Here is a 53622-nt window from a genome sequence, read left to right as displayed (position 1 = left end):
TCGCTAGAATAACTGTCAGAAGAATAGCGAGCAGAAGAATCACCATATGAGTAGCTTCTAGAAGAATTATTATAAGATTTATTGTAAGAAGAGGTATCAGAACTGTATGCATGAGGGAATTCATCAGAGAAGTCATCGTTAGAGTAGCTATAAGAGTCAGAGTTTTGAGGACAACTACTATAGTCGCTAAAATCGAAATAGAAATCGTCGAGAGCATCTTTTACACAGTCTACGAATTCAAATGCAGCTTTATAAATATTTTTATTATCAGGACTACAGTTGCCATGGTTATTATCAATTTTATCATAAAAGTTATCAAGCGTTTCATCAATTACATCAATGAAATCTAATGCTGCTTTACAACTTGGTTTATGTGAGTTATTAGATTTAGTACCCATTAATAAGCCCCTTCCATAGTTTGATTTGAGTAATCTCACTCACTTCTATAATATGCAAACTACCAAAAAATGCTAATAATTTAATAGTTTTTTAACATATATTAAAATTGGAAGAATATACATAATCTTAGGATAAACTCTAAATAAAGGAGATATAAGTGAGGGGATACTATGAAACGGATTATTTTAATCATCCAAATTGCTATGATTTTTATAGGAAGTATAGTGGGTGCTGGGGTATGTTCTGGAAGAGAACTGAATCAATTCTTTGCAACTTATGGTATTGCAGGTTTTATAGGAATCATATTATGTGGCTTATTATATATCGTGTTTAGTAAGATAATAGTAGATATTAGCATGAAGGAAAATGTATCATCATATAATGAATTTGTAGATTTGGTATGTCCTAAATGGGTAGCTAAATTCATTAATGTTGTACTCACATTATTTTTATTAAGTAGTACATCAATCATATTGGCAGGGAGTGGAGCTTTATTAAATCAATATTTTCAAATTCCTAAATGGGTGGGGATATTGATTATGGTAGGCTGTAGCAGTATTTTTTTAATGCGTAATACAGAAGGATTATTTGAGGTAAACTCTGTCGTGGTTCCAACATTGGTGACGATTATGACGGCAATTTTTATAGACTATGTATATCATAATCCATTTACTTTAGATTTTGAATATATGCGTTTTATTCCACCACAGAAAGAACATTTATTAATTTCGACATTAGTATATGTAAGTTTTAATATATTAACTATTATAGGTGTTATCGTACCTTTAACAACAGATATAAAGAAACCCAAGGAGATTGAAATAGGAATTATTGTGGGAAGTAGTGTATTAACGATTATTAGCATGTATATTATATTTTTAATGTTAGTTAATCCGTTCTACCCTAAAATGTATGAAATGCCACTACTAGCTATAGCTATGAAAATGAGCCGATGGCTTAAGATAGCAATGCTAGGTGTAATGTGGCTTGAAATGTTTTCTTCTCAGGTTTCTAATGTTTATAGTTTATCTTATTTTTTAAGAAACAAATTTAATATAGCTTATAATAGGGGCATTTTTATTGTTGTATTAATTGCATTACCTTTTTCTGGTATAGGATTTGCTAAGCTCGTAGAAATTTTATATCCAATGTATGGTATCTTAAGTCTTGTTTTTCTACTATATTGCATTATCTATTTTTATAAGTTAAAAAAAGAAACTAATAATTGATTTTACTCTAAAGTTTGTAATCATCAATCCCACAGAGTAATCAACAAAAATAGAAGCGAGCATAAGTAATAGGTACTTAGGCTCACCTCAAGAATAAAATAATAGACTTAAAAGAAGTAGTGTAATATTTTTTAGCTTATGAGGCACAAGAAAGTAAATAATTAATGTAAAAGGTAGAAATATAAATATAAAAAAAGGCTACTAAATACCATTATAATAAGAACTCCTTATTTTATTGGAAGTAACTATTTATAATATCTTCAGCTTTTTGCATATCTTCATTAATTGTATCTTCTGCTTCACCTAAAATAATAAGAAAGGCATAATCACCGCGAACAATAACGCTACCAGCTTGAGCTTTTTGATATTGCTCAGGTAAATATTGTGCAAATGAATCAATTAAATCTTGCTGACGTTGTTTAAGAGCAGAGACAACTGTATCAATTTTACCTGGTACAGCTTTAACAGCAACAACGGTATCACAAGAGGTAATAGTCATAGCAGCTACACCAGCATAAGTTTCTACATTATTCATATCCATATAATAAAGATCAACAAGAGTGGCATCATTAACAGGTTCAGGCATTTGAAGTGAAATTTGTACTTGAATTTCATCTACAATATCTGATAAAGTGACACCTTTTTTTAGTGTGGTACTATCACCATTTGTACAAGCACAAAAGCAAAATAGACAGGCGCCAATAATAAGACAAAATGCAAAGAGTTTATATAATCTTTTCATAGAATCACCTTTCCAAAATAAATAAAATTTAATTTTGAAATTAGTATGTGTTTCAAATAGCTAGAATATGTATTAAGTTATGTAAAAGGGTGGTTGGAAGAAAGACGAGGGATTTAAATGAGGGGACAAAAAAGGAGCTGCTGCGAAATGAAGTTCGTAGCAGCTCCTTTAGAGTTTGTACTATAATAATGTATATTAATTTGTGTTAGGTTTACCATACTCAGGTACTGAGATTAAAATGTCTTCATCAAAGATACATTCATATTGCATACCTGAAGCTTCTTGATAAGTTCCGTTACCATGTTTAAAGCCATTTTTAAAGTCACCGATATATTTGTCACCATTAGCGTATGTAATCATACCTTTACCAGTCATTTGACCTTCTAAAAAGTCACCACGATATACAGTGCCATTATTCCAAGTAAAGCAGCCTTTGCCATGAGGTAAAGATTCGAGTAAATCACCTTCATAAACCCCATCAGATACAGAAAGTTTCCCCACACCTGTTTCCATACCATCTTTGAAATCACCCTCGTAACGATCCCCATTAGCATAAATTGCTGTACCATACCCTTGAAGTTGGCCTTTTGTAAAATTACCTTCAAACAGTGTGCCGTCTGCTTCATGTAATTTACCGCGTCCTTCATAAATACCGTTTACAAAACGACCTTCATAATAACTACCATCTGTGAAGCGTTGAACCCCCATACCAGTACGTTCACCTTTATGAAAAGCACCTTCATATGTGCTATCATCCTCTAAATAGGCCTTACCTTCACCTTCAGGAAATCCGTTTGAAAAGTGTCCTTCGTAGCAAAGCTTACCATCTTCATTGTAGTATTTACCTAATCCGTGGAAATTTGAGCCTTTAATACTACCTTCATACATTACTTTTCCATTTTTGTGGTACCATGTCTCATTTTCATAAACATCTGAGGAACCAAATATTAAAGATTTTATTTTATCTAACATAATAAATTCTCCTTACAAGCTTCATTAGTAAAAGGCACATAATATATCATTATTATAACATTTTTAGAGGAAAAACAATATATGCTATGATAAAAATTATATTCCAAAAGTAAATAATGTGAGATAGTATGCAAATATAAAACCAACAAGTGTCGCTAAAAGTGCACCAAGTAAAGTATACCGGCTTTTAGTGACTTTAATTGTCATATAGTAGAGTGACATAGTATAGAATACCGTTTCAGTACAGCTAAACATGATGGCAACTAAACGTCCCATAAAAGAATCTGGACCGTAAGTTTTGAATACATCCAGTATAAGTCCAGTAGTTGCAGAAGAAGAAAAGGTACGCATTAAAGCAATGGGAACAGCTTCGACAGGAAACTTAGACCACTTGAAAAGCGGGCTAATGAGCAGACATAAACCATCTAAAGCACCAGAAGCACGAAGCATACCAACTGCAACTAAAAGGCCTACTAGAGTAGGCAGAATATCTAATACGACTTTAATACCAGCAGCAGCTCCCTCTATAAAAGTTTCATAAACATTAATCCCTTTTAGAAGGCCATAGATAATAATAAAAGCAATAATAATAGGAATAATCCAATCTGAAATTGTAACTAAGATACTCATTTTCTATGCCTCCTTTCCATAAATTTTGTAAATACAATAGCTATAAAGGTAGAGGCATAAGTAGCTAAAATACATGGTCCAATAATATCTGTAGGATTGATGCTGCCATAGCTTGCCCTATAAGAAATAATGGTAATAGGAATCAGCTGGATCGAGGACATATTGACGATTAAAAACATACACATAGCATTAGTTGCTGTATGTGAATCTTTATTAAGCTTTTGTAATTCTATCATAGCTTTAAGGCCAGGTGGGGTAGCAGCCCAGCCAAGACCTAGAAAATTGGCAACGAAATTAGTGGCTATGTATTTACGTGCTGGATGATTACGTGGAACGTTAGGAAATAAAAAGTCTAAGATAGGGGTCATTTTTTTGCAAGTGCATCAATGAGTCCAGCTTTTTCAGCAATACGCATAATGCCCATCCACATACAGAGAATGCCACAAGTTTTAATGCAAATTGTTACAGCATCTTCAGAAGCATTAAGTGCTGCAGTTGTAATGGTACTCATACCACCTCTAAAACCAGCAATAATGACTGCAAATATAATCATGAAACTCCAAAGATAATTTAGCATAGTCATGTTCCTTTCTTAAGAATGAATAACGCTTGTCTTTACTAAATATATGCGCTATATAAAAGAACATGTACATATTTAAAAAGAAAATTAAATATGTAAATAAAAGAGAAAAGAAAAGATGTATGAGGATGTGGAACGTTTTTGCAGTGTAAAAAGTTGTTTTTATAAAAATAGGCAAAAAAAGCCTAGATTAGACATTTTGAGTGGAGTACATTCTACAATAAAATATTAAAATATATGCACCATATAATTATTCGACAAATATTATATATTAAGGTAGGAAAAAAATTTACAAAAGTATAAAAAAATACAAAAAAATATTTGACTTTAATTGCTAATTATGGTACTTTATAATTAACACATGGAAAATATTGTGAATATTATGAGAGAAAAAATTACATTTTTTTAAAGGGAGAGGATGTTAGTGAAATCAACAGGTATTGTAAGAAAGGTAGACGAATTAGGGAGAGTAGTATTACCAATCGAATTAAGAAGAAATTTAGATATCAATGAAAAAGATGCATTAGAAATCTTCGTAGATGATGACAAAATTGTACTTAAAAAATACGAACCAGCTGACATTTTCAATGGAAGTATGGAAGACCTTATTGATTACAAAGGTAAAAAAGTTGCTAAAGCTACTATTATTGAATTAGCTAGATTAGCAGGGTTAGAGTTAAAATAATTAAAAAGTAACTAATTATACAAAGAAAAGACCTTTTTTAAGGTCTTTTCTTGTTATTTATGACTCTTACTACTATTAATATTATAGTTTAGTATAATATTAATAGTAGATTAGTACTTATGGGAATAATTAGAGAGTAGAAAAAGGAGAAGGGTTTAAAGGAGCTAAGGACATGGAATTAAAGCTATTTGATTTTATAGAGGATGTACTTACGCATCTGGAGAAAATGAAGCCACATTTAGAAAATGCTAGTGAAGAAATTGAAGAATTTTTTGAGGAGTTTCTAGAGGAAACAAAGAGGGGTTACATTAGCATTGAATCACGTGTAAAATCTGCTAAGAGTTTAAAGGAAAAAATTATTCGTAACCATTACTATCAGAAGTATGAAAATAAGGAAGCATTATTTGAAAATGTACCTGATATTATAGGGATTCGTTTAGGATGTAAGTTTATAGAAGATGAAGCGGATATTTATAAAGGGCTTAAGAAGTATTTTACTGAGAAGTGTGAAGAAGAAGGATTTTATTATAGTTTGAAAAATCCTTGTGTTGTTTTAGATTTTAGAGGGAAACAACCTCAGGAACAGAAAAATGGTATGAAAATTTATCGTATTGATGGAAAATATATTACAGGAGAGGGTACGATTAATTTTGAGATGCAAATTAAGGCATTAGTTAATATATTTTGGAGTGAAATCGAACATAAGATTATTTATAAAAATTACAACTATATTATAGAAGATAAGTTCTATAAGGATATTATGAAATCTATAAAAAATAGTTTAACAACTATTGATCAACAGCTTCTGTTAATATCAAATCAATTTAATCAAGAAGGAAATAGGAAATATGCAACAAGAGAAGAACAGTTAGAAAAGCTTATTTCTAAGATTATTTATGATATTTTTGCAGAGCGTATGAGAGAAAGTTTAGGTGTACTTGTAGATTTTAGATCATCTTGTGAAGCCATTGTACGTTATGTTTTTAGAGATGCATTAGATAGTGATCTTGAGCGCTATAATAATAATTTACTTATTGGGCTTGAGAAGATTAGGCAGATAGATAGAAGTAATATTGATTTTAGAAATCGTCTTGAGTTTGAGCGTGAACCTGTATTTAGAAATGAACATACGGCTATTTTGGGACAGCATATTATACATTATATGAATGAAGAATTTCAATGGAACCTCTTCTTTAGAATACTGTTTCAGATAGAGATGGATGATAATATTGGGGACTTTGAAACATTTATTCATTACTATACAGATACAATCTATAAAAAGATTGCAGCAAGTAAACTCAGCAATAATTTTTCTGCTAAAGAAACAGAAAGTATTATTAATATGATTATGTTACAGTTTACGAAGACCTTTATTAAAATTAATTCGGTAGATTTATTGTATGATACTGTAGTTGAACAGATTATGAAAAATATCAATAACATAGTTGATGCGATTTATAAAAATATATTGACTTATGAGCAATGGGTAGAGGAATACGATATTTATATGGAGTTACTAGAAATTCGTTTACTTATGCTCTTTAATATAGATATTGAATCTGATAAGGCTTTAGCATTACTAGAACGTATCAGAATAACAAAATCAAACGTGGAAGTACCAAGGGGGATGCTCAAGTATATTTATAAATTATAACAAATTATGGGGGGATAATATGTTAAATGTACAAATTGTAGATGATGAACCAATTATTAGATTAGGTTTACAAAGGTTGATTGATTGGGAAGAAATGGGATTTGAGATTACATGTATAGCTCAAAATGGTAAACAAGCTTTAGAACAGTTAGAAACAGAAAGAGTAGATCTTATTATTACTGATATCGAGATGCCTATTATGAATGGACTTGATTTTATTAAAGAAGTAAGAGAAAAGGATAAAAATATAGAAATTGTTATATTAACTGCTTATGAAGATTTTGAATATGCTAAGACAGCTATTAGATGTGGCATTACACAATATATTCTTAAGCCTATAGAGGAAAAAGCAGTTATGCAGCTCTTGATGCAAATTAGACAAGATATAGAGGAGAAATCAGTACGTAAACATAGACTTATATAAATAGGTTTGAGGGGCGAAGTAAAGATGGGAGAAAAGAGTATTAGGTGGATACTTATAAGAAACTACCTTATTATAATGGCGATTTCATTAGCAATAGGTTCTATAATAATTGGTACAATTAATAAACAACGTGTACAGTGCAGGGAATATTTGGAGGATACACAGACACTTAAACGTACAACGGTTATTTTGGATTTATTAATTGAGGAAGTTAAAGGACAATCCATAGAAATAGTTGTAGATGAAGAGATTCAATCTGTATTAAATGACACATTAAAGGCAAGACAAAATATCGTAAAATCTATTTTGCATAAGTATATGATAAAAGATAATGATTTATCAGCTATATATATAATAGACTCTTATAACAATGTAATGTGTACGAGCAATGTAAGTGTGGAAAATAATGAAAGGGATTTTCTTAAGAAGTTTGATTTTATGTCTATTCGTCAAAAGGAAGGTGACTGTTATATTGCTCTTGCCACATATCCTAATGATATCCCAACTATTTATATTGCAAGAAGTATAAGATCAAGAGAAACAGGAGACATATTAGGCTACCTGTTTCTTTTTATAGATACAGACTATTTAAGGGAAAAGCTATCAGGAATTTTAGAGAAAATTGATTTTGAAATGTTGATAGCAGATAAGAGTGGCACTGTAATTAGTTTACCGAAAGGAAATAGGCTTGATAGAGTATATAAGCAGATTATAGGAAATACTGCGAAAGCTAAGGTTAAGAAGGAGTGGGAAAGTAAATATCATCATATAGAACTAGAAGATAGTGAGTCAAATATTAGGATTATAGGAAAATATATAGGACAAAGAAAAGATAATACATTGGAAATAATTTTATTAGGTGTTCATTTTATAAATATGGTATTTTTTATTTTAGCTATTTTCTTTATTGGTAAACAAGTTATTTATCCTTTAGAAAAAATTGCAATGTGTGCAGATGAAATTGCTACAGATAGTAAGAATATAGGTGGATTCGAAGATGATGGAAATTATAAAGAAATAAGTAGTATATGTCATGCATTAAATGAAATGCTACATAGAATTCAGCTTTTGGTAAGGCAAGCTAAGGAAAAAGAACGTATGTTAAAAGCCTTAGAGCTTTCAATGATTAATTATCAGGTTAATCCACACTTCTTATATAATACATTAAATAGTGTAAGTGTATTAGTTGCCATAGAAGATAAGGAACATGCAGTAGAGTTAATTAAAAGTTTAGCCAGATATTATAGAGCATGCCTTAATAAAGAAAAAGAATTAAATACTGTGGCACAAGAAATAGAAATCGCAAAAGAGTATTTAAATATAGCGTTATTAAAGAATCCTAATCTATTTGAAGTGATGTATGAAGTTGAGGAAGGAGTTAATGAATATATGATGCCACGTATGACGATTCAAATTCTTGTAGAAAATGCAGTGAAATATGCAATACGTACAATTAATGAACCACTTCAAATCTATGTAGGGGTAAAGAATGATATAGCACAAGAAAGATTTATTGTAGAAGTAAGAGATAATGGTAAGGGAATAGATGAAGAAACAGTAGAACATATCATAAAGGATGAAAAGATTCACAGTGAATCTGGCTTTGGTCTACGTTCTATCATTAAGAGAATACAGATAATATATAATATGCAAAATATAGAGGAAATCATTCGGATTGAAACAATTATAGGACATTATACCAAAATAAAATTGTATATACCGTGGAAAGTTTACAAAAGTGAGTTTGAAAATATGTCCTCAATTGACTGGTAGAACATGACAATAATATACAACAATAAAGGCTATTTTACCTCGAAAATGGCTATGATATAATCGTACAGTAAATTTTTGAGTATATAAAATATAGCATATAAGGGGTGGAGAGAGTGCATCATAATAAGATGCTAAATCATGTTGTTGCTGCAATAATTGTAGTCTTTGCATTGATTTCAGGGGAATTGTTTATCAGTATATTACATAACATGCAGGATGAAAAGAATATGGCTAATGAGTCATTAGTATCATCTCAAAATGAGTACAATATATGGATACCAAGTAATTTAGACGAAAAGATGATTAAAAGTATTTATACAAGTTACGATGAAGAAAAGATGGGTGTAAATTTTAAAATTACAATGTTTAGTGAAGAGATTTATGAAGATACATTAATCAATGCAGGTATTACTAATAAATTACCGGATATGTTTTATATAAAAAATAAGCAATGTTTAGAACAATTAGTAGAAATAGGCGGCATAATGGATTTAAGTGAATATGTTGCTACTAAGAGGCTTGATAGAAACTTTATGAAAGGTACATTAGAAGATTTTATGATTAATAGAAGAATCTATGGATTGCCAATTATGGGTGAGGAAAATGTACTATATTATAATGAAGATATATTTGAAGCTTGTAACATGACATATCCCAAGACTTATAAGGAGTTTATAGAAGTAATCAACCAATTTAAACAGATTCGTGTAATACCTTTATCAGTGGGAGGTGCATCCTATGAAAGTGTAAAATGTTATTTTCAAATGCTAGTAGAGAATTATGGGAATATAGAAGAGGCGGCAAGTGCATTAGAAGAACTGATTAAGTTAGAACCTTTTGAAAGAAAATATGAAGGTATAGAAGAGGGAGATGCACTGAGTACTTTCATACGAGGAGAAAGTGCAATGTTTATAGGAACAAGTACACAGGCAAGTTTACTAGAGGGGAACAGAGCAAGAAAGAAAAATTTTAAAGTAACTGCGTGTCCTATTGGCGATAAAAGTATTAACTTTGGTAACTATACTTATGGCTTTGTACTTAAATCGGGTAGTTCTTTTAATAGAGAGGAAGTAAGGGACTTTTATGAAAAATTTTCTAGAGATTTTTCATGGGAGATGACAGTTTTTAGAGGAAAAGGATTACCTGTTTATAAAAACCAAAAAATGGAGAAAACACGTTTTACATTGTTAAACAGCTGTAGTGAAATAATGAAAGAAAGTAGCAAAGAAGGAATGTGGAAGTATTTAATAGAGAGTATAACTAAGGAAAGGTTAAATGAGATATACAAAGAACAAATTATGGGGCTTTTTCAAGGTAAAATAGATAGCAAAACATTTTTAAGTACACTTGGTCTTTGATAAAATGTAATATTGTGTTATAATTTAGTACAAAAGTACAATTTTATAAATAATTTTAAATAATTTAGATTGGGGAGGCAGCAAGATGGTAAAGTTATTTGATAGCGGAGTTTACCTTGTAAATGGTAGAGAAATTGTAGCAGATAGCCAAGATGCTAAACAAGAGTTACTGCATAAATATGGTGTTACACTAGAATCAAAAGAAGCAGCAAGTGAAAATACAATGGCTTATGGTATTTTAAAAGCACATAATACTTCTGAGAATATGGATAAATTAAAAATCAGATTTGATGCAATGGCTTCTCATGATATTACTTATGTAGGAATCATTCAAACAGCTAGAGCTAGTGGACTTACAGAGTTTCCATTACCATATGTTTTAACAAACTGCCATAACAGTCTTTGTGCTGTAGGTGGAACAATTAATGAAGATGACCACATGTTTGGACTTTCAGCAGCTAAAAAATATGGTGGTATTTATGTACCAGCCCATCAAGCTGTTATTCACCAATTCATGCGTGAATGATGAGTGGTTGTGGCAGAATGATTTTAGGTTCAGATAGCCACACACGCTATGGTGCCCTTGGAACAATGGCAATCGGTGAAGGTGGTGGGGAACTTGCAAAACAACTTCTCCGCAAGACATATGATGTAAATCGTCCAGGCGTTGTAGCAGTCTATTTAACAGGTGCTCCAACTAAAGGCGTAGGACCTCAAGACGTGGCACTTGCAATCATTGGTGCAGTATTCAAAAATGGTTATGTTAAAAATAAAGTAATGGAATTCGTTGGGGACGGTATCGAAAATCTTAGCGTAGAATACAGAAATGGTATTGATGTTATGACTACAGAAACAACATGTCTTTCTTCTATTTGGGAAACAGATCATGCAGTAGAAGAATACTTTGATATACATGGTAGAAAAGAAGCTTACAAAGAACTTAAACCAGGTAATGTAGCTTACTATGATGGTGCAATCATTGTAGATTTATCAAAAGTTAAACCTATGATTGCTTTACCATTCCACCCAAGTAATACATATACAATTGAAGACCTTAATGCAAACTTAGATGAAATTTTAGCTAAAGTAGAAAAAGAAGCTGCTGAAAAATTCGCAAGCTCTAAGGCACACTTTACATTAAGAGATAAAATTATTAATGGTAGATTACAAGTCCAACAAGGTGTTATTGCTGGATGCGCTGGTGGTACATATGACAACATCTGTGATGCAGCAGATATCTTAAGAGGTAGTACAATTGGTAGTGGTGAATATGCACTTAGCGTATATCCATCAAGTCAACCAACATTTATGAGCCTTCTTAAAAATGGTTCAATTGCTGATCTTATGGCGGCTGGTGCAACAATTAGGACAGCATTCTGTGGTCCATGTTTCGGTGCTGGAGATGTACCTCCTAATAATGGTCTTAGTATTCGTCACTCTACACGTAACTTCCCTAATCGTGAAGGTTCTAAACCAAGCGATGGTCAACTTTCAGGAGTTGCACTTATGGATGCTAGAAGTATTGCAGCAACTTCACTTAATGGTGGTAAACTTACAGCAGCTACAGATATCGATGTAAACTTTACAAAACCTAAATACTTCTTTGATAAATCTATTTATGAAACACGTTGTTATAATGGTGTAGGTAAAGCTGACAAGGAAGCAGAACTTAAATTTGGGCCAAACATTACAGACTGGCCAGAAATGTCTAACCTTACAGATAACTTAGTGCTTAAAGTTGTAGCAGAAATCGATGATGCCGTTACAACTACTGATGAACTTATTCCATCAGGAGAAACATCAAGTTATCGTTCAAATCCACTTCGTTTAGCAGAGTTTACACTTTCTCGTCGTGTACCAGAATATGTAGGACGTGCAAAAGAAGTACAAAAAGCTGAAGCAGCAAGGCTCGCTGGTAATAATCCAGTTGAAGCACTTCCAGAATTAGAAACTGTATTTGAAAAAATTAAAGCTGTAGCGGGATTTGAAAATATTGACCCTAAAGCAACAGGTATTGGTAGCACAATTTATGCTAACAAACCAGGAGATGGCTCAGCTCGTGAACAAGCTGCATCTTGTCAAAAAGTATTAGGTGGATGGGCTAACATTGCAAGAGAATATGCTACAAAACGTTATCGTTCAAATCTTATTAACTGGGGTATGTTACCATTTACATTAGATGAAGAGCAAGTATTCACAAATGGTGATTACATCTTTGTTCCAGGTATTAGAGAAGCTGTAGCAAACAAAGTAGCAAGTATTAAAGCTTATGTAATCAGGGAAACAACTAAAACATTTAACCTTACATTAAGTGATTTGACAGATGATGAAAGAGCTATTATTTTAGCAGGTTGCTTAATTAACTATTATAGAGATTAATAAAAATGTAGATTAATAAAAATGTTTTAAAGGAGTACTGACTAGATTAGATTCTAGTGTACTCCTTTTAAATGCATTAAAGATGAATAGAGTAATTGGGGGTAATAGGATGATTGGTTTTATGCTGTATTTAAGTATTCCATTTTTAGCATTAGTAGCAATTCTTATTTTTGCACTTTTACGTAAAGTTAATAAAGAAGCAGGGAAATTCTATAAAGTCTGGGAAGTACTATTTGGTCTATCTCTTATAATCTTGATTGCTTGGGTCATAACTTTTGTGAAGGTAGGATTCTTTAGTTAATGGGTATAATGGTAATGGGACAAGCATAATATAAAGTAAGTCATGAAAAATATATCTAGAAATTAGAGATTTAACATAGATTTAATATAAATATAGCCTGAGTTTAAAGAGAGTTTAGTAGAATCTTAAGGGAAGACATATAAAAATGGAGGCTTATAATGGAGATTAGTGATGGTTTAAAATTACTAGGAGGCTTAGCGCTATTCTTGTATGGTATGAAGAAGATGAGTGAGGGATTAGAAGAAGCCGCTGGAAATAAGCTCAAGAAAATATTGGAGCGATTAACAAGCAATCGTTTTATGGGTATTATAGTTGGTGCCATTATTACAGCGATTATTCAAAGTTCATCAGCAACTACTGTTATGACAGTAGGATTCGTTAATTCAGGACTCATGAAATTAGAGCAAGCTGTATGGGTAATTATGGGAGCCAATATAGGTACTACAATTACAGGCCAATTGGTTGCATTAGATATAGGGACGATAGCACCGCTTATAGCCTTTATTGGTGTAATTATTATTATGACGGCTAAGGAACAACGCATGTCATGTATTGGTGAAATTGTAACAGGGTTAGGTGTATTATTTATAGGTATGAAATACATGGGTGATGCTATGGCACCACTAAGAGCATCACAAAAGTTTATTAGCATTATGACAAGTTTCTCAAATCCTCTTTATGGTATTATAGCAGGTATGATTTTCACAGCAATTATTCAAAGTTCATCAGCTTCTATTGGTATTCTACAAACATTGGCAGTATCAGGACTCATAGGATTTGATGGTGCAGTCTATGTGCTATTTGGACAAAATATTGGAACTTGTATTACTGCTATATTTGCAAGTATTGGTGCTAATAGAAATGCTAAACGTACTACAGTTATTCATTTATTATTTAATACAATTGGTACATTGATCTTTGTACCATTATGTATGTTTTTACCGATTGCAGATATTGTAGCAAGTTGGACACCTAATAATATAGCAGGACAAATTGCTAATATGCATACGGTATTTAATATAGCAACTACATTACTCTTAGCACCTTTTGGTGTTTATCTCACTCAATTAGCAATTAAGATTTTGCCAGGTGAAAATGAAAAAGAAACTAAGATGACACTTAAATATGTAAATGAACACAATATTGGTGGTACAGCAATTGCTATCTCAGAAATTTATCATGAAGTAGGGCATATGCTCATTATTGCGATGGAAAATGTGAAAGATGCTTTTGAAACAATTATTCAAGATAATGATAAAGATTTAAAAACAATTAATGAAAAAGAAGAGTACTTAGATTACTTAAATACAGAGATTACAAGATATATTTCGAAGATTTCTGCTTATGAAGTGCCAGCAACAGATGCAAAGAAGATTAATACACTCTTTAAAATTACAGGAGATATTGAGCGTATTGGGGATCATGCATTAAATATTGCAGAGTACATAATTATAATTAATGAAAAGGACATTAAGTTAACGAGTGATGCAAAAAGGGAACTTTTAAGACTGCGTAATAATATACTTGAAAGTTTAAAGGCCGTTACAATTGTAGACTCTACTAACTTAACACAGGTTTTAGAAAAGATTACACAGTCAGAAGAAGCGATTGATGAAATGTGTCTTGAGTTTAGACAAAACCAAATCGACCGTATGAATGAAAAGGCTTGTACAGTAGAAGCCTGTGTAATCTACAGTGAACTTTTAACAGATATTGAGAGAATCTCAGACCATCTTATGAACATAATAGAAGGGTGTAAACGAGGTAATCTAACATTTAAAAATAAAATTTTATAGAAATAAACATGAAAATGTTAAAATCAGAACGCTTATTCAATATATATGTAATACATTAAAATATTTTTATGAATATGTTAGAGCCTCTCATGAATTTGATGACGAAGAAACTAGGGATTTATTAATTCCTCAAAAATAGTGTGTAGTGAGGTTACACAGGAGTATATTGATAAGAATATTGAGTATTGCAGAGAATTTAGACTGATATAGTAAATCATAAAGAGCCATAATATATTTAGAAACATTCTAAGTATATTACGGCTCTATTTATTTTAGGAAAATATATTTATATCAGGACTAAAATATTTCATTGGTCGTACATCATTGATAGGCAAACCAGTTAAGTAAGAATGATTTGGTACATGGTATCTAAAATCTTCACTGGATAGATTAGATGTTGCAAAATCATATGTTGCTAAAAGGAGCAAAGTGCTTTTTTTAGTAGCATTTCTAAGTAAGTCATAAAAACTAAATGTATAGACGTTACCGGTTACTGGATGTAGCCAAACATGTCTTGATTTATTTAAGTAATCTACATCGGGGTTAATACAGTGGAAGTATGAAAAGGTTGTTGCATAAGTACTAATTTGTTTTGGTAAAAGTGGTGAAGCAAAGTTTGCAAAAACCTTTTTTGCCCCGAGCTGATCATAAGTTAGTTTAAAATAAGTACGTGTATCTTCGTAAGAAGTACTAAAAAGCTTACCACCACCGTTAATGCCGTAGAGTAGAAAGAGCATTTCATCATATAAATTCACGATACTAGAAGGAATAGATATATTTTTTAATATGTGTTTATGAATTCTGAACCTAGAAGCTTTGATACCAAATTTTTCTTCACAGAGAATACTATCAATAGCAATTTCTATTTTCTTATGAAGACCTTTGTATTTATAAGTTTCAGGCTGTCCTTCTATATAACGTCCCCCTAAATAAAAGATATAGGGGTGAGCAAGTCCATCTAAAATGTAATGGCATAAGAAACCGCTTAAGTAACTTAAAGTTTCTTTAAATTCCTTAGAATCTGTGTCATATTTTCGAATATGACATAATGAAGATACTAAAAAGTCCCCAGTTTTTTCAGTATGCATACGACTTGCAACAGATGCCTTATTGCCTGTTAAGCCTAAGTGATGATAATAAATAGGGTCTGGACCTTGAAGACCGATTAAGAATACGTCGAGATTTTCCTTTATAATTTTATATAAAGGAGATTGTTTGATATTATGTGCAGTATCTAGTCCGAAAATGTAATGAGTGATGATATCTGGCATGTAAAAAACTCCTTTTTCTACTTCAATATAATAAGTATAGCATTTAATGATTTTATACGATAGGGTGAGAAATTAATAAAAAAACTCCCATGAACAGGAGTTTTTGGATACAATTAATCCTCTTTACCTTTGTTAAAAGAAGTCATTTTACGAACTGTGAAATACAATAAGATTGCCATAGCGATAAATACTAAAACAGCGAATTTTAAATCACGGCTAAAGAATGCAATCGCAGTAAGTCCAAGTACGCTACTTACGCCATAAAGTGTAACAACAGCTTGTTTATGTGTATAGCCATTATCCACGAGGCGATGATGTAAGTGACCACGGTCAGCAGACATAATAGGTTTACCAGCTAAAAATCTTCTGATAATCGCAAAAGCTGTATCGAAGATAGGAAGTCCAAGTACAAGTACTGCAACAAAAATAGTTGCGATAGTATAACCTTTTAATAAGCCAAGTACTGATGTGATTCCAAGTGTAAATCCAAGGAATGTAGAACCTGTATCTCCCATAAAAATAGAAGCTGGATTAAAGTTATAAGGTAAGAATCCCATACAAGAACCTGCAAGAGTTGCTGTTAAAAGTGTAGCTGGTGGGAAACCTGCCTTAATAGAAAGAACCATGAGGCAAAGTGAAGCAATAGAAGAAACACCTGCTGCAAGTCCATCTAAACCATCAATTAAGTTAACTGCATTTGTAATGGATACAAGCCAAATGATAGTAGCTGGAATTGATAAAAGGTTTGTATAAACTGGATTATCACCGATAAAAGGAATAGAAAAGAAGTCTATTCTAATTCCACATAATGCTACAATAGTAGCAGCTATTAATTGAATGATAAATTTAATTTTTGCATTTAATTCATAAATGTCGTCAAAGAATCCAAGGATGAAGATAATGCTGCATCCAAGAACAATCCCTACAATTTGTTTAATATTCGTTAAAGGCATTTTCCATGTAACAAGTAAAAATGAAATCATGAAGCCAGTAAAAATCGCAATACCACCCATTCGTGGAATAGGCTTACTATGCATATCACGCTTTCTAGGTTTAGCAATTGCCCCTACTTTAAAGGCAATTTTTTTTGCTACAGGAGTCATGAAAAAAGATATAAAAAATGCCAATATAAAAGCTATAAAAGATAACGAAATGTAGCCTATATTGCCCATAAAGTTCATCTCCTTAAATATGTAAAAAATTTAGTACTAATAGGTTTAGTTTATTAGTGCTATTCTATTCAGACTTTAGGAGGTGTTAAATATTACATAAAACACGTTCCTGATAAATCGAGCTCACATTTTATAGATATAGCAATCTTATAAAATGTGAGCTAAGATTTAAAAATTATTATTTAGTACCAAATAATCTGTCACCAGCATCACCGAGACCTGGAATAATATATGCGTGGTCATTTAATTTTTCATCTAAAGCAGCACAGTAAATATTTACATCTGGATGTGCTTCTTGGAGAGCTTTAAGACCTTCTGGAGCTGCAAGTAAGCATAAGAAGTTGATGCTTGTTGCACCACGATCTTTGATAAACTGAATAGCAGCGATAGCTGAACCACCAGTTGCAAGCATTGGATCAAGTACAAAGAAATCTCTTTCTTCAACATCTTTAGGTAGTTTACAGTAATATTCTACTGGTTGTAATGTTTCTGGATCTCTATAAAGACCGATATGACCAACTTTAGCTGTTGGAAGTAAATCTAACATACCATCAACCATTCCAAGTCCAGCACGTAAGATAGGTACAATACTTAAGTTCTTACCAGCAATACGTTTACCAGTAGTTGTTGTAATAGGTGTTTCAACTTCAAAGTCTTCAAGTGGAAGGTTACGAGTTGCTTCATAACACATAAGACCTGAAATTTCGCGAACAAGTTCACGGGAATTCTTTAGAACCTGTATTTTTGTCTCTTAAGCGGCTTACTTTATGTTGGATAAGTGGATGATCCATGATAAATAATTTTCCCATATTATAGTATTCCTCCTAGCAATTGTTATAAGTAAATTTTTTTAATTTTATAATTCTTCTATTTTAGCGATACGTTTAATATGACGTTCTTCATTAGAGAAAGGTGTTGATAAGAATGTGTCAACTACCTTAATTGCATGAGAAGGACCAATAACGCGGCCACCTAAGGCAATAATATTTGTATCATTGTGAAGACGAGTTGCTTCAGCAGAAAATACGTCATGACAAAGGGCACATCTAATACCAGGAATTTTGTTTGCTGCAATAGAAATACCAATACCTGTACCGCAGATTAATACACCTTTTTCAGCTTCGCCACTTAATACAGCTTCAGCTACAAGTTTTGCATAATCTGGATAGTCAACAGCATCTGTTGTCATACATCCATAATCTTTAAATGGTGTTCCATTCTCTTTAAAATGAGCGATAATTTCTTGTTTAAGTGCAAAACCACCGTGGTCGCATGCAATTGCTATCATAATAGTTCCTCCGATTATTTAGTTTTAAATTTGATTTAAATGTTACTTAATTATTTAGACATCATAACTACTATAATCTATTTTAGAAATTTGTAAAGCTTTATTAAACTTATTGTTTTATAGAAGCTAGAGGCCTAAATAGTGATGAAGTGATATCCAGCTGATTTTTCAAGTCTATTCATAATGGCTACACCAAGTCCTTTTTTAGGAAAGGCGAGAGAATAAACTATGTCAATCCCATTGTCATCAAAGCTTCTAAGTACTTCAAATAAGTGTGCAGAAATAGTTTGTAAGTCACTTTCTGTCCCAGCACTAAGTACGAGGTCAGCATCAAATAAATGTTTAGTTTCATCAGTAGCTAGTATACCAACTTTTTTGTTATGCTCATGAGCTTCATTTACTAAAGTAGTAAGGTGCTCTCTGAGATTGTCTAAATCCCCAAACATATTATGATGCGCAACATCAAAATATGCAGATGAATTTTTAATAATAAACACATCAGCATTAGGTGAATAATGTGTATATTTCATACCTGGTGCTTTAGGCTTTTGACCTTCTTTGAGTGTATTTGTAATAGCTGGGTCAATTGCGATTTTGCCTAGGACTTCTTCTAGCATTTCATAAGTAATGCCACCTGGACGAAGTACAGTGGCAATGTCACCAGTTGTATCTACAATCGTAGATTCAACGCCTATTTCTGAAGAATCTCCATCAATAATACAATCAATTTTGCCATCCATATCTTCAAATACACGTTGCATATTAGTAGGACTCGGTTTACCGGAAGTATTGGCACTAGGTGCAGCAATAGGAAGACCAGAATCCTTAATAAGCTTTTGCATTAAAGGATGTGAAGGAAATCTAACTGCAACCGTATCAAGTCCTGCTGTAACGGCTCTAGGAACAATAGATTTAGCCTTAAAGATAAGTGTAAGAGGGCCTGGCCAAAAACGTTCAATAAGTTTTTGAGCAATAGGTGAAACCTCTGTTACAAGTTTATAGAGCATATCTAAATCAGCAATATGTACAATGAGAGGATTGTCATTAGGACGACCTTTTGCTTTAAAGATATTGCCAACAGCTGTCTCATTTAAAGCATTTGCACATAATCCGTAAACAGTTTCAGTAGGCGCTGCTACAAGACCGCCTTCCCTAATAATGCGAGTTGCTTGATCAAATTGCTCTAAGTCTTTAATAATGATAGTTTTCATAATAAAAACTCCTATTTGCTTATGCAAGATAATTAAATTACTACCTTATAGTATAACACAAAATGATAGTAAAGATAAGGGAAATACTAAAATTTACAAAATAAGGGGGATTGCGTGGAGAGGTGCGCTTGAGGTGTAGGGGGAATCATGAAGCTATTTGGCAAGATTGCATTGCAGATTATAAAAAGCAAGCCGGATATGAAGAAAGTGAAATAAGAATAAATTATCTTATCTTAATAAAGAGGAAGAAAATTAGTGAGTATATATTAAAAAGAGCTTAAATGAAATATAAATCAAAAGAACGCCAGATATTGTATAAGCAATAACTTAGCGTTCTTTTTTAAGCGTCTAACTGCCTGAATTCTTCTCTTGGTACTACATTGAGGTGAATGTAGTCGAATTTATTTGAGAGGTCTTCGTAAACGTTTGATTCTGATTCTTGAACATTATCTAGCGTCTCACCAATTACGACCTCTGTAATTTTTTGTTCTATGATAAAGTTTGAAATAGTTTCAGATACGTTTTCGCTACATAAGAAATGTATTTCGCCACCAAGTTCGCTACCATAGGTAAATAATTCTGCTAGTAAATTACTACTATCGGCATGATCAAATACAGTCTCTCCTTTTCTAATATGTAGAATATGAAGAGAGCCATTTACAGCGCGGGCAATATTAAATCCTTCTGAGATTAAACGATGGCTATTCTTTTGTATGGTAATACAAACAAGCACTTTTTTATTCATGGCACTCACTCCTTAATTTAGCAAATCAATACTTATTTCTTTATACATATAGTATAACACAAAGTAAAGGAAAAAGTGTGAAAATATTATGAAAAAAGCACCCGCTTAAACGAATTTAAGGGGGTGCTTTTGTTTAAATTGCTTAATTACAAAAGAAAAATGAGAGAGGTATTTGCATATTTGTGTAGTCTAACTATCAATGAAACAATTGATTTTGAAGGGGGAGTATTCAGATCTATGATTCATTAAAAAGACATATATAGTTACTTGCAGTACATAAACAAGTTTGATTCAATTTCATAATAATTTTTAAGCAGTTTAAAAAAGTAACTTTGATGTTTCATATCATCTAATTATAGTATATGAATCCCCTTCAAAATGGTGATTATTTTTTTGGAAGAATTAGAGGTTTAATATGCCAAATATCCTCTGCGTATTGTTTGATTGTACGGTCTGAACTAAATTTACCAGAACATGCTGTATTAATGATAGCCATCTTGTTCCAATTCTTTTGATCAAGATATGCTTTAGCAACTTTAGCTTGTGCTTCATGATATGGACGTAAATCTTTAAGGATAAAATAAGGATCAGCTAAGTTGTCACCTGCACGATTAAGAAGTGATTCATATAGCTCAATGAATAAATCAGATGCAGAGTGAATAATTGTACCATTAATAAGTTGTTTAAGTACTTTATTAATATCCTCATCATGATTATAAATATCCCAAGGATTATAAGAACCTGATTTATAAAGAGAAAGAACTTCTTCACAAGTAAGACCGAAGATGAAGATATTATCATCGCCAACTTCTTCATAAATTTCAATATTGGCACCATCTAATGTACCGATTGTAAGGGCACCATTTAACATGAATTTCATATTACTTGTACCTGAAGCTTCTTTACTAGCTGTAGAGATTTGTTCACTAACATTAGCAGCTGGAATAATGATTTCAGCATTAGAAACGCAGTAGTTTTCAATGAATACAACTGTAATATAATCTTTTACATCAGGGTCATTATTAATTAAGTTTGCTACAGAATTAATGAGTTTAATAATCAGTTTAGCACGTCTATAACCTGGGGCAGCTTTTGCACCAAAGATGAAAGTACGTGGCACATAGTTGCCATTTGGATTTGCCTTGATTTCATTATAAAGCATAAGAATATTAAGGACATTCATTAATTGTCTCTTATATTCATGTAAACGTTTAACTTGTACATCAAAGATAGAATCTGGATTTACAATGATATTGTTATTTTCTTTGATGTATTTTGCAAGACGAAGTTTATTATTATGTTTAATCTTACTATAAGCATCAATAAAAGCTGAATCTTGAGCATAAGGAGTAAGTTTCTTAAGTGCTGTTAAATCAGTGTACCAGTCATCACCGATTGTTTCTGTAATAAGGTTTGCAAGCTCTGGGTTAGAGTGTCCGAGCCAGCGACGTTGTGTAATACCGTTTGTTTTATTATTAAATTTATCAGGATAAATATTATAGAAGTTTTTAAGTAAGTCGTTCTTTAAGATTTCAGTATGAATTGCAGCAACACCATTTACAGAGAAACTACCTACGATAGCAAGGTAAGCCATTTTGATTTGTCCATCGCAAACAATAGCCATATCGTGAATGATGTTTTCAGGCATATGATGCACTTCACGAAGTTCGATGCAGAAACGGCGGTTGATTTCTTCAATGATTTGATAAACACGAGGAAGAAGTGTTTTGAAGAGTTCAATAGGCCATGTTTCAAGCGCTTCAATCATAATTGTATGGTTTGTATAAGCGCAAGTATGTGTTGTGATATAGAATGCATCATCCCATCCTAAGTTTTCTTCATCGATTAAGATACGTATAAGTTCAGCTACAGCAATAGCAGGATGAGTATCGTTCATTTGGAATACAACTTTTTGTGGTAAATCATAAATGTTTGCATTAGACTTTTTGAATTTAGCAATTGCTGATTGAACAGTAGCAGAAACGAAGAAGTATTGTTGTTTTAATCTAAGCGCTTTACCTTGATAGTGATTGTCATTAGGATAAAGCACTTCGACTAAAGTCTTTGCTAAAGTTTGTTGTTGAACAGCTTTTTCATAAGCACCTTGGTCGAAGAAACGAAGTACGAATTTTTCTGGTGCCTCAGCATCCCAAAGTCTAAGTCCATTTACAAAACCGTTTTTGTATCCTAAGATAGGCATATCATAAGGAATAGCTAAAACAGATTGGAAATCTTTTTGTTCATAGTGAACATTACCATTTTCATCACAGTAACTATAAACTGTTCCACCGAATTTAACTTCTTGGGCATTGTCATTACGTTTAACTTCCCAAGGATTACCATTAGCAAGCCAATCATCAGGATGTTCTATTTGATAACCATCTTTGATTTCTTGTTTGAAAATACCGTAGTTGTAGCGGATACCACAGCCATAAGCTGGATAAGAAAGTGTAGAAAGAGAATCTAAGAAACATGCAGCAAGTCTTCCAAGTCCGCCATTACCGAGCCCGGCATCAGGTTCTTGATCTTCAATAAGAGAAAGGTCAATTTTAATATTGAGTTCTTTGAGTACTTCTTGTACTTGATCTATGATGCCAAGGTTTAAAAGGTTATTTCCTAATGCACGCCCTACAAGGAATTCCATTGATAAGTAATAAAGTGTTTTAGGTGCTTCTGCATTGTAGACATGTTGTGTTTCAATCCAGTCATCCGTAAGGATATCACGTGTTGCGAAAGCGACAGCTTGATAAAGCTCTTGTGGTGTTGCATCGCTTAATGTTTTACGTGAAAAATTTCTTACATGGTCTAAAATTTCTTTTTTAAATTTTTCTTTATTAAACTTAGTAGCCATTGTAGATACCTCCAATACAATAAATGTTGAAAAACAGATTTATTATAAGCAAGTAGATATAGATAACTTGGAGTATGTTATAGATATGTCTTTGGATAGGATACATATTATAGTGTATTAAAATACCGTTTAAAATATCATAAGTACAACTTATGTTTTTATGGTTATCTATAATAGTTATTGTCAATTTTGAATAATTAAAATAGTCAATTTTATTATACAATAAATTGTAAATATAAGCTAAGTAAAAAATGAGATTTTTTAACTATAAATGGAAATAAAATTAGACATATTGCTACTTGAGAACAATAAATGTAAAAAAAGGCTAATCACAAAAAGAAATTTTGTGATTAGCCTTTTCAATTGTTAATTCTATAGACTAAAGAATGCTTTGATAGCTTCTGATGTATGAATGAAGTCGGCAGTAGCCATAAGTTCACGAGCAGAGTGCATAGCAAGCATTGGTGTACCAATATCCACAGAGCGGATGCCGAGATGAGAAGCTGTAACAGGTCCGATTGTAGAACCGCCTCTTTCATCTGAGCGATTTACGAACACTTGGAATGGAATATTGTTTGCTTTACAAAGTCCTGCAAATACCCCATATGAGTCACTATCTGTTGTATAGCTGAAGTTAGCATTTACTTTAATAGCAGGTCCCTTACCAGGAAGAACTTTATTAGTAGGATCACTTTTTTCCATATAATTTGGATGTGCAAGGTGGGCTACATCCGCAGAAACAATGAATGAATTTGCATAAGTTGTGAAAATATCTTCTCTAGTTTTACCGAGTGCCAATAAGATGCGTTCTAAGATATTGCTAAGAATAGGTGAGTCAGCCCCTTGTTTTGTGTGACTGCCGATTTCTTCATTATCAAAGCAGATAAACATAGATACACCTTTTGTGCTTGTATTATTAAGGATTCCATAAAGACCACTATAAGTCATTGATAAATCATCAAGAGTGGTGCAGAAATGAATTCTTCATTTAAACCAACAAGCATGCTGTTTTCAAATGGATAAAGGTAAAGATCTGCATCTAAAATATCTTCTTTTGAGATATCTAAAGTTTCAGCTATTAATGCAAGCATGAAGTTTTCATCAGCTGGTTGATTTAAATAAGTAAGAATAGGTAAAGTATCTTTTTGTTTATTAATATTTACTCCAGTATTCACTTCACGATTCATATGAATAGCCAGATTAGGAATAATAAGAATAGGTTTATTGATATCAATAAGTTTCATTTCAGGGAAGAGGATATTGTCGCTTTTAACTGCTACGCGTCCAGCTACTGAAAGCGGTCTATCAAACCAAGTGCTAAGGATAGGTCCGCCATAAACTTCAGTATTAAGTTTAATATATGATTCAGTTTGCATTTGAGGATTTGGTTTGATTCTAAAACCGGGTACATCGCCATGAGTCCCTACGATTTTAAAGCCTTCTTTTTCTACATCTAAAGAATTAATGCAAAAGGCTGCAATTGCAGAATCATTAGTTGTTGTATAGTATTTACCACCTTGCTGTAAGTTCCAAGATGTTTTTGCGTCTAAGTAAGTGAAACCATTAGCTTCTAAAATGTTTTTACAAGTTGAAACAGTGTGAAACATAGTTGGACTTGCATCGATAAAATCCATAAGCTGTTTTGTAAGCTGTGCTGTCATAAAGACCTCCTAAGTTAAATCAAATATTTTATTTTATTATAACATTAAAAAATATAGCATTAAAAGAGGTATGAAATATGCAGGATTTATTCTAGTATGTGCGATTTAATAAGAAATAGAAGTTGAATGAAATTAATGTAAAGTGGCAATAGTATGTTGACAAAAGAAGTAGATAGGCATATTATGATTATAGAAAAACATATGAGCAATCATTCATATATTAAAAGGATTTAAACATAAACTAAAAGCTGACAAGGAGGATGAGTATGAAAGCTGCATATCGCCTGGATATTGAGAACTTAAACTGTGCACACTGTGCAGGTAAAATTGAAGAAAGACTTAAACAAGAACCAAATGTGACTGATTTAGAACTTAACTTTTTACTTAAGAAATTAAGATTTAATATGGAAACACAAATGAGTGAAGCGGAAGTTGTGGAACATATACGTGTTATTGCAGATGGCATTGAAAAAGGTGTTAATTTCAAATTAGAAAAAGGCACATATAAATCATTTGAGTTTGAAATTGAAAACTTAAATTGTGGAAACTGTGCCAGCAAAATTGAAGAAAGACTTAAGAAAGAACCAAATGTAAAAGATTTAGAGCTCAACTTTGTACTTAAGAGATTAAAGTTTAATATGGAAACACAAATGAGTGAAGCGGAAGTAGCTGAATATATGCGTGTTATTGCAGATAGCATTGAAAAAGGTGTTAATTTTAAAGTGGAAAAAGAAATATATAAATCTTTTGAGTTTGAAATTGAGAATCTAAATTGTGGTCACTGTGCAAACAAAATTGAAGAAAGACTTAAACAAGAATCTAATGTAAGAAATTTAGAACTTAACTTTATGCTTAAGAAATTAAGATTTGAAATGGATACACCAATGAACAGCAAAGAAGTTGCAGAATATATTCAGGGTATAGCAAATACTATTGAAAAAGGTGTTAAGTTTATTGATATTACAGTAGATGAACAAATAGAAGAAAAAGCTGTACTAGTTCAAGAAAATAGAGGGCGCAAAAAAGAAATTGCATTATTAGGTAGCAGCGTGGCATTAATTATAGCAGGAGCTATTACAGATTTTAATCCTTTATTTTTGATAGCTTATTTATTAGTAGGTTATGATGTTTTAATGCAAGCAGGACGCAATTTACTTAAAGGAAGGGTATTAGATGAAAATTTCTTAATGACAATTGCTACAGTAGCAGCTATTATCATTGGCCAATATCCAGAAGCAGTGGCAGTTATGCTCTTTTATAAAGTCGGTGAATATTTACAAGGCCGAGCAGTAGATTATTCTACAAAAGAGATTGAAAAGGCTATGGATATTCGTCCAGATTTTGCTAGAGTTATAAGAAACAGTGCACAAGTTGTAGCACCTAAAGAAGTATGTGTAGGTGAAATTATAGAAGTAAGACCAGGAGAAAAAGTACCTTTAGATGGTGAGATTATTGAAGGTAAAGGTACACTTGATACATCTATGCTTACAGGAGAATCTCTTCCAGTATATGTAGAAAAAGGTGACACTGTATTAAGTGGTAGCATTAATAAAGATAGTATTATTAAAATTAGAGTAACACAAGCATTTAAAGATAGTACAGTTTCTAAAATCCTAGATCTTATTCAAAATGCAAGTAGCAAAAAATCTAAATCAGAACAATTCATTACAAAGTTTGCAAAATGGTATACACCAGTTGTTGTGGGCTTAGCAGTATTTACAGCTATTGTGCCTTCAATTGTAACAGGTAACTGGCAACAATGGATTTATAATAGTATTGTATTCTTAGTCATTTCTTGTCCATGTGCCCTAGTTGTATCTGTACCACTTGGCTTCTTTGCAGGAATTGGAGCAGCATCTAAAGCACAAATCTTAGTTAAAGGAAGTAATTATTTAGAAGAGCTTAATAACATTGATACAATTGTTTTAGATAAAACAGGAACAATTACAAAAGGTCAATTTGGGGTAACTAAGGTTATTACAAATGGTGTAGGTAAAGAACAATTACTTGAAATGGCTGCAATTATTGAAAGTGGTTCAAATCATCCCATTGCAAAATCTGTAGTTAATGCATATAAAGGTGACATTACAAAAGTCAAATTTGAAAGTTTTGAAGAAGTAAGTGGTGCAGGACTTGTAGCCAAAGTAGAAGGTGCTACATTACTTGCAGGTAATGATAAATTAATGAAGCAATATCATATAGATTACAAAACAGTAAGTGAAATAGGTTCACATATCTATATTGCAAAAGACAATCGTTATTTAGGATGCATTGTTGTAGCTGACGAAATCAAAGAAGATAGTGCAGAAGCTATTCGAAAACTTAAAGCACAAGGTATCAAAAAAGTAGTAATGCTTACAGGAGATAAAAAAGAAATTGCTGAAAGCATTGCTAAAAAAGTTGGCATAGATGAAGTTTATGTAGAACTTTTACCAAGTGATAAGGTAGAAAAAGTAGAAGAAATTCTTAAAACAAATAGAGTAGCATTTGTAGGAGATGGCATTAATGATGCCCCAGTTTTAGCAAGAGCGGATATAGGAATTGCTATGGGTGGAGTAGGATCAGATGCAGCTATCGAAGCTTCGGATATCGTACTTATGACGGATAAACTTTCATCAATTAGTGATGTGCTTAAAATCGCAAAGAGAACAAGAACTATCGTAACTGAAAACATTGCCTTTGCTTTAGGAATTAAAGTGCTTGTATTAATTCTTGGTCTTTTAGGCGTAGCTAATATGTGGCTTGCAATATTTGCAGATGTAGGAGTATCTCTTATTGCAGTAATGAATTCTATTCGTATACTCGGTAAAGATTTCAGACACATGTTCAAAATTATGAAATAAAATAGCATAATATAAATTAAAAACCTGCTAATGAAGTTTTCCATTGGCAGGTTTTTAATTTTAATAATTTATATTTTTAATTTCTTCTAGATAGTGAGAACGAAGTGCATGTGCCATTTTAGTTTGATTTTCTGGAATTGGAATTTCGAGAACGAAGTAAGGTTCATCAGCATATTCTATTTGGCCATAAACAAATTGTAATACAGGTTCACCTTCAGTATTAATTGACACGTTATCTAAGAAATAAATAGATTTTTGAAGCGTATAGATATCATCTAAAAAATAGATAAGATCTTCACTAAAAATAACTTCTATAGAATCAGAATAAAGTTTTTTAAAGTAAGAGTTGGTAACTAGTATACCAATAAGTAGAAAGAAAATGCTAATAATAGGACCTAGATAAGGCCATGTGTAGATAAGTAGTAAAAAAAGTACAAGCAAAAATGAGGACAAGTATAAATGTAAAAAAGAGTGTACACATTGCATTATGTTTATATTCTTTAAGAGTGCTTATTAAAATTTCAGAAGAATTAGGATCAAACGACCAACGCGCTAATATAGGTAGATCGTTATCAGTAAGCGTTTTTAGCAAATTGTATTTTTTATAATGAACGGAAAAAGCCGCAATACCAATGAATATAAAGCAGATAGCATATAACAAAATTGCGCGCTGTGTATTAGGAGAGAGTGTAGGAACCAAAAGACCTAATAGAATAAAGAGAAAACCAAGCACAACAATTAAAAGAGAGAGAATACAATAAATATAATTTTTTTTCATACGCTTCCTCCTCGAGTAAAAAAGATATGTCTAGTAATTATTATATGAAAAGGTAAAAAATATGGGCATGACCGTGTTAAAATTACTCGTAAAAATTAAAACTTAGTATGCATATTGACATACATATAAGGGGATAATAAAATATAAAAAATAAGTAAAATATAAAAATAAAGAATTATGTTGTTGAAAAATAAAATAATATGAAATATTATTAAAATTCTAGAATGTATTTAATTAAAAACCTATCAAGGAGGATGGAGAGAATGGCAGATTGGAAATTTGATACATTACAAGTTCATGGAGGGCAATCAGTAGATCCAACAACTAAATCAAGAGCGGTACCTATTTATCAAACAACATCTTATGTGTTTGATAATTGTGAACATGGTGCTAATTTATTTGGATTAAAAGAGACAGGAAATATTTATACACGTCTCATGAATCCAACATCAGATGTATTTGAAACAAGAGTTGCTTTACTTGAAGGCGGGGTGGCAGGTTTAGCAGTTGCTTCAGGTTCAGCAGCTATCACATATGCAGTTATGAATATTGCAGAAGCAGGAGATAATATCGTTTCTGCAAGTACATTATACGGTGGAACATATCACTTATTTGTAGATACATTACCTAAATACGGTATTACAACTAAATTTGTAAATCCAGATGATTTCGAGGCATATGAAGCTGCTATTGATGATAGAACAAAAGCCATTTATGTAGAAACATTTGGTAACCCAAGTATTAATGTTATTGATTTTGAAAAAGTAGCTGCAATTGCACATAAACACGATATTCCACTTGTTGTAGACAATACATTTGGAACACCTTACTTAGTACGTCCTATTGAATTTGGTGCAGATATCGTTGTACATTCAGCAACGAAATATATCGGTGGACACGGTTCAAGTATTGGTGGTGTTATCGTAGATAGTGGTAAATTCAACTGGAAAAATGGTAAATTCCCGGGATTTACAACACCAGACCCAGGATATAATGGTGTTGTATATGGTGATGTTCCAGGTGGATTTGTAGCAAAAATTAGATTACAACTTTTAAGAGATACAGGTGCGTGTATTAGCCCATTCAACTCATTCTTATTATTACAAGGATTAGAAACACTTTCACTTCGTGTTCAAAGACATGTTGAAAATGCTAAGAAAATCACAGCATATCTTGAAAAACATCCTAAAGTAGCTTGGGTTAACTATGCATCACTTCCAAGTAGTCCATACTATGAATTAGCTCAAAAATATGCACCAAAAGGATCAGGAGCAATCTTTGCATTTGGTATTAAAGGTGGTAAAGAAAACTGTATTAAATTTATTGAGAAACTTAAAATCTTTTCTTTACTTGCTAACGTAGCAGATGCTAAATCACTTATCATCCACCCAGCAAGTACAACACATGCACAGCTCAATGAGGAACAATTAGAAGCAGCAGGTGTTGGTCAAGACTTAATTCGTGTATCTGTAGGTATCGAAGATGCAGATGATTTAATTGCTGACCTCGAACAAGCTCTTGAACAAATCTAAGAAGCTACATAAGTGATGAATAAAACTTATCTTATCACCTCATACCACTTAAGATAAGTCGATATATAAGGTGGTGAGCATATGGCTAAAGCTGGTATGAGACGACCAGATGAACATGAACTTCATGGCACAGAAAGTAATCATAAATTATGTTGTTCGAAAGACCCACAACAAACAGTTACCGAGATTCAAGGTAAAGCAAAATGTGGCAATAAAAAAGTAGGTAAAATTTATTAAATAGGCCCTATAAATAACCCTATAATAGAAAAAAGGCTTTCACAAGTGTATGTAAATACGTGTGAAAGCTTTTTTGAGTTAAAATACAGATTTCTTTATAATTTCCTCTTATTTCAAGTCATTTTACTTGACAGGGCATAGAGAATAAAATACTATTAATAAGGAAGCTTTATGAATTAAAAGCTAAAAAATCAAAATACTAATAAGGAGAGTGAGTATGAATGGAAGCGGAACCGAGTTGTAGGTGGAAGCAGACTAAAGGAATAAAAAATACTCACCTTATTTTATGGTTAAAATAACTCTTTAAGCGAACATGAAGTGGTAAGATCATTTAAGCACATCCTACATGGAAGTACTTATGCCTGTTTAGAAAGTTATTTTAAAATAGGCTAAGGTGAAAAATGAGGGCGTGATAGCATGAAAGAAATCTATAAAACATTTGATGAAACAGGGTTAGTCCAGCTTAGCGCATTTGAAGAAGGCGCATGGATTAATTTATGTAATCCTACACCACAAGAAATTAATGAAGTAGCAACAGAGTTTAACATAGAAACTAATCATATTTTATCTGCGTTAGATGAAGAGGAACGTGCGCGTATAGAAGTAGATGACAATTGTACAGTTATTATTGTTGACGTTCCTATTAAAGATGAAGAAGGGCATAATGGGTATGAAACAATTCCATTAACAATTATTATTGGAGATAAATATATTATTACAACATGTCTTCAAAGAATTCAGTTATTAGAAGACTTTAAGTCAGGTAAAATCAAGGGATTCTTTACATTTAAGAAGACTAGATTTATTCTTCAACTACTTTACAAAAATGCGTCCTACTTCTTACAATATCTAAGACATATTGATCGTTTAAGTCATCAAATGGAAGCAGAACTTCATAAATCTATGAGAAATAAAGAGTTACTTCAATTATTTGATTTAGAAAAGAGTTTGGTGTACTTCACCACATCACTTAGAGCAAATGAAATTGTTCTTGAAAAGATGATGCGTATGGAAAATATTAAACGTTATCCAGAAGATGAAGATTTACTAGAAGACGTTATCATTGAAAATAAGCAAGCCATTGAGATGGCTAACATTTATAGTAACATTTTAGGTGGAACAATGAATGCATTTTCATCTATTATCTCTAATAACCTTAATATTGTAATGAAAACCCTTACTTCTATTACAATTATTATGGCGATACCAACAATGATAGGTAGTTTCTGGGGAATGAACGTAAAAGTTCCTTTAAGTGAGAATCCGCATGCTTTTAGTGGAATTATACTTATTTCAGTAGTAATCACTGCGATTATTGCATTTATTATGATTAAGAAAAAGCTATTTTAAATAAATTGAAAAGCGTGTTACATTAAGGGGATGTAACACGCTTTTATTATATTCAAGTAATATTTGAACTTTAAGTTAAATTATAAATTGATATTAACCCTAAATAATGATTAATTTACTTTACAGGAATTTAAAAAGGGTATTGAAAGAGAATTATAAGCCTCATTAGAACAACATTATAATAAGTAAAATTACACATTATACTCCATTAATCTTTAAAAAAAAACTGCTAATTATATAATAAATTTAAAGATTTAGAAAAAAAACTTAAACAAATGGAGGTAATTTATGAGTAAAAAAATATTAAAAAACTTAACAGCTACTATTGGTCAGTACGCACGTAAGTTTGTACTGCCAGTCAGTTTAGCAGTAATGTGTATTGCACCAAACTGTGTATATGCTTATGACACTGAAATCAACGAGTGGAAAAACGTACAAATTTATGGTGGTGGTATGATTACTGGTGTCGAATTTAGTGAAGCAGAAAAAGACTTAATTTATGCAAGAACAGATATGGGTGGTATTTACCGTTGGCAACCAGAATCAGAAAGCTGGAAACCTCTTACTGACTGGGTAGGACCAGAGATGTGGAGTAACTTAGGATGTGATGATTTAGCTACAGATCCTAATGATGCGAATCGTGTTTATGCATTAATGGGTGAATATGATAATGGTTGGACAGATGTAAAAGGTGCAGTATTCTGCTCAGAAGATAGAGGAGAAACATGGACAATTTCTGAACTTCCTTTCTTCTGTGGTTCAAACATGCAAGGTAGATTAATGAATGCAAAACTTGTTGTAGATCCTACAAATTCGGCTGTACTTTATTTAGGTTCTAGAAATGATGGTTTATGGAAAAGTGAAGATTATGGAAAAACATGGAATAAAGTAGAAGGTTTCGATATAGAAGGTGACTTCTATTACAATAAAGGTGATGCATATGGTGGTCACTTAGGCATTACTTTTATTGTATGTGATAAGAATTCTAATGTAACAGAAAAAGGTTGTCAAACACTTTATGTGGGTATTGGTAATAGAGATCATTCTATTTATAAATCAACAGATGGTGGTAAAACATGGGCTCCAGTAGCTGGTGAACCGCGTGGAAAAATTGTAAATGAAGCAACTGGCGAATGGAAAATGCAAGACGGTGATACATATTTACCATATCAAACATATCTTACAAAAGATGGTATACTTTATGTAACATATACAACAGAAGCTGGACCATATGTACCAGGTTATGGTGATATGTGGAAATACAATACAAATACAGGCGAATGGAAACTTATCAGTCCAAAATCTAGTAAGAATGCACCTGATGATCCATATTATGGATATCAAGGCCTTACAGTGGATGCTCAAGATGAAAATACGCTTTTAGTAGTTTGTCAATCTTGGTGGCCAGATTTATTTATGTACAGAAGTAAAGATGGTGGAGAAACATGGGAAAATGTATGGGATTGGATTAGTTACCCACAACGTAATGTAAAATGTGACATGGATATTACAGATGCACCATGGCTTGACTGGGGCAGCACACATGCACCAGATGATAATGCGACAGCATCACCTAAAATTGGTTGGACAGTAGGAGCTATTGCAATTGACCCATTCAATTCAGATAGAATGATGTATGGTACAGGTGCTACACTTTATGGTACAGACAATTTAACAAACTGGGATAAAGGTGAAAACTTTACTATTAAAGTTAGAGCAAGAGGTATTGAAGAAGTTGTATCAAATGCCCTTATTACAATTCCAGGTTCAGAAGATGATGGTTTAGTAAGTAGTTTATATGATGTCAATGGTTTCTATCATGAAGATGTTACAAAAGTACCTGAAATCATGGCTAATATCAAACCAGGTGATAAATACGGTACATTAAATAGTTCTGTAGACTTAGATTATGCTGAACTTAAACCAAATATTGTAGTACGTGTAGGTGAAAGAACAAAAATTGATGATTATGGTAGCTACTTAAGTGGTATGACATGGTCTAAAGATGGTGGTAAAACATTCTCTGTAATTCATAGCAGAATTGGAGAAAGTAATGGTAAAGGTGAAGTTGCACTTGCTGCTGATGGAGAAATTGTAGTATGGGCTACACCAGATGAACCAGTAAGTTGGTCAAAAGGTGGATATAACTGGACAGCTTCTGAAGGTATCCCAACAGGGGCAAATGTATGCTCTGATCGTGTAAACCCGAAAGTATTCTATGGTTATAGCCAAGGTAAATTCTATGTAAGTACAGATTCAGCTGAAAGCTTTACAGAAGTAGCACTTGAAGGTAAACCAGGTATTGGTGCAAGCACAGATAATACAACTATTAAGGCAGTAAGAGGTCATGAAGGAGATGTATGGCTTGGTACAGCTAAAGGTGAAGGAGAAAAAGGACTATGGTACTCAGCTGATCAAGGTCAAACATTTACAAAAATTGAAGGTGTAGATGAAGCGCTTACATTTGGTTTTGGTAAAGCTAAAGAAGAAGGTGGATATCCAGCAATTTATATTGCAGGTAAAATGGAAGGACAAAATGGTTTCTTTAGATCTGATGATAAAGGTGAAACATGGACACGTATCAACGATAATAATCACCAATATGGTTTAGTAGATCCTTGCTGTGATATTACAGGTGACTTTGATGTATATGGTAGAGTATATATCGGAACAAATGGACGTGGTATTGTTTATGCTGATACAGGTAGTGGACAAGTAACAGCACCAAGTGCAACACTTGAAAAAACAGGAGCTACATTTGATAAAAAAGAAAGTTTACAAAAAGATATTACAATTGCAGTTAAACCTAATGGTAATACACTTAAAGCTGTTAAAGTTGGGGATAAAGTATTAGTAGAAGGCAAAGATTATATAGTAGATGGGGATAAGGTAACAATCCTTAAATCATTCTTAGCAGCTCAAGAAGAAGATAAAGTAAAAGTAACATTTGACTATAGTGATGGTAAAGATCCAGTGCTTACAATTACTATTAAAGAAACAGGAACAAGTGTAGCTTTAAGTAGTTTAGCTGCAAGTTTTGATAAAAAAGCAGAATTGCAAGAAGATGTAGCAGTAGAATTTGATGCAGATGGTGCTACATTAGAAGCTATTAAAAATGAAGATACAATTTTAGTAGAAGGTATAGATTATATAGTAGAAGATAATAAAGTAACAATTCTTAAATCATATCTTGACCAATTTGAAGAAGGTAAAGTAGATTTAACATTTGACTTTAATAAAGGTACAGATCCAGTTTTTACAGTAGATATTACTAGAACAGTGATTGATTCTGTACTTACAACAACAACAGATACATTTGACTTAGCAAATAAAGATGATGTTACAGTAGGTATGGTGTTAAAAGGTAATACACTTGTAAGTATTGCTAAAGATGGTAAAGTATTAGTTGCTGGAAAAGATTATACAGTAGAAGATGATCAAGTAGTATTTGCTAAGTCTTATCTTGATACGCTTAATAGAGGTGCAAATGAATTCACATTCACATTTAGTGAAGGTAAAGATGCAAGTTTTGTAATTAATGTTGTAAATACATTAGAAAAAGATTCTGTAGTAACACCTAAAGAAGCAAGCTTTGATAAAAATGTAGAAGTTCAAAAAGATGTTGTAGTAAATGTAGAGCTTAATGGTAATATATTAGAAGCAGTAAAACTTAATAACAAAGCACTTATAGCAGGAAAAGATTATGAAGTAAAAGAAGATAAAGTTGTACTTCCAGCAAGCTATCTTGCTACATTAGAAAAAGGTACGTATAACTTCACATTTACATTCAATGTAGGTTCAGATCAAATTGTAAAAGTAGTTGTAGATGATACAACAGAAATAGACGCAGTAGCAGGTAATATTGATATTCAAGTAGAAAATACAACAGATCCAACTGCAAGTGCAATAGCTCCTAAATTTACAATAAAAGCTAAAGAAGGTAAAGAATATGATTTATCTAACTTACAATTCGTTACTACTTCACAAATGAACAACCAAAAGTAGGTACAACTTGTTGGGTTGATGCAGCAGCGATACAATATTCAACAGCACCATGGTATGTAAGTATAGGAGAAAACATAATAGGTACGGTTAAGAACATGGAAACAGCTACACCTACAGCAAGTCAATACATTGAATTTACATTTGATATAGATGATAAACTTACTAGTGCAAGCACATTAGTAATGGGTATACGTATAGCAAATAATAATTGGTCTGCATTTGATCAATCAAATGACTTCTCTTATGAAGGTGCAGATAAAGTTGCAGTATTTTATGATGGAGAGCTTATAAGCGGTATGATTCCACAATAAGTTGAAGTTAATGTGATAAAAATTTAAAAAATACTGGAAATTGCTCAAAGTATATGTTATAATACATATAAATAAAACAACGGATAGCAAAGGCGCTATAGATTAAAAAATTAATCTATAGCGCCTTTTTGTTGTTTTACAGAGTTTATCTATGTGATACAACTTAAAGTAGAAATTAAGGGGGAATATGTATGTATTCAGCAGCAAGTACAATATGGGTGTTATTAGGAGCGGCTTTAGTATTCTTTATGCAGGCCGGTTTTGCAATGGTAGAAACAGGCTTTACAAGATCTAAAAATGCCGGAAATATTATTATGAAAAACCTTATGGACTTTTCCATTGGGACACCACTTTTTTGGTTAACAGGTTTTGGTTTAATGTTTGGTGGAAGTAGTGCTTTTATAGGTGGACTTGATTTGTTTAGTATGGGACAGTATACAGATGCATTACCAGCTGGTGTACCTAAATATGCATTCTTCATTTTCCAAACAGTTTTTTGTGCAACAGCAGCAACAATTGTTTCAGGAGCTATGGCAGAGAGAACAAAGTTTATTTCTTATTGTATATATAGTGCACTTATTAGTGCTATAGTTTATCCTATTTCTGGTCACTGGATTTGGGGCGGTGGTTGGCTTGCACAATTAGGATTCCATGATTTTGCGGGTTCAACTGCAGTTCATATGGTAGGTGGTGTAGCAGCTTTCGTTGGGGCAACTATCTTAGGACCTAGATTGGTAAATTCTCAAAAGATGGTAAACCTAAAGCTATTCCTGGTCATAGTCTTACACTTGGTGCATTGGGTGTATTTATTTTATGGTTCTGTTGGTTTGGATTCAATGGTTGTTCTACAGTAAGTGCAGATGGTGATGAAGCACTTATTGCAATGGGTACAATTTTTACAACAACTAACTTAGCAGCAGCAATTGCAACACTTTCAACAATGATTATTACATGGTTAAGATATGGTAAACCAGATGTGTCTATGACATTAAATGGTTCATTAGCTGGGTTAGTAGCTATTACAGCAGGATGTGATGTGGTTGATCCATTTGGAGCATTTTGCATCGGACTTGTAGCATCATTCGTAGTCGTATTTGGTATTGAATTTGTAGAAAAAGTATTAAAAGTAGATGACCCTGTCGGAGCGGTCGGAGTACACGGTATGTGCGGTGCAATAGGGACTGTTTTAACTGGTTTATTTTCAACAACAGAAGGTCTTTTTTATGGCCATGGTGTTAGATTTTTAGGAATTCAGATACTTGGTGTAGTTTGCGTTATTGTTTGGGTTGCTGTTATGATGACAATTATATTCCAAGTTATTAATCATACAATTGGCTTAAGAGTTTCAGCAACAGAAGAAATTAGTGGTCTTGATTTACCTGAACATGGTTTAGTAAGTGCTTATGCAGACTTCTATACAACAGGAAGCAGAATGATTAGTAGCAATGAAGTGGCAGTAACAGTAGATTCTGATCAAGTGGTGAGTCCTGAAGTAGCTATTCCGGTAACAAGAGTAGAAGATGTATCATCAGCAGGTGGAGCTACTAAGATGACACAAATTAGAATTATTACAAAAGAAAATCACTTTGAAGTATTAAAAGAGGCTATGAATCGTATAGGTATTACAGGTATGACAGTTAATCACGTATTAGGATGTGGTATGCAAAAAGGTTCTACAGAACTTTATCGTGGTACACCTTTAGAAATCAACTTACTTCCAAAAGTTCAAGTGGATATTGTGGTATGTAAAGTACCAGTAGAAACAGTTATTAAAGAAGCAAAACGTGTACTTTATACAGGACATATTGGAGATGGTAAAATCTTCGTTTACAATGTAGAAAATGTTATCAAGGTACGTACAGGTGAAGAAGGTTATGATGCACTTCAAGATAAATAAGGGATAATCTTATAAAAAGAAGTGATATAAGACTAGAAATAGTTTTATATCACTTCTTTTTTGAATTAAGCTTTTTTTACTGAGAATGTAACAGCTTCGCCGTTAATTTTCCATTCTTTTGTATAGCCATCAACTGTTCCTTCTGTAACACTGTTAGCTAATACTTCTGATGCAATATATTCAGCATTTTTAGCCATGATTGCACCGATTTTTTCATTGCCTGTGTAAGCAACTTCAATGTGATCTTGTACTTCGAAGTCAGCTTCTTTTCTCATTGTTTGGATTTTAGAAATTACTTCACGAACAAGACCTTCTTCGAGAAGTTCTTCTGTAAGATGTGTATCGATTACTACAGTATATCCGTTATCTGCAGCAGCTACATAACCTTCTTTTTGAGCTGTACTAATTAATAAATCATCTCTTGTAAGTTCAATTTCTTGCCCTTCAATAGCTAATTTAAGAACGCCATTTGCGTTAAGTTCAGCCATAGCAGTTACGCCATCAAGTTCTGTTAAAGCAGTTCTGATTGCATTAAGCATTTTACCGTATTTTGGTCCTAATGTACGCATTTGAGGTTTAAATGTGTAAGAAATGAAATCAGCAGCTTCTGTAGTGAATTCTACATGTTTAACATTTAATTCTTCTGCTACGATATCGATGAAGTCTTGTGGAAGAACTTCAGTAGCACCAACATAAAGGTTACCAATTGGTTGACGGTTCTTGATGTTACTTTCGTTACGGCAGCTACGTCCAAGAACTACAATGTTAAGAACTTCATTCATGTATTTTTCAAGTTCAGCGTTAATCATAGATTCATCGCAAACTGGAAAGTCACATAAGTGAACACTTGTTGGAGCAGATTCATCTACTGATTTAACAAGGTTTGGTAAATTTGTTCTGCCATAAATGGAATGAATGGTGCAGAAAGTTCAGCAAGTGTTACGAGCACTGTGTGAAGCGTTTTGTAAGCATTGATTTTGTCTTGTGGCATATCGCTTTGCCAGAATCTTTCACGGCTACGACGAACATACCAGTTAGATAAATCGTCTACGAATGCTTGTAAATCACGAGATGCTTCGAAGATTCTGTAGTTAGCAAGATGTTCATCTACACCTTTAATAAGTGTGTGAAGTCTTGAAAGAACCCATTTATCCATCATGTTTAATGTATCATATTTAAGTTCGTATTTAGTTGGATCGAACTCATCAATGTTTGCATAAAGTACATAGAATGCGTAAGTATTCCATAATGTACCCATGAATTTGCGTTGAGATTCACTTACGTTATCAGCAGAAAATCTAGATGGAAGCCATGGAGCAGAAGCTGAGTAGAAGTACCAACGAACAGCATCAGCACCTTGTACATCAAGTACTGACCATGGGTCAACTACGTTTCCTTTGCTCTTACTCATTTTAATACCATCTTTATCACCAACGTGACCAAGAACGATTACGTTTTTGTATGGTGCTTTATCAAAGATTAATGTAGAGATAGCCATTAATGTGTAGAACCAACCACGAGTTTGGTCAACAGCTTCTGAGATAAAGTCAGCTGGATAGTTTTGTTCGAATACTTCTTTGTTTTCGAATGGATAATGAAGTTGTGCGAATGGCATTGATCCACTATCATACCAACAGTCAATAACGTCAGATACACGTGTCATTTTTTCACCACAGTGAGGACAGTTAAGGTGTACGTTGTCAATGTACGGTTTGTGAAGTTCGATGTTTTCTGGGCAGTCAGAACTCATTGATTTAAGTTCTTCGATGCTACCGATGAGGTGTTTGTGTCCACATTTACATTCCCAAATTGGAAGTGGAGTACCCCAGTATCTTGAACGTGAAAGACCCCAGTCAATTACACCTTCAAGGAAGTTACCAAAACGACCTTCACCGATTGATTCAGGCATCCAGTTAACAGTTTTGTTGTTAGCTACTAATCTATCACGAACTTTAGTCATTTCGATGAACCATGTGTCACGTGCATAGTAAAGAAGTGGAGTATCACATCTCCAGCAGTGTGGGTAGCTATGTGTATGTGGAATAGCTTTAAATAATGTACCTTGTGATTCTAAATATTTAAGAATTTGTGGGTCAGCATTTTTAACGAATACATCTTTAAGATCTGGGAATTCGTTTGTGAACTCTTCTGTGAAGTAACCTTGTTCGTTAACGAGTTGTACGAATGGAAGGTTATTTGAACGACCAACTCTAGCATCATCTTCACCGAATGCAGGAGCGATGTGTACGATACCTGTACCATCTGTAAGTGTTACGTAGTCATCAGCTACTACGAAGAATGCTTTTTTATCTACTTTGGCGCATGTAAAGAGTGGTTCGTATTCTGTGCCACATAATTCTTTACCAGCAAATTTTTCTACGATTTCTACGCATTCTGTGCCAAGAACAGATTCTACTAAAGCTTCAGCTAAGATGTATGTTGCACCATCTAATGTAGCTTTAACGTATGTGTGTTCTGGGTTAACACAAAGACCAACGTTTGATGGAAGTGTCCATGGAGTAGTTGTCCAAGCTAAAAGGTATGTGTTTTCAGTGCCTTTAACTTTGAATTTACATGTAGCTGTTTGATCTTTGATATCTTTGTAACCTTGAGCTACTTCGTGTGAAGAAAGAGATGTTCCACAACGTGGGCAGTAAGGCACGATTTTGTGTCCTTTGTAAATAAGGTCTTTATCCCAAATTTGACGGAGTGACCACCATACTGATTCAATGTAGTTGTTATCATAAGTGATGTATGGGTTATCCATATCTACCCAATAACCAACACGGTCAGACATTTTTTCCCAAAGACCTTTGTATGTCCAAACGCTTTCTTTACATTTTTGAATGAATGGTTCTACACCATAATCTTCGATTTGTGGTTTACCACTAATGCCAAGCTGTTTTTCAACTTCAAGTTCAACTGGAAGTCCGTGTGTATCCCAGCCAGCTTTACGAAGAACTTTGTAACCTTTCATAGTTTTGTAACGTGGCATAATATCTTTCATTGTACGAGTTAAGATATGACCAATGTGTGGTTTACCATTTGCTGTTGGAGGTCCATCATAAAATGTGAAGATAGGGCCGCCTTCTCTAGATTTAATTGATTCTTCAAATACGTTATTCTTTTTCCAGAAATCTAAAACTTCAAGTTCTCTATCAACGAAGTTTAGATTGGTATCTACTTTTTTGTACATACGTTACTATTCCTCCTAATATAAATTGTGAAAATGAATCGTGACAGTGTTACAAAAATCACATATGTAAAAAGAAAAATAATTTAAAGCTTATTATTTAGTTATAACCAAATCCTTAAAATATTAATCTTAGACATATGAATAATATTGGATTCAGGACTTTGATGCCATAAATTATAGCAATAAAAAACTCCTTCATCCATAAACAGGACGAAAGAGCGTTATATACGTAATCTTCCGCGGTACCACCTGATTTGCCTTCTTTAAAAGAAGACCGCTCGTTATACCTTTCCTTACGGTAACGGTAGGAAACCGTCAGAGTCTACTCATAACAAAAGTTATGTTCGGTCTGCCACTCCAAGGTGATTTTTCCTATATTCTATCGTGTGAGCTTCCACCAACCTCACTCGCTGTGACGTATCAAATAAAGTACTTCTCCTTTTCATTGTGTTTATAAATAAAATTGTACTAAATAATATTATAAAATTAAATGTAGGAGATGTCTAGTAGTAAACAGAATTTTGTAGATAGGCAAATAGTAAGCGGAATGCATTAAAGAATATAAATAGACGGCAGTTTGTAAAAATGATAAAAATAGCTAAAGAAAATAAAAAAATGACAAATGTTTAATATAAAGTAAATTATATATCCAACAAAAGTATAGATAGGGTAAGGTTGGATATATAATTTATTAAATTGAAATATATAAGTATTAATATTTATTAACGATAATAATACCCAAAGATACAAGTAAAAGTGCAAAGATATGAATAGGTGTAATATGTTCAGTTTGAACAAATAATGCGGTAAGTATAGTACCTGAAATAGGAATGGCAAATTATACATTGCCAGCTCACCAACTTTTCTCAGTTGGAGTATATAATACCAAAGGCAAAAGGCAACACTAGATAATAAGGCAAGGTATAAAAGCAATGAAATTGAAAGTGGAGTAAAAGTTAGATTGTCTATACGTCCACCCATTAAATGGCCTATAAAGAAGAGAGCAATAGAGCCAATAATCATTTGCCAACTAGTATAAACTATACTAGGTAATTCTTTACCAATTCTTTTAGCGATGAACATTGTACAGGCACTTACAAGTCCAGATATAATCATGAACCCTTCGCCTAGTAATTTAAATTGTAAAAAGTTATTTGTTTCTTTATTTAAATTGATTAAAATAATTCCTATAAAGCCTAGACTTAGGCCTAAGATTTTTCTAAGACTTAATTTATCATCTTTGTATATAAAATGAGCTAAAATGATAGAAAAGAAAATGCCTACTTGACCTAAAATAGAAGCTTTGATACCAGAGGTATTATTTACACCGATGTTAAAGAAAAAGTATTGCAAAGTGGTGTTGAATAGACCTAAAATAATAATTAATAAAATCTGTATTTTGCTTATTTTAAAAAGAGGGGTACTAGTTAATAATCCAGCAATAAAGATGAAAATACCAGCTAATAAAAATCTTAGACTGATAAAGGTAATTGTGCCACCAAGATCATGACTTACAATACCCATTTCTTTATAGACAATTTTTAAAGCTGGGAATGCACTACCCCATAAAACATTACAAAATATAGCTATAAGTGAGGTAACTAAAATAATTTTGGACTTAGATTGATTTTTTGACATACTGTAAACTCCTTAGGAAAATATCAATAAATTTTTTTATGTGTATGTTATAATAGGGATATTATAGCATAGTGTGGTAAAAATGAGATTTACAATATAGCTATTTTAGGATATGGACTCATTTAAAATTAGAATTAGGACGACATAGAAAGATCATACTATAGATTTATAAGAGTAATAAGCATTAGTAAGATTAAAGACGGGAGAAAAATATATGAAAAGAAATTTAACCCTATTAACAGATTTATATCAGTTAACAATGATGCAAGGATATCATGAAAATAATATTAATAATCATGAAGTAGTATTTGATTTATTTTATAGAAATAACCCATCTAAAAATGGTTATGCAATTTGTGCAGGGCTTGAACAAGCTATAGATTATATTGAAAATCTTCACTTTGATGAAGAAGATATTGCGTATTTAAGAGGACTTAATTTATTTAATGAGAGTTTCTTGGAATATCTTAGAAACTTTAAATTTACAGGAGATATCGATGCAATTCCAGAAGGAACAGTTGTATTTCCTATGGAAGTATTAATGCGTGTTAAAGCCCCTATTTTAGAAGCACAGTTTGTAGAAACAGCACTTTTAAACATCATTAATCACCAAAGTCTGATTGCAACTAAAGCAGCTAGAGTTGTACGTGCAGCGGAAGGAGACCCTGTTCTTGAATTTGGACTCCGTCGAGCACAAGGACCGGATGCAGGGATTTATGGAGCAAGAGCGGCTGTAATTGGTGGATGTGCAGCTACATCTAATGTACTTACAGGGCAAATGTTTGATGTACCTGTATCGGGAACACATGCACATAGCTGGGTTATGAGTTTTGATGAAGAAATTGAAGCATTTAGAGCATATGCTAAATTATTCCCAGATAAATGTATTTTACTTGTAGATACTTATGACACACTTGGTTCTGGGGTTCCAAATGCTATTAAAGTATTTAATGAAATGAAAGCAAATGGCATTAAAATGGAGTCTTATGGTATTCGCTTAGACAGTGGAGATCTTGCATATCTTTCTAAAAAAGCAAGATACATGTTAGACGAAGCAGGACATAAAGATGCTATTATTAGTGCTTCATGTGACCTTGATGAAATGCTTATTGCAGATCTTAAGAGACAGGGTGCTCAAATTACACTTTGGGGTGTAGGAACAAATATGATTACATCATCTGATTGCCCTTCATTTGGTGGTATTTATAAATTAGCAGCTGAAATTCATGAAGATGGCGTAGTAGTTCCTAAAATTAAAATTTCTAATAATCCAGAAAAAGTAACAAATCCAGGAATTAAAAAAGTAGTACGTGTTTATAACAAAGAAACAGGTAAAATCAAAGCTGATATTATTGCACTTGAAGAAGAAATATTTGATGAAACAAAAGAACTTGTTCTCATTGAGCAAAATGCAAGATGGATGAAAACTAAATTAAAACCAGAAAGTTATGAGGTAAGAGAATTATTATTGCCTATCTTTAGAAAAGGACAAAAAGTATACGAAGTGCCAACTGTAAAAGTAATTAAAGAGTATGCAAAAGAAGAGTTAGAAACACTTTGGGATGAATATAAACGACTTGTTAACCCAGAAATTATGTCAGTAGTTTTATCAGAAAGCCTATATGCATTAAAAGAAAAAATGTTAGAGAGCTATAAGAAAGATTAGGTGATGTAAGTGAATAAGAGAGAAAATATATTACTTAATGATATTAGAATGTTATGGACAATGGGTTCTACGCATTTAATGCTTTCGAAAAAACGTAATGAATATGCGTATGGAAATAAAAAATACTCTATTCGTAAAAGTAGAGAAGAAATTTATAAACAAATGCAGCTTTTATGTAAAAAAATGATTAAGTCAGCTAAAATGGATTTACAGGTTATGGGGAAAGAAAATTTACCTAAAGAAGGGCCTGTACTATATGTAGCAAATCATAAAGGAATATTTGATATTGTATCTCTTGTAAGCACAATAGATGACCCATGTATTTATATTGCTAAAAAAGAAGTAGGCAATATGATGCTAATAAACACTTGGTTTGATGCATTAGGAGCGATTTATATTGATCGCGAAGACAAGAGAGGAACAATAGAAAAGATTATTAAGGGTATTGACGAAATTAAGCAGGGACAATCTATTGTAGTATTCCCAGAAGGAACAAGAGTGTCTGGCAATGAGATTAAAGAATTCAAAGGCGGCGTGTTTAAATTAGCTATTAAAACAGGAGTACCCATTGTACCAATTGCTATTCATAATACACATAAGGTATTTGAAGAAAAAAGAGGTATTCAAACAACAAGAGTAACATTAAATATTGGAAAGCCAATAGAAGTTAAAGACCTAAGTAAAGAAGATATAAAAGTATTACCAAAACTGACAGAAGATATTGTAAGAGAATTATTTGCTGAAATTATAAATCAAAGTCAACTGAAGTAAAAATTATATATTTACTAAGGAGGAACACGTTATGCTGGAAATAGTTAATGAGAAAGTAAATGTAGAAGTGTCTAGAGATAAAATGCTAGGCGTTATATGGTTTACACCCCCAGAAGAAGACGGAAGATTACTGACTTTAGAAGAAATCAAATTAGCTATTGCTAATAGAGGAATCACTAAAGGTATTGATGAAAACGCACTTATAGAGCTCTCACAAACAAAAAAATATAACTATAAGTATATTGTTGCACAAGGAAAAACTGCTACTGATGGTATTGATGGTAAATTAACTCTTAATTTTGACTCTAAAAAATTAGTGAAATTTGTTCCTAAACAAAATGAAGATGGTACTGTAGACTTTAAGGATTTAGGAACGGTATTTAATGTAAAAAAGGGTGAACTGCTTGCTACTAAAACTTTTCCTACCCTAGGGGAAGATGGTTATAACGTTCTAGGAGGTGTAGTAAGAGCAAAAAAAGGTAAAGATATAAGATTGCCAAAAGGGAAAAATACAGAAATAGTAGATGACACAATACTAGTAGCTAGTGTAGATGGTAAGTTAGAATATGATGGACATAATGTATACGTTAATACCGTATATACAGTTCAAGGTGATGTAGATAGTTCTATTGGGAATATTAAATTTATAGGAAATGTTGTTGTGAGAGGAACTGTACATGCAGGCTTTACAATAGAAGCAGATGGATCTGTAGAAGTACAAGGTCCAGTAGAAGATGCAACAATCATTGCTGGTGGAGATATTATTCTTACATACGGTGTTCAAGGAACAGAAAAAGGTAAAATTGTTTCAGGGGGAAACGTTATTGCTAAATTTATTCAAAACGCAAATGTAGAAGCCAAAGGTGATATTATTACTGAGGCAATTATTCATGGTGTAGCTGATGCAGGAAACAGCATACGTGTTGAAATGGGTAAAGGGACTATAGTTGGTGGTAATATAGCAGCAACAAATATGATTATTGCAAAAAGTATTGGCTCACCTATGGGAACAGCAACAAATGTACAAATAGGTGTACCATCTGAACTTTATCAAGAACATAGACGAATGGCAGATGAATTGAAAAAGAAAAAAGAAGACTTTTCAAAATTAGAGAAGAGTGTAAATTTCTTAACAGCAAAATTGAGAGGAAATGCGTTAGATTTAAATAGAAAAGTAATGCTCAATAAATTAAATGCATCAAGAGGACCGCTTATAGAAGAAATCGATGAATTAAAACATCAATTCAAGATATTATCTGATACATTAAGTGGTGCCCAAGATGGATTAATACGTGTAAGCGATGCAATTTATCCAGGGGTAAAAATTACACTTGGAAATATTGTTAAATACATAGACGATGTTCAGCATGGTGTTACTGTCAGAAAAGTTGACGGGGAACTTAGTATAATATAGTGAAGAGAGTCGGGTTGCACTGTGGTGCGATCTGACTCTTTTTATGGAGAGGAGGGCGTGTATGGAAGAAAAAAACTTACTTAAACCTCTCGTCACACTTTGAGGTCAACACTAGAGTAAAGTTACAGGATAGGGGAGATAAGGCGAGAAATAGATTCTTTAAATTTTATAAGATAGGACCGGTTATTATAAAGTGTTGGTGTGAGTTGGTTGCATAGTTCTATGTCTTGCTTGAATATAGCGACAAGTTTTTTTGAGGTTGTTTGGTCGTAGATGAAGGCATTGATTTCAAAGTTGAGATTAAAGCTTCTAATATCAAAATTAGCGGTGCCGATAGAACATATTTCTTCATCAACAACAATTGTTTTGGCGTGGAGAAATCCGTGTTCATAGGTGTAACATTGACAACCACAAGCGATGAGTTCACCTATATGGGCATAAGTTGCCCAGTATACAAATATGTGATCAGGCTTATTAGGAATCATGATGCGAACGTCTAAGCCGGATAGACAAGCAAGTTTGAGGGCAGTAAGTACACCTTCATCTGGAATGAAATAAGGTGTTTGAATATAGATTGATTTTTTTGCGGAGTTAATCATAGCCATATAAGCATTACGAATACTTGGATATTTCGAGTCTGGACCACTAGAGACAATTTGCATACCTATTTTATAAGTAGGTTTAGGAAGATGGATAGGAATATAGTTTTCTAAGTTGAGCTTTTCATGGGTAGCAAAACGTCTATCTAATAGAAATTGTAAATTAATAAGATCGACACTACTGCCAATGATACGTAAATGTGTGTCACGCCAATAGCCAAACTTTTCATTAAGGCCCAAGTATTCGGCACCTACATTGAATCCGCCTAGAAAGGCTACTTCTCCATCTATAACACATATTTTGCGGTGATTACGATAATTAGCATGAAGTTTAATAAATGGAATTTTAGAAGGATAGAAGTGAGCAATTTTAATGCCGGCATGTTTCAAGTCATAGAAATAACGTTTAGGCGTTTTAAGAGAGCCAACTTCATCATAGAGTATAAATATATCTACACCTTGTTGAGCCTTTTTTATAAGTAAGTTTTTAAAAAGTTTACCAAGTTCATCATCGTGGATAATGTAGTATTCAATATGAATATATTTTTGCGCATTATTAATAGCATGGAAAATGGTTGTGAAAAGTTCACTGCCGTCTGTATAAATGGTAATATCATTATCTTCAGTATAAAGCGAGTCATGAGAAATGAGGTTCATAGTTATAAGTGTTTTATAAGCTGAAATGAGAGGGTTAGTATATTTACTAAGTGATTGTTTAAAAGAAAATTCTTGTAAAAGCTTTACAGCCAAGAAACGATCTTGTTCCCCTTTTTGATTAAAAGTTTTTTGTTTTCTAAGGTCTTGGCCAAAAAGTAGATAAAGAATAAAGCCTACAATGGGGATAAAGAGCATAATCATAATCCAAGACCAAGTTGTGCTAGTGCTTTTGTGATGCCAGAATACAACTGATAAAATGAGTAAAACATTGATGAAGAAAAATATATCAATCCATGTAAAAGCAAGATTATTAAGAAACATGATAGCACCACCTTTTGAACAAGAGAACTAGTATTAGTATATACGGCAAAACAAAAATTATTAACAACATTGTCTTATAAGTTTGGGTATGATATACTTAAAACAACTAGCTTTTGCATAGAAAATAGTATATAAAAGCTAAAAAATGTACATAGTAGTATAGAATTAATAAGGAGGTACGTCCAAATGTCTACAGGATGGATAATCTTTTGGGTCGTAATGGCAATTTTAGTTGCTGGAATTATCGGTCTATATTTCTGGGGTAAAAAGTTACAAGGAAAATATGACGAGCAACAACAACTCATTTCACAAAATAAACAAGCAGTATCAATTTTCGTAATTGATAAGAAAAAAGATAAATTAGATAATCTTAAACTTCCAAAACAAATGAAAGAACAACTTCCTTGGATGTACAAAAAACGTAAAATGCCAGTTGTAATTGCTAAAATTGGTCCACAAATTCATACTCTTATGTGTGATGAAAAAATTTACGATAGTATTCCAACTAAAAAGCAAATTAAAGTTGAACTTGCTGGTATCCTCATTGTTAAAGTAATTTCAGGAAAATTACCTGAAACTCACAAGAAAAAGGGTATTTTTGATAAAGCTAGAAATAAAGCTGAAGCAGCATTAAAAGATAATAATAAAGAAGTTAAAAATAAAAAATAAAGAGCTACCTTTTGGTATCTCTTTATTTTTTAAGTTCTTCTTGGTATGAATAGGGAGTATAAATAATAGTATAAGCTAGGAATAATGTAGGTAAGTGAAGCATAGTTAGGAGAGAGTTTATGGAAAACACGTTCGGGATATTTATAAAAAAATTAGTTAAAAGATATAGTGCCCATAATATAGCAGCTACAAGTGCTCAAATAGCATATTATTGGATAATGGCATTTTTTCCATTTTTAATTGTAGTAATTAGTTTATTAACTTTTGCCAATCTTTCCATTGATATGTTACTAAATAATATAGCATTAATTGTACCACCTACGCTTATGCCATTTATAGAAACAACTATTTACAAATTTATTTTGTATCGCAGTACAACGCTATTATCTGTGGGTGTACTCATTTCGTTATGGTCAGGAGGAACAGCTGTTAATGCTTTGTTAAGAGGAATTCATTTAGCATATAATTCTAAGTTTATACGACCATATTGGCTCTCAAAAATCGTATCTATAATGTATACTGTATTATTTGCAATGTTACTTATTTTAATGATGGTAGCTCTAGTATTTGGGAATAATATAGGTAATTATGTCATTAATATATTTGATTTAAATAAAGGTATTGTTATGCCTATATGGAATGTAATTAGACTGGTTATGCCATTTTGTGTGCTGATTATCATACTTTATATCGTTTATAGAATAGTGCCAAGAAAACATTTAAAAATCAAAAATGTGTGGTTAGGAACTATTGCTGCTTCTGTAGAGTGGTATGTTTTTTCTTTGATTTTTTCTATATATGTAGAAAATTATAGTAAATACAATCAATTATATGGTAGTATAGGAGGTGTATTTATTTTACTTATATGGTTATATGCAAGCTGTATGGTACTTTTAATTGGTGCAGAAGTAAATGCAGTTTATCAGGAAATGAAGTTAGAAAAGGTTATACGTCAAATGAGTTAGGCAAGGAAGTGTACGCATGAGTATAGTAAAAAAAGACTTCTATATAAGGGAGAGCATCAAAGTTGCAAGAGACTTACTAGGGAAAATCCTAGTAAGGCGTATAGAAGAGGAAGAATATCGTTTTAAAATAGTAGAAACTGAGGCCTACATGGGTAAAGATGATAAAGGTGCCCATGCTTATGCTGGAAAAAAGACGCCACGTACAGCACCTATGTTTGAAGAAGGCGGTATTACTTATATTTACTTAATCTATGGTATGTATAACTGTCTTAATATTGTTACTAATGTTAAGGATACGCCTCAAGGAGTACTCATAAGAGCAGTAGAACCTATGGATGAAAAGAGTATTGGATTTGCAAGAGCAAATAGAAATGTTCGATCTAAAAAGATAGAAGATTTGACAAATGGTCCAGGTAAACTATGCAAAGCAATGAAAATAGATAAAACACTTAATGCAACATCAGTTTTAGGAAAAGGTGAATTATGGATAGAAGAAGCACCAATGTGCACCGATATTGTAGCAGATAAGCGAATTAACATACCTTATGCTGAAGAATATCAAAATGTAGAGTGGCGTTTTTATATACGAGAAAATTCTTTTGTTTCAGTATTAAAAAAAGAATGATTCAATGATAAAGAGGGAGATTTATTATGTTAAAAAAAATCTAGGTCAAAGGGTTCGCCCAACATTTTCTTTTGAGATTTTCCCACCTAAAGGGAAAGTAGATTTAGATGGTATCTTTGGTACTATCGATGCACTTGCTAGTTTATCACCAGACTTCATTAGCGTAACTTATGGAGCTGGTGGCAGTAGTAGGGATAATACAGTAGAAATAGCATCTGCTATTCAAATGAAATATAACATTCCAGCACTAGCACACTTAACTTGTGTAGGTAGCAAAATAGAAGACATGGACCAAATTCTAAAAGAGTTAAAAGACAAAGGTGTTGAAAATATTTTAGCCATGCGTGGTGATTTAAATGATGAAGCAATACTTGGAGATTTTAAACATGCTTCAGAATTAACAAAGTATATAAAAGAAAATTATGATTTTAATGTATTAGGCGCATGTTATCCTAATAAACATATTGAAGCTTATAGTATGGAAGAGGACTTGAAATTTTTAAAACATAAAGTAGAGTGCGGCTCAGATGCACTGATTACACAGCTTTTCTTTAATAATGATGATTTCTACAGTTTTTGTAACAAAGCGAGGGGATTAGGTATAGATGTACCAATTATTGCAGGAATTATGCCACTTACTTCTGCAAAACAAGTAGATCGCATGATTTCTATGTGTGGTGCAACTCTTCCAGAAAGTGTACAAAGCTTTGTAAAAGCTTATGGACATAATAGTCTTGCTATGAAAGAAGCTGGTATTACTTATGCAACAGGGCAAATTATTGATCTTTTAGCACATGGAGTAGATGGAATTCATCTTTATACAATGAATCAGCCAGATACAGCTAAACGTATTATGGAAAATATTAGAGGAATATTATATGCACTTAAAGTAAAAAGAGTATAGATTTTATAGTAGAAAAGAAGGGAATTAAATGACGCATATTATGTTGAAAGATGCCTTAAGATATATAGGTATGCCTATGGAACAAGCCAATAAAGAAATAATCAGAAAAGTAGAAGAAGCTTATGAGCTAATAGAACACATTGCTAAACCTAAAGCAATCTCGCATAAATTAAATATTAGTTTAAATGGTGATGAGGTTATTTTTGAAAATACAGCATTAAAAGTAGAAAGTAGTGATCTTGCGAGACTATTGAGAAATGCTAAATCATGTTATATTATGGCCGTTACATTAGGACAAGAAGTAGATAGACAAATAGGTATCAAGCAACGTTTAGATATGCTAGATGCTATGATATTAGATTCTTGTGCTTCAGTATTCATAGATAAAGTATGTGATGAACATGAACAGGAGCTAATGAAAAGTTTAAAAGAAGGTGAATTTTTTACTATGCGATTTAGCCCTGGTTATGGAAATGTACCTTTAAAAGCACAAAGGCCATTTTTAAATGTACTTCAAACTGAGAAGAAAATAGGACTTACATTAACTAGAACCAATATGTTAGTTCCTACAAAATCCATTACAGCTATTGTAGGAATTTCAAATCAAAAAGAAAAAAGACAAAAATCATGTGGCACATGTAATTTAGTGAAAACATGCAGCTATAGAAAAAGAGGTGACAGTTGTGGATTGTAATATTTTAGGAAATACACATTTATATTTTGATGGTGCTATGGGGACAGTTCTCCAAAATCGTGGTTTAAAACTTGGGGAAGTACCAGAAATGTTCAATATAACACATTCAGAAGTTATTGAAGAAATTCATAGATCATATCTACTTGCAGGGAGTAATTTCATTAGTACAAACACATTTGGAGCAAACCGTTATAAATTAGAACATACAGATTACACTGTAGAAGAAATGATTATGAAAGCAGTAGGAATTGCCAAGAAAGCAAAAGAAGATTTTCCTAATGCATATATTGCATTAGACATTGGTTCAACAGGGAAAATGTTAGAACCAGTAGGAGATATAACTTTTGATGAACTTTATGATGTATTTAAAGAACAAGTTATAGCTGGTGAAAAAGCTGGATGTGATGTAATTTTATTTGAAACATTTACAGATATTTATGAGCTTAAAGCAGGTATTTTAGCGGCTAAAGAAAATACTAAATTACCTATTTTTGCGACAATGAGTTTTGAAGAAAATGGTAGAACATTCTTTGGAACAAGTATTGAATCAATGATTTTAACACTAGAAGGGCTTGGTGTGGATGCTTTAGGTGTCAATTGCTCACTAGGACCTAAACAACTTAAGTCTATTGTAGAAAAAATAGTACAAACAGCCCATATTCCTGTAATGGTACAACCTAATGCAGGCCTTCCAATAATGGAAGAAGGAAAAATGCACTATGATATTACATCAAATGAATTTGCAGAGTATGGATTAGAGTTTGCCAAAATGGGTGTTCTAATATTAGGTGGATGTTGTGGTACAACTCCAGATTATATTGCAAAAATGGTTGAACAAGTTAAGACATCTACCTACATAAAACCTAACATTCCTAAAAGGACGGGTATTTGTAGTGCTTCACAAGCTGTTTACTTTGATGACACAGTAGTAATCGGTGAAAGACTAAATCCAACTGGTAAGAAAATGCTTCAAGCAGCACTTAGACGAGAAGATATGGATTATGTACTTCGCGAAGCAATTAAGCAACAAGAACAAGGGGCACATGTATTAGATGTTAATATGGGGCTTCCTGATATTGATGAAGTTTCAATGCTTAAAAGAGCAGTTATGGAAGTTCAAGGTGTAATCAACTTACCACTCCAAATAGATTCTTCTAATACAGAAGCTTTAGAAAAGGCTTGTCGTATTTATAATGGGAAACCACTTATTAACTCAGTAAATGGCAAAGCATCAAGCTTAGAAGCCATTTTGCCAATTGCTAAGAAATATGGTGCATGTATACTTGGATTAACGTTAGATGAAAGAGGTATTCCAGAAACAGCAGAAGAAAGACTAGAAGTTGCTAAAAAAATTGTAAATGCCGCATTAGAAATAGGTATTGCAAAAGAAAATATTTTTATTGACTGTCTTGTAGTAACTGCATCAGCA

At 32.6% G+C, this 53622-nt stretch carries 37 protein-coding genes, 7 pseudogenes and 1 other annotated feature (1 of these 45 cut by a window edge); of the genes and pseudogenes, 26 read left to right on the top strand and 18 right to left on the bottom strand.

The genetic code is table 11. The features are described from left to right. On the bottom strand, positions 1 to 398 hold a 398-nt coding region (locus JCM14822_RS03675; RefSeq protein ID WP_054739758.1), incomplete at its 3' end, for a hypothetical protein. 171 nt (positions 399 to 569) lie between these two features. On the opposite strand from JCM14822_RS03675, the gene JCM14822_RS03670 reads away from it, so the two are divergent. Further along, positions 570 to 1628, top strand: coding sequence for a YkvI family membrane protein (locus JCM14822_RS03670; RefSeq protein ID WP_054739756.1), 1059 nt, complete (start codon positions 570 to 572; stop codon positions 1626 to 1628). Between the two features lie 232 nt (positions 1629 to 1860). Here JCM14822_RS03670 and JCM14822_RS03665 read toward each other — a convergent pair whose 3' ends face one another. From JCM14822_RS03665 to JCM14822_RS24390, 4 genes and pseudogenes are all read right to left on the bottom strand, one after another. Beyond that, complete coding sequence (locus JCM14822_RS03665; protein WP_054739754.1) at positions 1861 to 2370, bottom strand: DUF4358 domain-containing protein; 510 nt, start codon at positions 2368 to 2370, stop codon at positions 1861 to 1863. Positions 2371 to 2565: 195 nt separating this feature from the next. Further along, positions 2566 to 3342, bottom strand: a complete 777-nt coding sequence (locus JCM14822_RS03660; protein WP_054739752.1) for an MORN repeat-containing protein — start codon at positions 3340 to 3342, stop codon at positions 2566 to 2568. A 96-nt stretch (positions 3343 to 3438) separates the two neighbouring features. Then, positions 3439 to 3972: a nucleoside recognition domain-containing protein gene (locus JCM14822_RS03655; RefSeq protein ID WP_054739750.1), complete on the bottom strand. Its 534-nt coding sequence runs from the start codon at positions 3970 to 3972 to the stop codon at positions 3439 to 3441. Beyond that, a pseudogene (locus JCM14822_RS24390) lies at positions 3969 to 4549 on the bottom strand (nucleoside recognition domain-containing protein). The gene JCM14822_RS03655 and the pseudogene JCM14822_RS24390 overlap by 4 nt, the downstream one beginning before the upstream one ends. Before the next feature lie 427 nt (positions 4550 to 4976). Here JCM14822_RS24390 and JCM14822_RS03645 point away from each other — a divergent pair. The 8 genes and pseudogenes from JCM14822_RS03645 (at position 4977) to JCM14822_RS03610 (ending at position 14922) form a co-directional block, all read left to right on the top strand. Further along, positions 4977 to 5237: an AbrB/MazE/SpoVT family DNA-binding domain-containing protein gene (locus JCM14822_RS03645; RefSeq protein WP_054739748.1), complete on the top strand. Its 261-nt coding sequence runs from the start codon at positions 4977 to 4979 to the stop codon at positions 5235 to 5237. A 172-nt stretch (positions 5238 to 5409) separates the two neighbouring features. Further along, a complete protein-coding gene (locus JCM14822_RS03640) occupies positions 5410 to 6891 on the top strand; it encodes a GTP pyrophosphokinase (protein WP_054739746.1) in 1482 nt (493 codons plus the stop codon). 19 nt (positions 6892 to 6910) lie between these two features. Beyond that, positions 6911 to 7315: a response regulator gene (locus JCM14822_RS03635; protein ID WP_054739744.1), complete on the top strand. Its 405-nt coding sequence runs from the start codon at positions 6911 to 6913 to the stop codon at positions 7313 to 7315. Positions 7316 to 7339: 24 nt separating this feature from the next. Continuing rightward, entirely contained in the window at positions 7340 to 9088 is a 1749-nt protein-coding gene (locus JCM14822_RS03630) for a sensor histidine kinase (protein WP_054739742.1), read from the top strand. Positions 9089 to 9201: 113 nt separating this feature from the next. Continuing rightward, complete coding sequence (locus tag JCM14822_RS03625) at positions 9202 to 10446, top strand: ABC transporter substrate-binding protein (RefSeq protein ID WP_054739740.1); 1245 nt, start codon at positions 9202 to 9204, stop codon at positions 10444 to 10446. A gap of 85 nt (positions 10447 to 10531) precedes the next feature. Further along, a pseudogene (locus tag JCM14822_RS03620) lies at positions 10532 to 12825 on the top strand (hydratase). A 109-nt stretch (positions 12826 to 12934) separates the two neighbouring features. Beyond that, positions 12935 to 13126 carry a hypothetical protein gene (locus JCM14822_RS03615; RefSeq protein WP_054739738.1) on the top strand — a complete coding sequence of 64 codons (192 nt, stop codon included), beginning with the start codon at positions 12935 to 12937 and terminating at the stop codon, positions 13124 to 13126. A 158-nt stretch (positions 13127 to 13284) separates the two neighbouring features. Then, positions 13285 to 14922 carry a Na/Pi cotransporter family protein gene (locus tag JCM14822_RS03610; RefSeq protein ID WP_054739737.1) on the top strand — a complete coding sequence of 546 codons (1638 nt, stop codon included), beginning with the start codon at positions 13285 to 13287 and terminating at the stop codon, positions 14920 to 14922. Between the two features lie 272 nt (positions 14923 to 15194). On the opposite strand, the gene JCM14822_RS03605 is transcribed toward JCM14822_RS03610, so the two are convergent. The 8 genes and pseudogenes from JCM14822_RS03605 to JCM14822_RS03570 form a co-directional block, all read right to left on the bottom strand. Then, a complete protein-coding gene (locus JCM14822_RS03605) occupies positions 15195 to 16193 on the bottom strand; it encodes a zinc dependent phospholipase C family protein (RefSeq protein WP_054739734.1) in 999 nt (332 codons plus the stop codon). Between the two features lie 113 nt (positions 16194 to 16306). Continuing rightward, on the bottom strand, positions 16307 to 17365 hold the full coding sequence (locus tag JCM14822_RS03600; RefSeq protein ID WP_083461246.1) for a glycosyltransferase family 4 protein: 1059 nt from the start codon (positions 17363 to 17365) through the stop codon (positions 16307 to 16309). A gap of 178 nt (positions 17366 to 17543) precedes the next feature. Further along, positions 17544 to 18174: pseudogene (gene upp / locus JCM14822_RS03595) on the bottom strand (uracil phosphoribosyltransferase). Between the two features lie 47 nt (positions 18175 to 18221). Continuing rightward, positions 18222 to 18653, bottom strand: coding sequence for a ribose 5-phosphate isomerase B (gene rpiB, locus JCM14822_RS03590; protein ID WP_054739732.1), 432 nt, complete (start codon positions 18651 to 18653; stop codon positions 18222 to 18224). Between the two features lie 134 nt (positions 18654 to 18787). After that, complete coding sequence (locus JCM14822_RS03585) at positions 18788 to 19864, bottom strand: L-threonylcarbamoyladenylate synthase (protein ID WP_054739730.1); 1077 nt, start codon at positions 19862 to 19864, stop codon at positions 18788 to 18790. Between the two features lie 340 nt (positions 19865 to 20204). Beyond that, positions 20205 to 20609, bottom strand: a complete 405-nt coding sequence (locus tag JCM14822_RS03580; RefSeq protein WP_054739729.1) for an adenine nucleotide alpha hydrolase family protein — start codon at positions 20607 to 20609, stop codon at positions 20205 to 20207. A 385-nt stretch (positions 20610 to 20994) separates the two neighbouring features. Next, positions 20995 to 23460, bottom strand: coding sequence for a glycogen/starch/alpha-glucan phosphorylase (locus JCM14822_RS03575; RefSeq protein ID WP_054739727.1), 2466 nt, complete (start codon positions 23458 to 23460; stop codon positions 20995 to 20997). 372 nt (positions 23461 to 23832) lie between these two features. Continuing rightward, positions 23833 to 25067, bottom strand: a pseudogene (locus tag JCM14822_RS03570) (M18 family aminopeptidase). A gap of 320 nt (positions 25068 to 25387) precedes the next feature. On the opposite strand from JCM14822_RS03570, the gene JCM14822_RS03565 reads away from it, so the two are divergent. After that, positions 25388 to 27964 (top strand): heavy metal translocating P-type ATPase, encoded by a 2577-nt coding sequence (locus tag JCM14822_RS03565; protein ID WP_172674760.1) that lies wholly within the window; start codon positions 25388 to 25390, stop codon positions 27962 to 27964. 60 nt (positions 27965 to 28024) lie between these two features. On the opposite strand, the gene JCM14822_RS19935 is transcribed toward JCM14822_RS03565, so the two are convergent. Both JCM14822_RS19935 and JCM14822_RS19930 read right to left on the bottom strand, forming a co-directional pair. After that, the gene (locus tag JCM14822_RS19935; RefSeq protein WP_157047607.1) at positions 28025 to 28195 is read right to left on the bottom strand and encodes a hypothetical protein; all 171 of its coding nucleotides are present in this window, start codon (positions 28193 to 28195) and stop codon (positions 28025 to 28027) included. Positions 28196 to 28346: 151 nt separating this feature from the next. Continuing rightward, positions 28347 to 28742, bottom strand: coding sequence for a hypothetical protein (locus JCM14822_RS19930; RefSeq protein WP_157047606.1), 396 nt, complete (start codon positions 28740 to 28742; stop codon positions 28347 to 28349). Between the two features lie 254 nt (positions 28743 to 28996). On the opposite strand from JCM14822_RS19930, the gene JCM14822_RS03555 reads away from it, so the two are divergent. The 7 genes and pseudogenes from JCM14822_RS03555 (at position 28997) to JCM14822_RS24385 (ending at position 38074) form a co-directional block, all read left to right on the top strand. Next, positions 28997 to 30274 (top strand): O-acetylhomoserine aminocarboxypropyltransferase/cysteine synthase family protein, encoded by a 1278-nt coding sequence (locus tag JCM14822_RS03555; RefSeq protein WP_334291641.1) that lies wholly within the window; start codon positions 28997 to 28999, stop codon positions 30272 to 30274. A gap of 81 nt (positions 30275 to 30355) precedes the next feature. Further along, complete coding sequence (locus JCM14822_RS20905; protein ID WP_172674759.1) at positions 30356 to 30511, top strand: hypothetical protein; 156 nt, start codon at positions 30356 to 30358, stop codon at positions 30509 to 30511. A gap of 417 nt (positions 30512 to 30928) precedes the next feature. After that, positions 30929 to 31861, top strand: a complete 933-nt coding sequence (locus JCM14822_RS03550; protein WP_054739721.1) for a magnesium transporter CorA family protein — start codon at positions 30929 to 30931, stop codon at positions 31859 to 31861. Between the two features lie 288 nt (positions 31862 to 32149). Then, positions 32150 to 35866, top strand: coding sequence for a X2-like carbohydrate binding domain-containing protein (locus JCM14822_RS03545; protein ID WP_054739720.1), 3717 nt, complete (start codon positions 32150 to 32152; stop codon positions 35864 to 35866). Beyond that, positions 35830 to 35943 (top strand): annotated as a pseudogene (locus JCM14822_RS24790) (hypothetical protein); the annotation flags it as partial. The gene JCM14822_RS03545 and the pseudogene JCM14822_RS24790, both read left to right, overlap by 37 nt. Before the next feature lie 18 nt (positions 35944 to 35961). Beyond that, positions 35962 to 36177 carry a hypothetical protein gene (locus JCM14822_RS21480; protein WP_054739718.1) on the top strand — a complete coding sequence of 72 codons (216 nt, stop codon included), beginning with the start codon at positions 35962 to 35964 and terminating at the stop codon, positions 36175 to 36177. 191 nt (positions 36178 to 36368) lie between these two features. Then, a pseudogene (locus JCM14822_RS24385) lies at positions 36369 to 38074 on the top strand (ammonium transporter). A gap of 65 nt (positions 38075 to 38139) precedes the next feature. On the opposite strand, the pseudogene ileS reads toward JCM14822_RS24385, so the two are convergent. After that, positions 38140 to 41270, bottom strand: a pseudogene (gene ileS, locus JCM14822_RS03530) (isoleucine--tRNA ligase). 203 nt (positions 41271 to 41473) lie between these two features. Beyond that, positions 41474 to 41725, bottom strand: a binding site (T-box leader). Positions 41726 to 41822: 97 nt separating this feature from the next. Beyond that, positions 41823 to 42908: a DMT family transporter gene (locus tag JCM14822_RS03525; RefSeq protein ID WP_054739716.1), complete on the bottom strand. Its 1086-nt coding sequence runs from the start codon at positions 42906 to 42908 to the stop codon at positions 41823 to 41825. Between the two features lie 214 nt (positions 42909 to 43122). Between JCM14822_RS03525 and JCM14822_RS03520 the strand changes: the two genes are divergently transcribed. From JCM14822_RS03520 to JCM14822_RS03510, 3 genes are read left to right on the top strand one after another with little or no spacing between them, the layout of a single operon-like run. After that, complete coding sequence (locus JCM14822_RS03520) at positions 43123 to 44574, top strand: nicotinate phosphoribosyltransferase (protein ID WP_054739713.1); 1452 nt, start codon at positions 43123 to 43125, stop codon at positions 44572 to 44574. Between the two features lie 9 nt (positions 44575 to 44583). Continuing rightward, positions 44584 to 45345 carry a lysophospholipid acyltransferase family protein gene (locus tag JCM14822_RS03515; RefSeq protein ID WP_054739711.1) on the top strand — a complete coding sequence of 254 codons (762 nt, stop codon included), beginning with the start codon at positions 44584 to 44586 and terminating at the stop codon, positions 45343 to 45345. A 31-nt stretch (positions 45346 to 45376) separates the two neighbouring features. Next, a complete protein-coding gene (locus JCM14822_RS03510) occupies positions 45377 to 46759 on the top strand; it encodes a DUF342 domain-containing protein (RefSeq protein ID WP_054739708.1) in 1383 nt (460 codons plus the stop codon). 122 nt (positions 46760 to 46881) lie between these two features. Here the strand turns inward: JCM14822_RS03510 and cls are convergent, their stop codons facing one another. Further along, on the bottom strand, positions 46882 to 48336 hold the full coding sequence (cls, locus tag JCM14822_RS03505) for a cardiolipin synthase (RefSeq protein WP_054739706.1): 1455 nt from the start codon (positions 48334 to 48336) through the stop codon (positions 46882 to 46884). Between the two features lie 186 nt (positions 48337 to 48522). On the opposite strand from cls, the gene JCM14822_RS03500 reads away from it, so the two are divergent. From JCM14822_RS03500 to JCM14822_RS03475, 6 genes are all read left to right on the top strand, one after another. Beyond that, positions 48523 to 49005, top strand: coding sequence for a hypothetical protein (locus tag JCM14822_RS03500; protein ID WP_054739704.1), 483 nt, complete (start codon positions 48523 to 48525; stop codon positions 49003 to 49005). A gap of 119 nt (positions 49006 to 49124) precedes the next feature. Beyond that, positions 49125 to 49970, top strand: a complete 846-nt coding sequence (locus JCM14822_RS03495; protein ID WP_054739702.1) for a YihY/virulence factor BrkB family protein — start codon at positions 49125 to 49127, stop codon at positions 49968 to 49970. 16 nt (positions 49971 to 49986) lie between these two features. Then, the gene (locus tag JCM14822_RS03490; RefSeq protein ID WP_054739700.1) at positions 49987 to 50595 is read left to right on the top strand and encodes a DNA-3-methyladenine glycosylase; all 609 of its coding nucleotides are present in this window, start codon (positions 49987 to 49989) and stop codon (positions 50593 to 50595) included. 4 nt (positions 50596 to 50599) lie between these two features. Next, positions 50600 to 51499: a methylenetetrahydrofolate reductase [NAD(P)H] gene (gene metF / locus JCM14822_RS03485; RefSeq protein WP_083461244.1), complete on the top strand. Its 900-nt coding sequence runs from the start codon at positions 50600 to 50602 to the stop codon at positions 51497 to 51499. 28 nt (positions 51500 to 51527) lie between these two features. Beyond that, complete coding sequence (locus JCM14822_RS03480) at positions 51528 to 52193, top strand: vitamin B12 dependent-methionine synthase activation domain-containing protein (protein ID WP_054739698.1); 666 nt, start codon at positions 51528 to 51530, stop codon at positions 52191 to 52193. Between the two features lie 37 nt (positions 52194 to 52230). Further along, on the top strand, positions 52231 to 53622 hold the 5' portion of the coding sequence (locus tag JCM14822_RS03475) for a homocysteine S-methyltransferase family protein (RefSeq protein ID WP_054739765.1). 948 nt of this gene lie beyond the right edge of the window; the window shows 1392 of its 2340 coding nt (coding positions 1-1392); its start codon is at positions 52231 to 52233; its stop codon lies beyond the right edge, outside the window.

It is taken from the genome of Cellulosilyticum ruminicola JCM 14822 (assembly GCF_001311925.1).
GTDB lineage: Bacteria > Bacillota > Clostridia > Lachnospirales > Cellulosilyticaceae > Cellulosilyticum > Cellulosilyticum ruminicola.
The sequence above is the reverse complement of the archived record's forward strand: the minus strand, read 5'-3'. Positions and strand labels throughout refer to the sequence as shown.

Coding starts and splice junctions, on each gene's coding strand:
- JCM14822_RS03495 (WP_054739702.1), top strand. CDS start 49,125: ATGGAAAACACGTTCGGGATATTTATAAAAAAATTAGTTAAAAGATAT.
- JCM14822_RS03640 (WP_054739746.1), top strand. CDS start 5,410: ATGGAATTAAAGCTATTTGATTTTATAGAGGATGTACTTACGCATCTG.
- JCM14822_RS03630 (WP_054739742.1), top strand. CDS start 7,340: ATGGGAGAAAAGAGTATTAGGTGGATACTTATAAGAAACTACCTTATT.
- JCM14822_RS03525 (WP_054739716.1), bottom strand. CDS start 42,908: ATGTCAAAAAATCAATCTAAGTCCAAAATTATTTTAGTTACCTCACTT.
- JCM14822_RS03510 (WP_054739708.1), top strand. CDS start 45,377: ATGCTGGAAATAGTTAATGAGAAAGTAAATGTAGAAGTGTCTAGAGAT.
- JCM14822_RS03565 (WP_172674760.1), top strand. CDS start 25,388: ATGAAAGCTGCATATCGCCTGGATATTGAGAACTTAAACTGTGCACAC.
- JCM14822_RS03490 (WP_054739700.1), top strand. CDS start 49,987: ATGAGTATAGTAAAAAAAGACTTCTATATAAGGGAGAGCATCAAAGTT.
- JCM14822_RS03585 (WP_054739730.1), bottom strand. CDS start 19,864: ATGAAAACTATCATTATTAAAGACTTAGAGCAATTTGATCAAGCAACT.
- JCM14822_RS03615 (WP_054739738.1), top strand. CDS start 12,935: ATGATTGGTTTTATGCTGTATTTAAGTATTCCATTTTTAGCATTAGTA.
- JCM14822_RS03635 (WP_054739744.1), top strand. CDS start 6,911: ATGTTAAATGTACAAATTGTAGATGATGAACCAATTATTAGATTAGGT.
- JCM14822_RS03545 (WP_054739720.1), top strand. CDS start 32,150: ATGAGTAAAAAAATATTAAAAAACTTAACAGCTACTATTGGTCAGTAC.
- JCM14822_RS03550 (WP_054739721.1), top strand. CDS start 30,929: ATGAAAGAAATCTATAAAACATTTGATGAAACAGGGTTAGTCCAGCTT.
- JCM14822_RS03575 (WP_054739727.1), bottom strand. CDS start 23,460: ATGGCTACTAAGTTTAATAAAGAAAAATTTAAAAAAGAAATTTTAGAC.
- JCM14822_RS03610 (WP_054739737.1), top strand. CDS start 13,285: ATGGAGATTAGTGATGGTTTAAAATTACTAGGAGGCTTAGCGCTATTC.
- JCM14822_RS19930 (WP_157047606.1), bottom strand. CDS start 28,742: ATGAAAAAAAATTATATTTATTGTATTCTCTCTCTTTTAATTGTTGTG.
- JCM14822_RS03670 (WP_054739756.1), top strand. CDS start 570: ATGAAACGGATTATTTTAATCATCCAAATTGCTATGATTTTTATAGGA.
- JCM14822_RS03555 (WP_334291641.1), top strand. CDS start 28,997: ATGGAGAGAATGGCAGATTGGAAATTTGATACATTACAAGTTCATGGA.
- metF (WP_083461244.1), top strand. CDS start 50,600: ATGATAAAGAGGGAGATTTATTATGTTAAAAAAAATCTAGGTCAAAGG.
- JCM14822_RS20905 (WP_172674759.1), top strand. CDS start 30,356: ATGGCTAAAGCTGGTATGAGACGACCAGATGAACATGAACTTCATGGC.
- JCM14822_RS03500 (WP_054739704.1), top strand. CDS start 48,523: ATGTCTACAGGATGGATAATCTTTTGGGTCGTAATGGCAATTTTAGTT.
- JCM14822_RS21480 (WP_054739718.1), top strand. CDS start 35,962: ATGGAAACAGCTACACCTACAGCAAGTCAATACATTGAATTTACATTT.
- JCM14822_RS03665 (WP_054739754.1), bottom strand. CDS start 2,370: ATGAAAAGATTATATAAACTCTTTGCATTTTGTCTTATTATTGGCGCC.
- JCM14822_RS03600 (WP_083461246.1), bottom strand. CDS start 17,365: ATGGGCAATATAGGCTACATTTCGTTATCTTTTATAGCTTTTATATTG.
- JCM14822_RS03605 (WP_054739734.1), bottom strand. CDS start 16,193: ATGCCAGATATCATCACTCATTACATTTTCGGACTAGATACTGCACAT.
- rpiB (WP_054739732.1), bottom strand. CDS start 18,653: ATGATAGCAATTGCATGCGACCACGGTGGTTTTGCACTTAAACAAGAA.
- cls (WP_054739706.1), bottom strand. CDS start 48,336: ATGTTTCTTAATAATCTTGCTTTTACATGGATTGATATATTTTTCTTC.
- JCM14822_RS03520 (WP_054739713.1), top strand. CDS start 43,123: ATGAAAAGAAATTTAACCCTATTAACAGATTTATATCAGTTAACAATG.
- JCM14822_RS03580 (WP_054739729.1), bottom strand. CDS start 20,609: ATGAATAAAAAAGTGCTTGTTTGTATTACCATACAAAAGAATAGCCAT.
- JCM14822_RS03660 (WP_054739752.1), bottom strand. CDS start 3,342: ATGTTAGATAAAATAAAATCTTTAATATTTGGTTCCTCAGATGTTTAT.
- JCM14822_RS03655 (WP_054739750.1), bottom strand. CDS start 3,972: ATGAGTATCTTAGTTACAATTTCAGATTGGATTATTCCTATTATTATT.
- JCM14822_RS03480 (WP_054739698.1), top strand. CDS start 51,528: ATGACGCATATTATGTTGAAAGATGCCTTAAGATATATAGGTATGCCT.